57 protein-coding genes (2 of these 57 cut by a window edge) are annotated in these 55,634 nt (G+C 71.2%); 16 read left to right on the top strand and 41 right to left on the bottom strand.

The window, feature by feature from the left end:
• The 6 genes from HD594_RS09145 to HD594_RS09120 all read right to left on the bottom strand — a co-directional run.
• A protein-coding gene (locus HD594_RS09145) for a GNAT family N-acetyltransferase (RefSeq protein WP_184750678.1) crosses the window boundary here: on the bottom strand, positions 1–484 show its 5' portion. Its footprint begins 11 nt before the window's first position; 484 of the gene's 495 nt are visible here — the first part of the coding sequence; its start codon is at positions 482–484; its stop codon lies beyond the left edge, outside the window.
• A gap of 40 nt (positions 485–524) precedes the next feature.
• Complete coding sequence (locus HD594_RS09140) at positions 525–2,201, bottom strand: ribonuclease J (protein WP_184750677.1); 1,677 nt, start codon at positions 2,199–2,201, stop codon at positions 525–527.
• A gap of 67 nt (positions 2,202–2,268) precedes the next feature.
• Positions 2,269–3,246, bottom strand: coding sequence for a 4-hydroxy-tetrahydrodipicolinate synthase (dapA, locus tag HD594_RS09135; RefSeq protein ID WP_184750676.1), 978 nt, complete (start codon positions 3,244–3,246; stop codon positions 2,269–2,271).
• 59 nt (positions 3,247–3,305) lie between these two features.
• Positions 3,306–4,067 (bottom strand): SDR family NAD(P)-dependent oxidoreductase, encoded by a 762-nt coding sequence (locus HD594_RS09130; protein WP_184750675.1) that lies wholly within the window; start codon positions 4,065–4,067, stop codon positions 3,306–3,308.
• Between the two features lie 10 nt (positions 4,068–4,077).
• Complete coding sequence (locus HD594_RS09125) at positions 4,078–4,584, bottom strand: dihydrofolate reductase (protein WP_184750674.1); 507 nt, start codon at positions 4,582–4,584, stop codon at positions 4,078–4,080.
• Positions 4,581–5,393: a thymidylate synthase gene (locus HD594_RS09120; protein WP_373877193.1), complete on the bottom strand. Its 813-nt coding sequence runs from the start codon at positions 5,391–5,393 to the stop codon at positions 4,581–4,583. Before HD594_RS09120 ends, HD594_RS09125 begins: the two co-directional genes overlap by 4 nt.
• 115 nt (positions 5,394–5,508) lie before the next feature.
• Here HD594_RS09120 and HD594_RS09115 point away from each other — a divergent pair, with 115 nt between their 5' ends.
• From HD594_RS09115 to HD594_RS09100, 4 genes are all read left to right on the top strand, one after another.
• Entirely contained in the window at positions 5,509–5,946 is a 438-nt protein-coding gene (locus HD594_RS09115) for a thioredoxin family protein (protein WP_184750672.1), read from the top strand.
• Entirely contained in the window at positions 5,939–6,478 is a 540-nt protein-coding gene (locus HD594_RS09110) for a DUF4395 domain-containing protein (protein ID WP_184750671.1), read from the top strand. The genes HD594_RS09115 and HD594_RS09110 overlap by 8 nt, the downstream gene beginning before the upstream one ends.
• 112 nt (positions 6,479–6,590) lie before the next feature.
• Positions 6,591–7,016, top strand: a complete 426-nt coding sequence (locus HD594_RS09105; RefSeq protein ID WP_184750670.1) for an OsmC family protein — start codon at positions 6,591–6,593, stop codon at positions 7,014–7,016.
• Entirely contained in the window at positions 7,009–7,923 is a 915-nt protein-coding gene (locus tag HD594_RS09100) for a TIGR01777 family oxidoreductase (protein WP_184750669.1), read from the top strand. Before HD594_RS09105 ends, HD594_RS09100 begins: the two co-directional genes overlap by 8 nt.
• Before the next feature lie 173 nt (positions 7,924–8,096).
• Here the strand turns inward: HD594_RS09100 and HD594_RS09095 are convergent, their stop codons facing one another.
• From HD594_RS09095 to HD594_RS09085, 3 genes are all read right to left on the bottom strand, one after another.
• On the bottom strand, positions 8,097–9,119 hold the full coding sequence (locus tag HD594_RS09095) for a mechanosensitive ion channel family protein (RefSeq protein WP_184750668.1): 1,023 nt from the start codon (positions 9,117–9,119) through the stop codon (positions 8,097–8,099).
• 99 nt (positions 9,120–9,218) lie between these two features.
• The gene (locus HD594_RS09090) at positions 9,219–9,662 is read right to left on the bottom strand and encodes a tetratricopeptide repeat protein (protein ID WP_184750667.1); all 444 of its coding nucleotides are present in this window, start codon (positions 9,660–9,662) and stop codon (positions 9,219–9,221) included.
• A complete protein-coding gene (locus tag HD594_RS09085) occupies positions 9,659–10,471 on the bottom strand; it encodes a 4-hydroxy-tetrahydrodipicolinate reductase (protein WP_184750666.1) in 813 nt (270 codons plus the stop codon). Before HD594_RS09085 ends, HD594_RS09090 begins: the two co-directional genes overlap by 4 nt.
• 61 nt (positions 10,472–10,532) lie before the next feature.
• Here HD594_RS09085 and HD594_RS09080 point away from each other — a divergent pair, with 61 nt between their 5' ends.
• Complete coding sequence (locus tag HD594_RS09080) at positions 10,533–11,015, top strand: GNAT family N-acetyltransferase (protein ID WP_271171208.1); 483 nt, start codon at positions 10,533–10,535, stop codon at positions 11,013–11,015.
• A 6-nt stretch (positions 11,016–11,021) separates the two neighbouring features.
• On the opposite strand, the gene HD594_RS09075 is transcribed toward HD594_RS09080, so the two are convergent.
• Positions 11,022–11,540: an ATP-dependent zinc protease family protein gene (locus HD594_RS09075; protein WP_184750664.1), complete on the bottom strand. Its 519-nt coding sequence runs from the start codon at positions 11,538–11,540 to the stop codon at positions 11,022–11,024.
• On the opposite strand from HD594_RS09075, the gene HD594_RS09070 reads away from it, so the two are divergent.
• The gene (locus HD594_RS09070) at positions 11,539–12,759 is read left to right on the top strand and encodes a RimK family alpha-L-glutamate ligase (protein WP_184750663.1); all 1,221 of its coding nucleotides are present in this window, start codon (positions 11,539–11,541) and stop codon (positions 12,757–12,759) included. The genes HD594_RS09075 and HD594_RS09070 overlap by 2 nt on opposite strands.
• Here the strand turns inward: HD594_RS09070 and HD594_RS09065 are convergent.
• From HD594_RS09065 to HD594_RS09055, 3 genes are all read right to left on the bottom strand, one after another.
• Entirely contained in the window at positions 12,747–13,349 is a 603-nt protein-coding gene (locus HD594_RS09065; RefSeq protein WP_184750662.1) for a histidine phosphatase family protein, read from the bottom strand. The two genes, HD594_RS09070 and HD594_RS09065, sit on opposite strands and share 13 nt — an antisense overlap.
• A 96-nt stretch (positions 13,350–13,445) precedes the next feature.
• Complete coding sequence (locus tag HD594_RS09060) at positions 13,446–14,477, bottom strand: aldo/keto reductase (RefSeq protein WP_184750661.1); 1,032 nt, start codon at positions 14,475–14,477, stop codon at positions 13,446–13,448.
• Between the two features lie 261 nt (positions 14,478–14,738).
• Positions 14,739–16,988 carry a polyribonucleotide nucleotidyltransferase gene (locus HD594_RS09055; protein WP_184750660.1) on the bottom strand — a complete coding sequence of 750 codons (2,250 nt, stop codon included), beginning with the start codon at positions 16,986–16,988 and terminating at the stop codon, positions 14,739–14,741.
• Positions 16,989–17,331: 343 nt separating this feature from the next.
• Here HD594_RS09055 and HD594_RS09050 point away from each other — a divergent pair, with 343 nt between their 5' ends.
• On the top strand, positions 17,332–17,514 hold the full coding sequence (locus HD594_RS09050; RefSeq protein WP_184750659.1) for a DUF5302 domain-containing protein: 183 nt from the start codon (positions 17,332–17,334) through the stop codon (positions 17,512–17,514).
• Positions 17,515–17,517: 3 nt separating this feature from the next.
• Positions 17,518–17,703: a hypothetical protein gene (locus HD594_RS09045; protein WP_184750658.1), complete on the top strand. Its 186-nt coding sequence runs from the start codon at positions 17,518–17,520 to the stop codon at positions 17,701–17,703.
• 15 nt (positions 17,704–17,718) lie between these two features.
• Here the strand turns inward: HD594_RS09045 and HD594_RS09040 are convergent, their stop codons facing one another.
• Complete coding sequence (locus HD594_RS09040) at positions 17,719–19,671, bottom strand: GDSL-type esterase/lipase family protein (protein WP_271171210.1); 1,953 nt, start codon at positions 19,669–19,671, stop codon at positions 17,719–17,721.
• Between the two features lie 151 nt (positions 19,672–19,822).
• Between HD594_RS09040 and HD594_RS09035 the strand changes: the two genes are divergently transcribed.
• Positions 19,823–20,416, top strand: coding sequence for a DedA family protein (locus tag HD594_RS09035; protein ID WP_184750656.1), 594 nt, complete (start codon positions 19,823–19,825; stop codon positions 20,414–20,416).
• Between the two features lie 33 nt (positions 20,417–20,449).
• Here HD594_RS09035 and HD594_RS09030 read toward each other — a convergent pair whose 3' ends face one another.
• From HD594_RS09030 to efeU, 6 genes are all read right to left on the bottom strand, one after another.
• On the bottom strand, positions 20,450–21,220 hold the full coding sequence (locus tag HD594_RS09030; protein ID WP_184750655.1) for a fructosamine kinase family protein: 771 nt from the start codon (positions 21,218–21,220) through the stop codon (positions 20,450–20,452).
• Between the two features lie 7 nt (positions 21,221–21,227).
• Positions 21,228–21,875: an FMN reductase gene (locus HD594_RS09025; protein WP_184750654.1), complete on the bottom strand. Its 648-nt coding sequence runs from the start codon at positions 21,873–21,875 to the stop codon at positions 21,228–21,230.
• Positions 21,872–23,080 carry an LLM class flavin-dependent oxidoreductase gene (locus HD594_RS09020; RefSeq protein WP_184752718.1) on the bottom strand — a complete coding sequence of 403 codons (1,209 nt, stop codon included), beginning with the start codon at positions 23,078–23,080 and terminating at the stop codon, positions 21,872–21,874. Before HD594_RS09020 ends, HD594_RS09025 begins: the two co-directional genes overlap by 4 nt.
• A gap of 199 nt (positions 23,081–23,279) precedes the next feature.
• Entirely contained in the window at positions 23,280–24,548 is a 1,269-nt protein-coding gene (gene efeB / locus HD594_RS09015; protein ID WP_184750653.1) for an iron uptake transporter deferrochelatase/peroxidase subunit, read from the bottom strand.
• Position 24,549: 1 nt separating this feature from the next.
• Positions 24,550–25,779 (bottom strand): iron uptake system protein EfeO, encoded by a 1,230-nt coding sequence (efeO, locus tag HD594_RS09010; RefSeq protein ID WP_184750652.1) that lies wholly within the window; start codon positions 25,777–25,779, stop codon positions 24,550–24,552.
• The gene (gene efeU / locus HD594_RS09005; protein ID WP_184750651.1) at positions 25,776–26,753 is read right to left on the bottom strand and encodes an iron uptake transporter permease EfeU; all 978 of its coding nucleotides are present in this window, start codon (positions 26,751–26,753) and stop codon (positions 25,776–25,778) included. Before efeU ends, efeO begins: the two co-directional genes overlap by 4 nt.
• A gap of 195 nt (positions 26,754–26,948) precedes the next feature.
• On the opposite strand from efeU, the gene HD594_RS09000 reads away from it, so the two are divergent.
• Positions 26,949–27,980, top strand: a complete 1,032-nt coding sequence (locus HD594_RS09000; RefSeq protein ID WP_184750650.1) for an isopenicillin N synthase family dioxygenase — start codon at positions 26,949–26,951, stop codon at positions 27,978–27,980.
• Between the two features lie 71 nt (positions 27,981–28,051).
• On the opposite strand, the gene rpsO is transcribed toward HD594_RS09000, so the two are convergent.
• Positions 28,052–28,321, bottom strand: a complete 270-nt coding sequence (rpsO, locus tag HD594_RS08995) for a 30S ribosomal protein S15 (protein ID WP_029145701.1) — start codon at positions 28,319–28,321, stop codon at positions 28,052–28,054.
• Positions 28,322–28,549: 228 nt separating this feature from the next.
• On the opposite strand from rpsO, the gene HD594_RS08990 reads away from it, so the two are divergent.
• Positions 28,550–29,563, top strand: coding sequence for a DMT family transporter (locus tag HD594_RS08990; protein ID WP_184750649.1), 1,014 nt, complete (start codon positions 28,550–28,552; stop codon positions 29,561–29,563).
• On the opposite strand, the gene HD594_RS08985 is transcribed toward HD594_RS08990, so the two are convergent.
• From HD594_RS08985 to HD594_RS08975, 3 genes are all read right to left on the bottom strand, one after another.
• Positions 29,526–30,089 (bottom strand): YceI family protein, encoded by a 564-nt coding sequence (locus tag HD594_RS08985; protein ID WP_184750648.1) that lies wholly within the window; start codon positions 30,087–30,089, stop codon positions 29,526–29,528. The genes HD594_RS08990 and HD594_RS08985 overlap by 38 nt on opposite strands.
• Positions 30,090–30,224: 135 nt before the next feature.
• Positions 30,225–30,593: an FKBP-type peptidyl-prolyl cis-trans isomerase gene (locus tag HD594_RS08980; RefSeq protein ID WP_184750647.1), complete on the bottom strand. Its 369-nt coding sequence runs from the start codon at positions 30,591–30,593 to the stop codon at positions 30,225–30,227.
• Positions 30,594–30,775: 182 nt separating this feature from the next.
• Positions 30,776–32,014 carry a PrsW family intramembrane metalloprotease gene (locus HD594_RS08975; protein ID WP_184750646.1) on the bottom strand — a complete coding sequence of 413 codons (1,239 nt, stop codon included), beginning with the start codon at positions 32,012–32,014 and terminating at the stop codon, positions 30,776–30,778.
• An 82-nt stretch (positions 32,015–32,096) separates the two neighbouring features.
• Here HD594_RS08975 and HD594_RS08970 point away from each other — a divergent pair, with 82 nt between their 5' ends.
• Positions 32,097–32,963, top strand: coding sequence for a fumarylacetoacetate hydrolase family protein (locus tag HD594_RS08970; protein WP_184750645.1), 867 nt, complete (start codon positions 32,097–32,099; stop codon positions 32,961–32,963).
• Positions 32,964–33,018: 55 nt separating this feature from the next.
• Here HD594_RS08970 and HD594_RS08965 read toward each other — a convergent pair whose 3' ends face one another.
• The 3 genes from HD594_RS08965 to HD594_RS08955 all read right to left on the bottom strand — a co-directional run bounded on the left by HD594_RS08965 (position 33,019) and on the right by HD594_RS08955 (position 36,024).
• Positions 33,019–33,438: a DUF4190 domain-containing protein gene (locus tag HD594_RS08965; protein ID WP_184750644.1), complete on the bottom strand. Its 420-nt coding sequence runs from the start codon at positions 33,436–33,438 to the stop codon at positions 33,019–33,021.
• Positions 33,439–33,521: 83 nt separating this feature from the next.
• A complete protein-coding gene (locus HD594_RS08960; protein WP_184750643.1) occupies positions 33,522–34,991 on the bottom strand; it encodes an aspartate ammonia-lyase in 1,470 nt (489 codons plus the stop codon).
• A 127-nt stretch (positions 34,992–35,118) separates the two neighbouring features.
• A complete protein-coding gene (locus HD594_RS08955; protein WP_184750642.1) occupies positions 35,119–36,024 on the bottom strand; it encodes a phosphodiesterase in 906 nt (301 codons plus the stop codon).
• 51 nt (positions 36,025–36,075) lie between these two features.
• Here HD594_RS08955 and HD594_RS08950 point away from each other — a divergent pair, with 51 nt between their 5' ends.
• Entirely contained in the window at positions 36,076–38,208 is a 2,133-nt protein-coding gene (locus HD594_RS08950) for a S9 family peptidase (protein WP_184750641.1), read from the top strand.
• 78 nt (positions 38,209–38,286) lie between these two features.
• On the opposite strand, the gene HD594_RS08945 is transcribed toward HD594_RS08950, so the two are convergent.
• From HD594_RS08945 to HD594_RS08910, 8 genes are all read right to left on the bottom strand, one after another.
• Positions 38,287–39,315 (bottom strand): 6-phosphofructokinase, encoded by a 1,029-nt coding sequence (locus tag HD594_RS08945; RefSeq protein WP_184750640.1) that lies wholly within the window; start codon positions 39,313–39,315, stop codon positions 38,287–38,289.
• A gap of 124 nt (positions 39,316–39,439) precedes the next feature.
• On the bottom strand, positions 39,440–41,602 hold the full coding sequence (locus HD594_RS08940) for a DEAD/DEAH box helicase (RefSeq protein ID WP_184750639.1): 2,163 nt from the start codon (positions 41,600–41,602) through the stop codon (positions 39,440–39,442).
• A 199-nt stretch (positions 41,603–41,801) separates the two neighbouring features.
• Positions 41,802–42,431 carry a hypothetical protein gene (locus HD594_RS08935; RefSeq protein ID WP_184750638.1) on the bottom strand — a complete coding sequence of 210 codons (630 nt, stop codon included), beginning with the start codon at positions 42,429–42,431 and terminating at the stop codon, positions 41,802–41,804.
• Positions 42,432–42,463: 32 nt separating this feature from the next.
• Positions 42,464–43,438: a bifunctional riboflavin kinase/FAD synthetase gene (locus HD594_RS08930; RefSeq protein WP_184750637.1), complete on the bottom strand. Its 975-nt coding sequence runs from the start codon at positions 43,436–43,438 to the stop codon at positions 42,464–42,466.
• On the bottom strand, positions 43,435–43,902 hold the full coding sequence (locus HD594_RS08925) for a hypothetical protein (RefSeq protein WP_184750636.1): 468 nt from the start codon (positions 43,900–43,902) through the stop codon (positions 43,435–43,437). Before HD594_RS08925 ends, HD594_RS08930 begins: the two co-directional genes overlap by 4 nt.
• Positions 43,903–43,947: 45 nt before the next feature.
• On the bottom strand, positions 43,948–44,316 hold the full coding sequence (locus HD594_RS08920; protein ID WP_184750635.1) for a hypothetical protein: 369 nt from the start codon (positions 44,314–44,316) through the stop codon (positions 43,948–43,950).
• Entirely contained in the window at positions 44,313–45,227 is a 915-nt protein-coding gene (truB, locus tag HD594_RS08915) for a tRNA pseudouridine(55) synthase TruB (RefSeq protein ID WP_184750634.1), read from the bottom strand. The genes HD594_RS08920 and truB overlap by 4 nt, the downstream gene beginning before the upstream one ends.
• Positions 45,227–45,913, bottom strand: coding sequence for a nucleoside/nucleotide kinase family protein (locus tag HD594_RS08910; protein WP_184750633.1), 687 nt, complete (start codon positions 45,911–45,913; stop codon positions 45,227–45,229). Before HD594_RS08910 ends, truB begins: the two co-directional genes overlap by 1 nt.
• A 37-nt stretch (positions 45,914–45,950) precedes the next feature.
• Between HD594_RS08910 and HD594_RS08905 the strand changes: the two genes are divergently transcribed.
• The gene (locus tag HD594_RS08905) at positions 45,951–46,817 is read left to right on the top strand and encodes an A/G-specific adenine glycosylase (protein WP_184750632.1); all 867 of its coding nucleotides are present in this window, start codon (positions 45,951–45,953) and stop codon (positions 46,815–46,817) included.
• Between the two features lie 62 nt (positions 46,818–46,879).
• On the top strand, positions 46,880–47,380 hold the full coding sequence (locus HD594_RS08900; RefSeq protein ID WP_184750631.1) for a flavodoxin family protein: 501 nt from the start codon (positions 46,880–46,882) through the stop codon (positions 47,378–47,380).
• Positions 47,381–47,386: 6 nt separating this feature from the next.
• On the opposite strand, the gene rbfA is transcribed toward HD594_RS08900, so the two are convergent.
• From rbfA to HD594_RS08875, 5 genes are all read right to left on the bottom strand, one after another.
• Positions 47,387–47,821: a 30S ribosome-binding factor RbfA gene (gene rbfA, locus HD594_RS08895; RefSeq protein WP_184750630.1), complete on the bottom strand. Its 435-nt coding sequence runs from the start codon at positions 47,819–47,821 to the stop codon at positions 47,387–47,389.
• A gap of 136 nt (positions 47,822–47,957) precedes the next feature.
• Entirely contained in the window at positions 47,958–50,825 is a 2,868-nt protein-coding gene (gene infB, locus HD594_RS08890) for a translation initiation factor IF-2 (protein ID WP_184750629.1), read from the bottom strand.
• Positions 50,826–50,885: 60 nt separating this feature from the next.
• Positions 50,886–51,158 carry a YlxR family protein gene (locus tag HD594_RS08885; RefSeq protein WP_184750628.1) on the bottom strand — a complete coding sequence of 91 codons (273 nt, stop codon included), beginning with the start codon at positions 51,156–51,158 and terminating at the stop codon, positions 50,886–50,888.
• A 40-nt stretch (positions 51,159–51,198) separates the two neighbouring features.
• Positions 51,199–52,185, bottom strand: coding sequence for a transcription termination factor NusA (gene nusA / locus HD594_RS08880; protein WP_184750627.1), 987 nt, complete (start codon positions 52,183–52,185; stop codon positions 51,199–51,201).
• Positions 52,186–52,264: 79 nt separating this feature from the next.
• The gene (locus tag HD594_RS08875) at positions 52,265–54,175 is read right to left on the bottom strand and encodes a lipase family protein (RefSeq protein WP_184750626.1); all 1,911 of its coding nucleotides are present in this window, start codon (positions 54,173–54,175) and stop codon (positions 52,265–52,267) included.
• A gap of 138 nt (positions 54,176–54,313) precedes the next feature.
• Between HD594_RS08875 and HD594_RS08870 the strand changes: the two genes are divergently transcribed.
• Positions 54,314–55,114, top strand: a complete 801-nt coding sequence (locus tag HD594_RS08870) for a DUF1206 domain-containing protein (RefSeq protein ID WP_184750625.1) — start codon at positions 54,314–54,316, stop codon at positions 55,112–55,114.
• A 58-nt stretch (positions 55,115–55,172) separates the two neighbouring features.
• Here HD594_RS08870 and HD594_RS08865 read toward each other — a convergent pair whose 3' ends face one another.
• Positions 55,173–55,634, bottom strand: partial view of a PhoX family protein gene (locus HD594_RS08865; protein ID WP_184752716.1) — the final stretch only. The gene runs 1,575 nt beyond the window's last position; the window shows 462 of its 2,037 coding nt (coding positions 1,576–2,037); its start codon lies beyond the right edge, outside the window; the stop codon is at positions 55,173–55,175.

Below are 55,634 nucleotides of genomic sequence, written 5' to 3'. Positions count from 1 at the left end.
GCTTGACCATGGTGTTCCGCCCGTGCCCCGCGGTGGTGACGGCGAATCCCTCGCTGCGGTACAGCGTGGTGGCGAAGTTGCCCCGCTCCACGCTCAGGCTCAGGCGGCCGAATCCGCTCGCCTTCGCGTGCTCGCACAGGGCCTGCACGAGGGCGCGTCCGACGCCGTGGGCGCGCCAGATGGGGCGTACGCCGATGATCATCTCGGGCACGCCGGTCGCCACGTACCCGAAGCCCGGATCGGTGCGCGGGAACATGCGGTACCAGGCGGCGCCGATCGCCTCGCCGGTGCCGGCGAGCGCGACGAAGCCCGCGTCCCCGGGACGCATCCATCCGGACACGTAGCGGCGGTGGTCGGGGTCGGTCAGCACCTCGTGCTTGAGCCGGTCGCTCCCCGGCTTCCAGTTGGCCGCCTCGACGACCATCTCACCGAGGAACGCGCCGTCGGCCTGCGTGGCGGGACGGACGACGAACGACGCGGGCATGACGCGATTGTACTGACAATGCGCCCTTCGCCTGCGCCGCCTACGCCTCGATGACGAGCGGCACGATCATCGGCCGGCGTCGCAGCTTCTGGTTGACCCAGCGGCCGATCGTCCGGCGCACCACCTGAGACAGCGCGTACGGATCGCGCACGCCCGAGTGGGCGGCGTCGGTCAGCGCCGCCGCGATCTTCGGCTTGACGTCCTCGAACACCGCATCGTCCTCGGCGACGCCGCGCGCGTGGATGTCGGGCCCGTTGATGATGCGGCCGGTGGCCGCATCCACCACGACGATGACCGACACGAAGCCCTCCTCGCCGAGGATGCGGCGGTCCTTGAGGTCGGCGTCGGTGATCTCGCCCACGGTCGAGCCGTCGACGTAGACGAAGCCGAGGTCGAGCTGACCCACCACCTGGGCGATCCCGTCCTTGAGATCGACGACGGTGCCGTTCTCGCCGAGGATGGTCCGCTCGGCGGGGATGCCGGTGTCCTGGGCGAGCTTGGCGTTGGCCATGAGGTGGCGGAACTCGCCGTGGATCGGCAGCACGTTCTTGGGGCCGAGGATGTTGTAGCAGTACAGCAGCTCCCCCGCCGCGGCGTGACCCGAGACGTGCACGCGCGCGTTCGCCTTGTGCACGACGTTCGCGCCGAGCTTGGTCAGCCCGTCGATCACGCGGTACACCGCGTTCTCGTTGCCCGGGATGAGGCTCGACGCGAGGATCACGGTGTCGCCCTCGCCCGGCTCGATCTCGTGGTCGAGGTTGGCCATGCGGCTGAGCACGGCCATGGGCTCGCCCTGCGATCCGGTCGACATGTAGACGATGCGGTCCTCGGGGAGGTCGCGCGCCTTCTTGTAGTCGATGAGGAGGCCCTCGGGAACCGTGAGGTAGCCGAGGTCCTCGGCGATCGTCATGTTGCGGACCATGCTGCGACCGAGGAACGCCACGCGGCGCCCGTGGGCGGCGGCGGCGTCGATGACCTGCTGCACGCGGTGCACGTGGCTCGAGAAGCTCGCGACGATGACGCGGCGCGGGGCCTTCGCGATCACCTGGTCCAGCACCGGCCCGATCGAGCGCTCCGTCGGCGTGAACCCCGGGACGTCGGCGTTCGTCGAGTCGACCAGGAAGAGGTCGACGCCCTCCTCGCCGAGGCGCGCGAACGAGCGCAGATCGGTGAGGCGGCCGTCGAGCGGCAGCTGGTCCATCTTGAAGTCGCCGGTGGCCAGCACCGTGCCGGCGGGCGTGCGGATCATGACGGCCAGCGCGTCGGGGATCGAGTGGTTGACCGCGACGAACTCGAGGCCGAAGTCGCCCAGCTGCTCGTGCTGCCCCTCGGCGACGGTCAGCGTGTACGGCTTGATGCGGTGCTCCTTGAGCTTCGCCTCGGTCAGCGCCAGCGTCAGGCCGGAGCCGAGCAGCGGGATGTCCCGCTTCATGCGCAGCAGGTACGGCACGGCGCCGATGTGGTCCTCGTGACCGTGCGTGAGGACGACCCCGACGATGTCGTCGAGCCGGTCCTTGATGGGCTCGAAGTCCGGGAGGATCAGGTCCACCCCCGGCTGGTGCTCCTCGGGGAACAGCACGCCGCAGTCGACGATCAGGAGCTTGCCGTCGAATTCGAAGACGGTCATGTTCCGACCGACCTCGCCGAGTCCGCCCAGCGGCGTGACGCGCAGGGTTCCGGATTCGAGGGCGGGCGGATCGTACGGATTCATGGGCATGTCAGCCTCCTCGGGATGCCGCGGCATCCGTGCTTCATCATCCGGGAGCGACAGGCTCCCGGGCAGGTCATCTGGTGGTGCCCGACACCTTCGGCAGCGCACCGCCGGCGGCCGCGTTGCGGTCGGGGCGGAAGTTGGAGAAGTCGACGCCGGGGACGTCCGTCACGAGGGCGAGCTCATCCTCGATCACGGCGGCCTCCCACTCCTCCGGACCGACGAGCGGCAGACGCACGCGCGGGCTCGAGATGCGGCCGAGCCCGTGCAGGATGTACTTCGCCGCGACCGTTCCCGGGACGTGGGTCATCACCGCGCGCACGAGCGGCTCGAGCTTCATGTGCGCCGCGGTGGCGGAGCGCAGGTCGCCCGCGTTGACCGCGTTGACGATCTCTCGGTAGGGCTGCGCGGCGATGTTGGCGGTCACACCGATGAGCCCTGTCGCACCGATCGACAGGTGCGGCAGGACGTTGGCGTCGTCGCCCGAGAAGTACATGAGGTCGGTCTGGTTCAGCACGCGGCTGACCTCGCTGAAGTCGCCCTTGGCGTCCTTGATCGCGAGGATGTTCGGGTGCTTCGCGAGGCGCAGGATCGTCTCGTACTTGATGGGCACGCCGGTGCGGCCGGGGATGTCGTAGAGGATCACCGGCAGGTCGGTGGCGTCGGCCACGAGCCGGAAGTGGGTCAGGATGCCCGCCTGCGTCGGCTTGTTGTAGTACGGCGTGACGATCATGATGCCGTCGGCGCCGGCCTTCTCGCTGGCCTGGTAGAGCTCGATGGCGTGGGCGGTCTCGTTCGAGCCGCCGCCGGTGATGATCTTGGCCCGGCCGGCCGAGACGTCCTTGCCGACCTCGACGAGCTTGAGCTTCTCGGCATCCGTCAGCGTCGAGGTCTCGCCGGTCGTGCCCGTGACGACGATGCCGTCCGCTCCCGCGGTGATGACGTCGTCGATGTGCTTCTCGACGGCGGGCCAGTCGACCTCGCCGTCGGCCGCCATCGGAGTGACCAGCGCGACGAGCACCTGTCCGAAGGGATTGCCCGTGTGCGTCATGCTCTCAGGCTATCGGTAGGGCGGATGCCGACACGACGGATGCCGCGCGATGATCCGGGTCAGCGCCCGCGGGTCGCCGCGCGCGCCACCAGCCGCGGCGGCGCGAGACGCGCGGCGGCCACGAGCACCTTGTACTTCAGCGACGGGATCGACACCGCCTTGCCGCGGGCGGAGTCGCGCAGCGACGTCGCGACGACGGTCGAGGCATCCAGCCACATCCAGTCGGCGATGCCCTCCTCGCCTTTCGGCAGGCCCGCGCGCTCATGGAAGTTCGTGTGCGTGAACCCCGGGGCGACGGCCGTGACGACGACACCGCGCGCGGCGTAGGCGCCGTTGGCCCAGCGGCTGAAGCTGATCAGCCACCCCTTCGCGGCACCATAGGTCGAGCGCGGCATCCAGCCCGAGACCGACGCGACGTTCAGGATGCGGCCGTGCCCCCGCTCGAGCATCGGCCCGATGACGGCGTGCATGAGGCGCATGGGCGCTTCGACGTGGAGCCTCAGGTGGCGCACCTCGTCGTCGATGTCGTTGCGCTCGAACGCGAACCCCAGCGCGAACCCGGCGTTGTTCACGAGCATCTCCACGGGCCGGCGTGTGTCGGCGAGTCGCGCCTCGACCGTGGCGAGATCGTCGGCGTCGAGCAGATCGGCGACGAGCACCTCGGTCGCGACGCGGTGCTCGTCGGCGAGCCGCGCCGCGAGCTCGTCCAGGGCGGCGCGATCCCGCGCGACGAGCACCAGGTCCGCTCCCCGCGCCGCCAGCTGCCGCGCGTACTCCGCGCCGATGCCCGAGCTCGCGCCCGTGATGAGTGCCGTGGCCATGCGCGCCGGCCTACTCGGGGCGTTCCTGGGTCACGTACCGGTAGCGGATGCCGGTGCGCGAGGTGTGCCATCCGGCAGGCGGGTCCGTGCGGACGGTCTGCCACGAGTCGCGCTCGGGCGCGGTCGTATCGCCCGCGACGGCGAGATCCAGCTCGGTGACCTCGAGCCGATCGGCACCGTCGATGGCCTCGCGGAACAGCTCGCCGCCGCCGATGAGCCAGACCCACTCGGCATCCGAGGCCGCCGCGGCGGCGAGAGCATCGGACATCGATCCCGCGCGCTCGGCACCGTCCGCCGCCCACTGCGCGTTGCGCGTGACCACGATGTTGCGGCGCCCCGGCAGCGGGCGGAAGCGCGGCGGCAGAGAGTCCCACGTGCGCCGGCCCATGACGACCGGATGGCCGTCGGTGATCTCCTTGAAGCGGGCGAGGTCCTCGGGCACGTGCCACGGCATGCCTCCGGCCGCGCCGATGACGCGGTCGGCCGCCTCGGCCCAGATGAGCCCGAGCCGCCTCATACCGCGACCGCGCCGCGGATCGCCGGGTGGTGCTGGTAGTCCTCTACGCGGAAGTCCTCGTACTCGTAGTCGAAGATCGACGGCGGCGTCCGCCCGATCGTCAGAGTGGGGTACGGGTAGGGCTCGCGGGAGAGCTGCTCGGCGACCTGCTCGCGGTGGTTGTCGTAGATGTGGCAGTCGCCGCCGGTCCACACGAAGTCGCCGGGCTCGAGGCCGGTCTGCTGGGCGATCATGAGCGTCAGCAGCGCGTACGAGGCGATGTTGAAGGGCACGCCGAGGAACATGTCGGCGCTGCGCTGATAGAGCTGGCACGACAGCTTTCCGTCGGCGACGTAGAACTGGAAGAAGGCGTGGCACGGCGCCAGCGCCATCTGCGGGATGTCAGCGGGGTTCCAGGCCGACACGATGATGCGGCGCGAGTCCGGGTTCGAGCGGATCTGCTCGATCACCTGGGCGACCTGGTCGATGTGACCGCCACCCGGCGCCGGCCACGAGCGCCACTGCACGCCGTACACCGGTCCGAGCTCGCCGTCGGCATCCGCCCACTCATCCCAGATCGTCACGCCGCGCTCCTGCAGCCACCGCACGTTCGACTCGCCGCGCAGGAACCACAGCAGCTCGTACGCGATCGACTTGAAGTGCACGCGCTTGGTCGTGATGAGCGGGAACCCCTGCGAGAGGTCGAAGCGCATCTGTCGGCCGAACACGCTCGTGGTGCCGGTTCCGGTGCGGTCGTCCTTGTGCGTTCCATGCTCGAAGACGTCCCGCAGGAGGTCCTCATAGGGTGTCGGGATCGCCGTCGTCGTCACGGCTGACACGATACTCGCGCCCGGCCGCCCTGGGGCGGGCCGCGGCGCGTGTCACAAGTCGTCACAGTGAGGCCGTCCGGGATCCGTTCAGCCGAATGCATCTACGGTGGAGGATGTGGATCTGTTGACAGCACTCATCGGCCTCGCCGCGCTTCTGGCGGCGACGGTCGTCGTCGGCGTCGTCATGAAGGCGCGCCAGGGCCGCCCGCAGCGCGACATCCCGCACGAGGTCGTCCAGCCGACCCGCCTCGGGGCGGACTCCCTGGGGACCACGGCGACGCTGCTCCAGTTCAGCACCGAGATGTGCGCCAAGTGCCCCGGCGTGCACCGCCTGCTCGCCGACGTCGCCGCGGACCGCGAGGGCGTTCGCCACCTCGACATCGACGTGACGCACCGCCCCGACATCGCCAAGCACTTCCACATCCTGCAGACCCCCACCACACTCGTGCTCGACCGCGACGGCGCCGTCCAGACCCGCATCGGCGGAGCTCCCTCGCGTGACGTGCTCGAGCTCGAGCTCACCCGCCTGACGGGAGTCCCCGCGCATGTCTGAGGCCACCGGCGGCCATCGCGGCATCGATCCGCGCGGCCCGCGCTTCACGGCGGGGATCACGTCGCTGCTGCTCCTCGTCGATGTGTTCCTCGGGCTGACCGGTCTGTCGACCGCGCGCGTTCCCGCCGGCGGCTGGGCGCTTCCGGCCGCCTCCTTCGCCGACCGCGTGCTGGATCCGGCATTCCTGCTGCTGCTCGCTCTCGCGCTGCTGTTCGTGTGGGGTGTGGCCTCGCCGCGCACGGCTCCCTGGGGCGCGCTCTACCGCGTGGCGGTTCAGCCGCGACTGACCCCGCCGACGGAGTTCGAGGACCCGCGTCCGCCGCGCTTCGCGCAGGGTGTCGGTCTGTTCGTCACCGCGATCGGCCTGGTGCTCCAGCTCGCGGGCGTCCCGTGGGCGCTTCCCATCGCCGCCGCGATGGCGTTCGTCGCCTCGTTCCTCAACGCCGCGTTCGGGCTCTGCCTGGGCTGCCAGCTGTACCTGCTGCTGCAGCGCGCGGGCATCGTCGGCCGCGAGCGTCCGGCCGCCGCCTGATCCGCCTCTCGGCATCCGCATGGTCGGGTGTCAACCCGTCGCATCCAGCGACCGGCATCGTTAGGCTGACCGCGAGCGCCCGAGACTCGGGCCCGCGATCCAGGAGGTCCCGATGTCCGTGACGAGCGAAGCCACCACCGCCTGGAAGGGCAACCTGTTCGAGGGATCCGGCGAGGTCACGCTGATGTCCTCCGGAATGGGCACCTTCGCGGTGAACTGGAAGGCGCGCAGCGAGGGCTCGACGTCGGTCACGACGCCCGAGGAGCTCATCGCGGCGGCGCACTCGTCCTGCTTCTGCATGGCCTTCTCGAACATGCTCGCCGAGAACGGCACTCCCCCGGAGTCGATCGACACCACGGCATCGGTCACCTTCGTCCCCGGCACCGGCATCACCGGCAGCCACCTCAACGTCAACGCCGTCGTGCCCGGCATCTCGCCGGAGGACTTCGAAAGCATCGCGCAGGCCGCGAAGGCCGGCTGCCCGGTCTCGCAGGCGCTCGCCGGCGTGGAGATCACGCTCGAGGCGACGCTTGCCTGACGCCCCTCCGGCGCTGCGGCGCGTCGTCATCGCCGGCGCGTCCGGCCTCATCGGCACGACCCTCACCGAGCGCCTTCGCTCCGACGGCGTCGAGGTGACGCACCTCGTGCGGCGCCCCGCGGCGACGGCCGACGAGGTCGAGTGGCTCTCCGACGACGACCGGCTCGATCCGGCGGTGCTCGACGGGGCGGATGCCGTCGTGTGCCTCAACGGCGCCTCGATCGGGCGGTTCCCCTGGACGCCCTCCTATCGGCACACGCTGCTGTGGTCGCGTGTCGTCCCGACGCGGGCGATCGCGAGCGCCCTGCGCGAACTCGGGGCCGACGCTCCGGCGTTCGCGTCGGCGTCCGCGGTGGGCTACTACGGGTCGGCCCCAGGGGTGCCGCTCGACGAGTCGGCGCCGCGGGGCGAGACGTTCCTCGCCGACATCTGCGGAGAATGGGAGGGCGCGGCGCGGCACTCGGGCGACGCCCGCGTCGTGCACCTGCGCACGGCGCCGCTGATCCATCCCGAGGGAGTCCTCAAGCCGCTTCTGCTCCTCACGGCGCTGGGTGTCAGCGGGCCGGTGGGACGCGGCACGCAGGCGTGGGGGTGGATCTCCCTCGAGGACGAGGTGCGGGCGATCCACCATGTCCTCGGCACGGATGTCGAGGGGCCCGTGAACCTCAGCGGGCCGGAGCGGGCGACGGCGAACGACCTCGGGTTCGCGCTCGCCCGGCGCATGAACCGCCCGTACCTGCTTCGGGCCCCCGAGTGGGGCCTCAAGCTCGTCCTCGGGAAGGATGCCACCGAGTCGCTGCTCACCGCCGACGCGCACATCGTTCCCGCCGCGCTCGAGGCATCCGGCTTCGCATTCACACACGCGACGGTCGAGGAGGCCGTGGCAGCCGCTGTTCCCGCGCGCTGACCGGCACAGAATCGATCGGACAGCGCCCCGGCCCGCCGATCGGCCTCGTCGGTTTCTCATAAGGACCCGGCGCGAGACTATGAGCAGACCGGGCCGGACGCCGGGAAGCACGCTGACCCGCAGCGTTCGCCCCAGGCCGGACGAAGGCGGCGCCGCTGCCGAGGCGGACGCCGTCAGCGCTTCTCGCTTTCGTCGGTGCGGTCGACGCGGTCCGGGGCGTATCCGGCTTCACCGCTGACATCGGCGAGCGCGTCGTTGTCGGCCGTGACACGTGCGGTCGGGGTGACGGGAGCGTCCGGCTCGCCGTCGTGATCCTCCAGCTTCAGTGCGGCGCGCGCGTCTTCCTTCGCCAGCCCGAACAGGGAGCGCACGTGCACATCGCGCTGCGGGAACGGGATCTCGATGCCGTGCCGGCTCAGGGCGCTGTGCAGCGCCCAGTTGTAGGCGGCGGCGACCGCGATCGGCTTCCTGGTCGCTTCGGGATTGAGCCAGACGACCAGTTCGAACCCCAGGGCGCTGTCGCCGAACTCGCTCAGCCAGACCTGCGGCCGCAGCGGCCCGTCCAGGTCGAGGGTGAACGGCACCGCCTCGGCCGCTTCGAGCGCGGCCGTCTTCACCAGCTCCTTGTCTGTCCCGTAGGCGACGCCGAAGGGGATGCGCACGCGACGGCGCACGTCGCGGTGCGTCCAGTTCACGACCCGGCCGGTGACGAACTCCGAGTTCGGCACGATGACATCGATGTTGTCGTTGGTGACGATCGTGGTGGCACGCATCCGGATATCCCGCACCTGTCCGGTCGCGCCGGACTCGAGTTCGACAAAATCACCCACCTTGAGCGACTTGTCCAGCAACAGCACGATTCCCGCGACGAAGTTCGCCACGAGCGGCTGCAGGCCGAAGCCGAGGCCCACGCCGAGCGCCCCCGCGAGAAGCGTGAAGCGGCTGAGCGGCACGCCGAGCTCGCCGATCACGAGGAAGAAGCCGATCGTCAGGACGATGTAGGTGACCAGTCGCGACAGCGTGTACCAGGTCGAGGTGTGCGCGGTGTCTTCGCGCCTCGAGTAGCGCACGATCGCCCGCCGCAACACGATGGCCACCACGATCGCGATCACGGCGATGATCGCCGCAGTGATCAGGTCGGACCACCCCAGCGTGGTGCCGAAGACCTCGATGGCTCCCGTGATGGCTCCAGGCATGTGCCCAGCAGATCACACGATGAACCGCGGAGGGAGGCGGCTTGCCGGGCACGATCGCATGCGACCCGCCCGCAGCCGCAGGTCGCGTCGCGCGGCCGATCAGCTCGAGGCGGACTCCAGGCGGATCGCCTTGCGCACCGCCTCGCGGGCTCGACGGCGGTCGCCGGCGGCGTCGTAGACCAGACCCAGGCGATACCAGGACGCCCAGTCGTCCGGATGCTGTTCGACGGCGTCGCGGTACGAGCCGAACAGCGCGTCGGCGTCCTCACGCACGACCCTCCCGCTGGGGCGCAGCGACACGACCTCGGCGGGGAGCCCGCCCTCGGCCTCGAGGCGCCGGCCGAGCTGGTCGGCGCGAACGCCGAACCACAGTTCGCGCCCGAGACCCCACAGCGCCACGAGCGGCAGCACGACGAGCGCGGCGCCCATGAGCACGCCGACGGTGTCTCCCGAGATCAGCAGCAGCCACGCGCGCTGCCCCACGAGCGCGATGTACAGCACGAGGAGCACCGCCATGACGGCGACGCCGATGCGCGCGCTCATGCTCCGGTCGCGCGCGCGACCTGGCCCCCGCCGCCCTGCGGGCTGGTCTTCGGGCCGGCGTGGGTGTGGCGCGGGTGGACGCCGACGTCGATGAGGCTGTCGAGGCCGATCACGATGCCCGTCGCGTCGCGAGCCGCGTCGAGGGCGAGGCGGATGCCGGGCGCATACGCTTCGGCGGGCTCGACGGTGTCGTGCACGATCGTCAGGGCCTCCCCCGGTCCCGACAGGATCGTCTCCTGACGCGCGATCACGCCGGGTCGGCGGAGCGAGTGGATCGGCACGCTCGCCACCTGCTGCCCGCGCGCCCGCTGGTCGACGTGCGGCGCCGCCACCGGGCCGATGTCGCCGCGGGCCGCCGCGATGAGCTCGGCCGTGCGGACGGCGGTGCCGCTGGGCGAGTCGACCTTCGTGTCGCGGTGCGCCTCGACGATCTCGACCGACGGGAAGAGGACGGATGCCGCCGCAGCCAGCGCCGAGCCCACCACCGAGCCGAGCGAGAAGTTGGGGATGAACACCGCGCCGATCTCGGCCTCGGCGACGCGCGGCTTCACGAGCGCGATCCGCTCGGCCGACCAGCCGCTCGTGCCGACGAGGACGTTGATGCCACGGTCGATGGCCGCCTGCACGACGTCGCCCGACACCGCGGGGGTCGTGGCGTCGACCACGAGGCCGGCGCCGTCGAGCTCGTCCAGCGACGAGTCGGATCCGAGGACCGCGTGGACCTCGTAGTCCGGATGCGCCTCCACCACGTCGCGGATGACGCTCCCCAGCTTGCCGGTGCCGCCCACGATGGCCACGCGCGTTGTCATGGCCTCCATCCTATGCGCGGCATGGATCCGCGCCCGAGGACGTGACGCCTACGCTGGACACGTGGTCCAGCTGCGCGAATCCCCCGCCGACGCCCCCGATGCCCGGGCGCTGCTCACCGAGTACTTCCAGTCGCGCGAGCTCGGGTTCGCGCACCAGTCGATCGCATATACGACCACGTTCCCCGACACCGCCGCCTTCACTCCGCCCCGCGGCGTCTTCGTCATCGTCGACGACGACGAGGGCGCCCCGGTCGGATGCGGCGGCATCCGCAGCATCCCCGACGGCCCGCTGGGCCCGCGATACGAGGTCAAGCACCTCTTCCTGCGCCCTGAGACCCGCGGGCGCGGCTGGGGCGCACTGCTGATGGACGATCTCGAACGCCGTGCCCGTGCCTTCGGCGCGGCCGAGCTCGTGCTCGACACGCACCATTCCCTCGAGGCCGCGGCCGCCCTCTACAGCCGCTCCGGCTTCACCGCCATCGAGCCCTACAACGACAACCCCAACGCCACCCGCTGGTACGGCAAGCAGCTCCGCGCGGGCTGACGCGGCTCAGGCTTCGACGTCGCGGCCGCGGTTGCGGCGCCGCACGGGCTTCGGGGCGCGACCGCCCAGGAACGACGCCCCGGAGTCCACGACGATGGAGCCCTGGCGCAGCGCCTGGCGGCCGATGAGCATGCGGAAGCCCATCTCGTCGCGGTTGGTCAGGGTGACTTCGGCAGTGATGTCGTGGCCCAGCAGGCGGATCGTCATCAGCACGACATAGCGGCGCTGCGTGTGCCCGCTCGAACTCCGGATCGAGCGCCGATCGTGCACCGGCAGCTCCATGATCACCTCGTCGGCACCGGTGCGCTGCCACGGGTGCACGCCGAAGCGCACCCAGGCCTCGCCGTCGCGCTCGAACTCGCGCACACCGAACGCGTGGAGCGCCGACGAGCGGGCTCCGGTGTCGAGCTTGGCCTTGATCCAGTCGATGTCGGCCTGCGGCAGAGCAACCCACTCCCGCCACCCCGCGATGGTGTTTGAATGGACAGGTTGCCTCACTCCCCCATCATCGCAGGAACCATCCATGAAGCTGGCCATCCTCTCTCGTGCGCCCAAGGCGTACTCGACCCAACGACTCAGGGCCGCAGCGCTGCAGCGCGGCCACATCGTGAAGGTGCTCGACACCCTGCGATTCGGCATCGACCTGTCGGGGAATGAGCCCGATCTGCAGTACCGCGGCCGGCCGCTGAGCGATTACGACGCGATCCTCCCCCGCATCGGCAACTCGATCACCTACTTCGGCACCGCCGTCGTCCGCCAGTTCGAGCAGATGGACGTCTACACGCCGAACACGGCCAACGGCATCACCAATTCGCGTGACAAGCTGCGGGCGACGCAGATCCTGTCGCGGCACAGCATCGGGATGCCGGCGACGGCCTTCGTGCGCAACCGCGCCGACGTCCGCCCCGCCATCGAGCGCGTCGGCGGAGCGCCGGTCGTCATCAAGCTGCTCGAGGGCACGCAGGGCATCGGGGTCATCCTCGCCCCCGAGGTGAAGGTGGCCGAGGCCATCATCGAGACCCTGCAGTCGACGAAGCAGAACGTTCTGATCCAGCGTTTCGTCGAGGAGAGCCGCGGACGAGACATCCGCGCCCTGGTCGTCGGCGACCGCGTCGTCGCGGCCATGCGCCGCAGCGCCTCGGGCGACGAGTTCCGATCGAACGTGCACCGCGGCGGTACGGTCGAGCCCGTCGAGCTGACGCCGGAGTACGAGCAGGCGGCGGTGCGCTCGGCGCAGATCATGGGGCTCAAGGTCGCCGGCGTCGACATGCTCGTCGGCAACGACGGCCCCCTCGTGATGGAGGTCAACTCGTCCCCCGGGCTGGAGGGCATCGAGACGGCGACGCGCCTCGACGTCGCCGGCGCCATCATCGACCACATCGCGAACCAGGTCGCCTTCCCCGAGATCGACGTGCGTCAGCGGCTGAGCGTCTCGACCGGCTACGGCGTGGCGGAGCTGGTCGTCCACGGCGCCGCCGACCTGGTGGGAACGACGCTCGGCGACTCCGGGCTCGGCGAGCGCGACATCACGGTGCTCACACTGCACCGCGGCACGACGGTCATCCCCAACCCGCGCCGCAGCACCGTCCTCGAGGCCGAGGACCGTCTGCTGTGCTTCGGCAAGCTCGAGGAGATGCGCTCGATGATCCCCGAGCGCCGTCGGCGCCGCGCCAAGGTGCGCAAGCTGCCGAAGAAGCCGATCCCGTCGGCGGCAGCCGACGAGAACGACGCTCAGACGGGGTAGTCGTCCGGCAGGCCCGTGCGCAGTTCGGGCGGCAGGTGGGCCATGTCGTTGTGCGACACGAGCGTCCACGGCCGCCCCGGCTTCTGCGCGATCACCGACAGCCCGCAGTGCGCCTGATTGAGCGTCATCCATCGCCACTCGGGCGCCTGAAGCACCTCGCGGATGAACCACGCGATGACGAAGTTGTGCGTGATGACCAGGTCGTGCACGTCGCCCGCCCGGCGGACCAGGAACTCGCTCACGGCATCCGACATCTGCGCGCGCCCGGCGTCGATCTCGGCCTCGGTGACGCCCCCGAAGAACGGCTCGAACACGGCCGGGGTCTCGGGGGTCATGCCCGTCGGCACGCAGTCGAACAGCAGCGCGGACGGCTGCGGCGTGACCGACGGCATCCGCTCGGCGACGGCCGCTGCCGTCTGGCTCGCCCGCTCCAGGGGCGAGTGGCGGACGCTGTCGAAGGCCACCGACGACAGGCGGCCGGCCAGCAGCTGTGCCTGACGCCGGCCGCGGGCGGACAGGGGGCCATCCACCAGGCCGTGCTGGGCATCCTGATGCTCGCCATGCCGCACAAGGTAGATGTAGTGCGTCACGAACTCAGCTCACTTCTTCGGGGGAGAAACACGCGCGGGGGCGCGTCTCCACCCTACGCGACGGGACCCGCCCGCCCGGGGCGACATGTGGAGAAGCTACTCGGCGACGCGTGCGATGTCGGCGAGCTGAGCACGGCTGAGCCGCACACCGACGCCCTGCACGAGCTCCTCGACGTGCTCGGGTGCGAACGCGTTGATGATCGGCGCGGTCACGCTCTTCTGCGCGAGCAGCCACCCGACCGCGACGGCGGCGTCGGGGACCCCGAGCTGGGTGCCGATGGCGTCGAGCGCCCGCAGCGTCCGGCTGCCGCGGCGGTTGAGGTTCGCGGCGAGCTGGGCCGCGCGATACGACAGCGGTCCGCGGGCGCGCGAGCGGTAGCGACCCGCGAGGAAGCCGTGCTCGAGAGCGTGCGACGGCGTGACGGCGATGCCCTGCGCCTCGGCGACCAGACGCAGGTCCGCGTCGAATTCGTGGCGCCGCAGCACGTTGAACGGGACGTCGAGCACCGTCAGGCGCGGGAGCCCCGCCGAGACGAGGATGCGCGCCTCGACGAGCTGCGCGGCGGTGTAGCCGGTCGCGCCGACGGCGCGGACCTTGCCCGCCTCGACGAGCCATTCGGCCGTCGCGAGGGTGTCCTCCATCGCCGTGACGTCGTCGACGGTGGCGTCGAGGTACAGCACATCGATGCGGTCGGTGCCCAGCCGCGTGAGCGAGGCTTCGACGGCGCGCACGAGGTTGACCGGCCCGAGGCCGGGGTTGTCGGGGTGACCGCCGATGCGGTTCATCAGCACCGTCTCGTCGCGGGTCCCCCGCGAGCGCAGCCACTGCCCGATGATGTGCTCGCTGCGGCCGGCCGAGAAGCTGTCGGCGGTGTGCACGGCGTTGCCGCCCAGCTCGGCGTACGCGTCGAGGATCGCGTGGCTGGACTCGAGGTCGACGTTCCAGCCGAACTCCGCTCCCCCGAGGATGAGGGGGAAGATCTCGGCCCCGCCGTCACCCAGAGCGACCCGCAGAGCGCTGCCCAGCGGCGCGCCCTGGACGGGGATGGGCGCGGACGGATGCGTCGCGCGTGTGGACGGCGTCGCCGACTCCGGCGTCGCGTCTGCTCCGATCTCGATCGGTCCCATGATTCACCCCCCACGATCCGTCCTTGCGGTCGGTTCGCGTACCTTCGTACCCGCGCCCCCCGGCACGTACTAAGAGGTTAGGCCCCCGCTGGGCGCGGCCTGGCGATTGAGACGACGGTTCGGTGAAATCCCTGTAACGCTTTGGTCACGACACGCTCGATATGCGCGGAATCGTCCCCCGTTCGGGGGACATTCCGCGCGAACGACGGATGCCCGCCCCTCGCGTGTCGCGTGGGGCGGGCATCCTCCGTGTTTCGCCGATCAGGCCTCGGCGGGCGCCTCCGCGGAGGCGGCCTCGTCGAGCACCGGCTCCAGCGACAGCTTGCCGCGGTCGTCGACCTTGGTGATGCGGACCAGCAGCTTCTGGCCGACCGACACGACGTCGTCGACGTTCTCGACGCGCTTGCCGCCGGCGAGCTTGCGGACCTCGCTGACGTGCAGCAGGCCGTCCTTGCCGGGCAGGAGCGAGATGAACGCGCCGAACGTCGCGATCTTCACGACCGTGCCGAGGAACTGCTCGCCGACCTCCGGGTTGGTGGGGTTGGCGATCGCGTTGACCTGGGCGCGGGCGGCCTCGGCCGACGGGCCGTCGGTCGCGCCGATGTAGACGGTGCCGTCCTCCTCGATGGAGATGTCGGCGCCGGTCTCGTCCTGGATGCCGTTGATCGTCTTGCCCTTGGGGCCGATCAGCTCGCCGATCTTGTCGACGGGGATCTGCACGCTGATGACGCGCGGCGCCGTCGGCGCCATCTCGTCGGGCGTGTCGATCGCGGCGTTCAGCACGCCGAGGATCGTCAGGCGGGCCTCCTTGGCCTGCGTCAGCGCGGCGGTCAGCACCGACGACGGGATGCCGTCGAGCTTCGTGTCGAGCTGGATCGCGGTGACGAAGTCGCTCGTGCCGGCGACCTTGAAGTCCATGTCGCCGAGGGCGTCCTCGGCGCCGAGGATGTCGGTCAGCGCGGCGTAGCGCGTCTGGCCGTCGACCTCGTCCGAGACCAGGCCCATCGCGATGCCGGCGACGGGGGCGCGCAGCGGCACACCCGCGTTCAGCAGCGACAGAGTCGAGGCGCACACCGAGCCCATCGACGTCGAGCCGTTGGAGCCGAGTGCCTCGGAGACCTGACGGATCGCGTACGGGAACTCCTCGCGGCCCGGCAGCACCGGGACCAGCGCACGCTCCGCGAGGAAGCCGTGGCCGATCTCGCGACGCTTGGGGCTGCCCACGCGGCCGGTCTCACCGGTCGAGTAGGGCGGGAAGTTGTAGTGGTGCATGTAGCGCTTGCTCGTCGTGGGCGACAGCGAGTCGATCTGCTGCTCCATCTTGAGCATGTTCAGCGTCGTGACACCCATGATCTGGGTCTCGCCGCGCTGGAAGATCGCCGAGCCGTGGACGCGCGGGATGACCTGCACCTCGGCGTCGAGCGGACGGATGTCGGCGAGGCCGCGGCCGTCGATGCGGACGCCCTCGCTGAGGATGCGGCCGCGCACGATCTTCTTGGTGACCGACTTGTACGCGCCGCCGAACTCGCCCAGTGCCGACTCGGGCAGCTGACCCGCCTCGACGGCGGCGGCGAGCTCGCCCTTGACACGGTCCTTGATCGCGTCGTCGGCGTTCTGTCGCTCGACCTTGTCGGCGATCTGGTAGACGTTCACCAGCTCGCCGTAGGCACGCTCGGCGACGAAGTCGTAGGTCGCCGGCGAGTAGGGCGGGAACACCGGGTACACGCCCGGCTCCTTCGACGAGGTCGCCGCCATCTGGGCCTGGGCCTCGACGAGTTGCTTGAGGAACGGCTTGGCAGCCTCGAGACCCGAGGCCACGACCTCTTCGCTCGGCTTGGTGGCGCCGCCCTTGATGAGGTTCCAGCTGTGCTCGGTGGCCTCGGCCTCGACCATCATGATCGCGACGTCGCCGTCGGGCAGCACGCGGCCGGCGACCATCAGGTCGAACACGGCCTCCTCGAGCACCTTGGTGTTCGGGAACGCGACCCACTGGTCCTCGTGGTCGCCGTGACCGGGGACGAGCGCGAGTCGGACGCCCGCGATCGGACCCGAGAAGGGCAGACCCGAGATCTGCGTCGACGCGGATGCCGCGTTGATCGCGAGGGCGTCATAGAACTCGCCGGGCGCGATCGAGAGGACGGTGACGACGATCTGGACCTCGTTGCGCAGGCCGTCGACGAACGACGGGCGCAGCGGGCGGTCGATCAGACGGCACACCAGGATCGCGTCCGTCGAGGGGCGACCCTCGCGCCGGAAGAACGAGCCGGGGATCTTGCCGGCGGCGTACGAGCGCTCCTCGACGTCGACGGTCAGCGGGAAGAAGTCGAAGCCCTCACGAGGGTGCTTGCCGGCGCTGGTGGCCGACAGGAGCATGGTCTCCTCGTCGAGGTAGGCGGCGACGGCGCCCTGCGCCTGCTGCGCCAGACGACCCGTCTCGAAGCGGATCGTGCGGGTGCCGAATCGTCCGTTGTCGAGGACGGCTTCGGCGGCGGTGATTTCCGGACCTTCCAAGAGGTCCCTCCTTCTTTGTTTAGGCTCGCGGGGTCCGTGTGACCGCGCGAGCATGCGAAGGAGCAGGAACAGGCAGATCTCAGCGCGCGGCCGAGGGCCGCGTGTACCGCCATCGCTGGCCACCAGTAGAAGATCACCGCACGACCATGCCGGGCGCCCGGGAACCCACCACAGGGGACCAGCTTCCTGCCGGCCTGCTCCGTGAGCTCATGTTGAATTGAGCGGATGCCCGTGGGCAACCTCACCGATCCTATCAGCGGGGCCCTGATCAGCCCATATTCCGTGACACCCGAACACGGCCGCCCGTCTGGTCAAGCGGTCGGTCCCGTCCTATCGTGGCGACATGAGCACCGACGGAAAGGCCCCGGGCGCGGCATCCGAGGACGTCAAGCGCAAGTTCAAGGAAGCACTCGAGGCGAAGAACGCCCACCATCGCGAGGGCGAGGCCCACCTCGACGGCGATTCCGCCATCCACCACACGCACGCGGCGATGACCAAACGCGAGTTCCGGCGGAAGAGCGGCTGAGCGATGAGCGACTTCCGCGAGCGCAACCTCGACGACGAGCGGGAGGTGCCGCTGGACGACGACGTCGAACTCGAACTTCCTCCGCCGACCCTCGACGCCGGCGAGCGGGTCGAGGAGGACGAGGACGACCTCGAGAGCGAGGAGCGCGAGTCGGCGATCGAAGCCGGCGACCTCGACCCCTCCGAGTGACGACGCGCGCCGGGTTCAGCCGGTGCGGGTCTCGGTGCGAACCTCGCCGCGCCCGATCACGACGTACCCGTCGTGCTTGGCCGACAGTCCGTCGCCGGCCGTGCGGCCCCGCAGCCGCCGCCACACCCACGGCAGGGCGTCCCGCGTGAACCACCCGCTCGGGTTGGCCGGCTCGTCCTCCTCGGAGTGCAGGACCGCGTCGAGGTCGGCCAGCTCGACCGCATCCGGCACCCCCAGCGCCGCCGCGGCGCGATAGGCCAGGAACCGGTGTCCTCCGGACCGGAGGTGCACGCGATCGTCGGCCCACATCGCCGACTCGCGCATGGCCGGCTGCGGTTCGATGTCGACCAGGCGCGCTCCGGTCTGGTCCGCGATCCGGCGCAGGTGCACGTTGTACTCGCCGAAGCGACGGGCGAAGAGCTTCGCCGCACGCCGCGGCGGGAGGAAGGTCGTCACAAGCAAGACGTCCGCGCCGGCCTCACGCAGCCGCCGCACCGCGCCCTCGACGCGTGCCGCGAGTGCGGCCGGGTCCACCGCGGTGCCTACGAGGTCGTTCGCGCCGATGAGGATCGACACGAGGTCGGGGCGCAGCGCGAGCGCCGCCGGAACCTGCTGCTCGACCAGATCGGCGACCCTTCGGCTGCGCACCGCGAGATTGGCGTAGCGGAACGGCCCGTTCTGCCCGTGCGCGAGGAGCTGCGCGAGGCGATCGGCCCATCCGCGGTACTCGCCCGCGTTCATGCGCGACGAGTCGCACAGGCCTTCGGTGAGCGAGTCGCCGAGGGCGACGAAGCGCCGCCACGACTGGGGCGGCTCGACGTGCTCGGCAGGGTCCGGGCGCTGCGTGCCCCGCACGAGCAGGCTGTCGTCCATCGCGCGCAGCCGGATCGCCTGCCGGTAGTGCCCGGTGAGGCGATCGACGGTGCGCGCCCATGAGCGGTCCGTCATCGCGTCGCGCGCGGCGGCGCCGAACGCGATCCGCTTGGCCGGGTCGCCCACGAGATCCTCGACGCGGCGGCGCATGTCGTCGAGGTCGCCGGGGCGGTAGAGCCAGCCGTCGATGCTCGACCGGACGAGGTCCACCGGCCCGCCCACGCCGGTGGCGACGACCGGCACGCCGCTGGCGAGCGCCTCCTGGATCGTCTGTCCGAACGTCTCACTCTCGCCGGGGTGGACGAACACGTCGAACCCGGCCATCGCCTCGGCGAGCGCCGCGCCGGTGAGATGACCGAGGAAGGCCGCATCGGGGATCGACGCCTCGAGCCCGGCCCGGGACGGCCCGTCGCCGACGATGACGAGCCGGGTGCCGGGGATGCCGGCGAGCGCTGCGAGGTCGGCGACCTGCTTCTCGGGCGCGAGACGGCCGACGTAGCCGATGACCGTGCGCCCGTCCGCGATCTGCTCGCGCCAGGTCTCGCTGCGGCGCAGCGGCGAGAAGCGCTCGGCGTCCACGCCGCGCCCCCACAGCCGCAGACGGTCCACGCCGAGGTCCGAAAGCTGCCGCATGGAGGCGGCGCTGGGAGCGAGCGTGACGGTCGCGCGCCGGTGCAGGCGCGCGATGTGCGAGGACACCAGCGCCGTGGCGCGCGGCATCCCGTACTTCTCGGCGTACGCGATCACATCCGTCTGGTAGACCGCGACGGTGGGGATCCGCAGCGCGTCGGCGGCCGCGAGACCCTGCCACCCGAGCACGAACGGCGAGGCCAGGTGCACGACGTCGGGCGCGAACGAGCGCAGGATCTCGGTGAGGTGGGCGGCGCGGGCGAACACGACCCGCACCTCGGGATAGCTCGGCAGCGGGACCGAGCGCAGCAGCGCCGTCTGGGCGCCGTGCAGGTCGGCCTCGATGTCGCCGGCCTTGGGGGCGATGACGAGCGTCTCGTGGCCGGCATCGGCCAGGTGACGCAGGACGTGGAGCACCGACCCGGTCACGCCGTTCATGTGCGGGAGGAAGGATTCAGCAAGCACCGCGACTCTCACGACACCAGGTTGACGGCTCCCCGACACGCCGGATGACCGATCGCCGCGCCGTCGCCGAGTGTTCACCGGATGCACCCGGAACGGTCACCGGTCGGGTGCCGTTCCGTCGCCGTTCATCCACGCCTGGTACAAGAATCGCGTGATCGACGAGGCCCTGGCACAGCTCGCGAACGGGCCGTGGGCGCTTCCGCTGCTCTATGTCCTGGTGCTCGGCGACGCGTTCCTCGTCGTCGTGCCGGGAGAGGCGGCCGTGACCGCCTTCGGCGCCCTGGCCGTCACGATCGGGCACCCGCCGCTGGCGGCGGTGATCGCCGTCGCCGCCGCTGCGGCGTTCACCGGCGATGCCGCCTGCTATCTGATCGGACGCACCGTCGGGCTGCACCGCTGGCGCTGGATGCGCACACGACGCGTGCAGCGCGCGTTCGCGTGGGCGCGCACCCGCATGGATCAGCGGCTCGGCGCGGTGCTGTTCACGGCCCGCTTCATCCCGTTCGCCCGCCTCGCGGTGAACATCACCGCCGGGGCGACGCGTCTGCCGGCGCCGCGGCACCTCGCCGTCGCCGGACTCGCCGCGTGCGCGTGGGCGGTCTACCAGGCCCTGGTCGGAGCACTCGTGGCCCGCATCGTCCCGGGGGGACCGCTGGTGGCCGTCCTGGTGTCGATCGTCGTCGCGGTCGCGCTCGGACTGGTGCTGGACACCGTGCTGTCCCGCGCGACCCGCCCGCGCGCGTAGCCGCCGCGCCGTCGGGCGTCGAGGCGGAGGCCGTCAGGCGAGGGCGAGCGTGCGCAGCGCGGCATCCGCCAGAGCGGCGCCGTACGCCCGGCCGTGCCCGACCGCATGCACGGCGAGCGGATGCAGCTGGTGCACGGGAACCCGGTCGTCGCGGCCCGCCGGGAGCGGATGGACGTCCTGGTAGCCGGCGACGATCTCGTCCAGGAAGGGGCACCCGAACAGCGCGAGCATCGCCAGGTCGGTCTCGCCGTGGCCGCCGTGGGCCGCCGGATCGATCATCACGACGCCGCCGGGCGACCACAGCACGTTCCCGCTCCACAGGTCGCCGTGCAGGCGCGCCGGCGGGTCGGTGTCGTCGAAGACGCCGGATCCGACCAGCTCGCACGCGCGCTCGACGACCCGCGTGTCTGCCGCGCCCAGGTTCCCGGCGTCGCGCGCCCCGGGAAGGAACGCCGCCACGCGGTCGCGCGCGTAGAACACGCCCCACGCGTCGGTCGGCACGCACGCCTGAGCGAGCCGGCCGATGAAGTTCGGACCCGTCCACCCGTCGGCGGCCGCACCGAAGGCCGCCGCGCCGGCGTCGTGGGTCCTCGCCAGCGCCGCGCCGAACGCGCGCGCGGCGGCGGCATCCGGCCGGGCGGGGGCGACGCGGCGGATCGCGATCCGACCCGGTCCCACCTCGTCGACACGCGCCACCCGCGCTCCGCCGCGCGCCTCGGCATCCGCGAGCCACCGCAGGCCCGCCGCTTCGGCCTCGAAGAAGCCGGCGGGGGCTGCGGGGTTCGTCTTGACGACGGCGGTCACGCGCGGCCTACTCCCCCGCGAGACCGCCCAGGAGGTGACCGAAGGAGCGGCCCTCGCCGAGGTAGCTCTCGGGCGCGAACGGATCGGTCACCGCGGCGGCGTCGTGTCGCGCGATCGCTTCGGCCAGCTCCCGCGCACCGCGCTCGATGCGCGCGCTGAGCGGTGCGACCTCGTCGGCCGCCCCGCCCCAGTCGCTGGAGGCGGCGAACACCCCGGTCGACACCGGTTCGGCGTGGAGGTAGGTGAACAGCGGCCGGATGGCGTAGTCGATCGCGAGCGAGTGGCGGGCACTGCCCGCGTTGGCGCCGATGAGCACGGGCTTGCCGGTGAGGGCGTCGGGATCGATCACGTCGATGAAGGCCTTGAACAGACCCGAGTAGCTGGTCGAGAAGATGGGCGTCACCGCGATGATCGCATCGGCGGACACGACCGCGTTGATGACCGACTCCAGCGCCGGCGGCGCGAAGCCCGTCAGCAGATTGTTGGTGATGTCGTGCGCGTGGTCCCTCAGCTCGAACACGTCGACCTCGACGTCGATGCCCCGCTCGGTCAGCTCGGCGGCGGTGGCGGCCGCCAGGCGGTCGGCGAGCATCCGGGTCGACGAGGGGTTCGACAGGCCGGCCGAGACGACGGCGATGCGGCGGGCGGCGGTCATCGCGCACCCGCCTTGGTGGCGGCCGAGCCGAAGGCGGACCCGGCGGCCGGACGGGAGTCCTGGTACGGCGACCCGGCCGTCAGGTTGTCGCCGCGGTTCGCGCCGGGCACGGCCTGGCGCGCGGGCCCGTCGCCGTACGCGGCCGCGACGCGGTTCGCGTGCGTCGGGGCGTCGGGGACCTCGGCGGGGCGGTTCTTCGCGAGCTCCTTGCGCAGCACCGGGACGACCTCGCCGCCCAGGATGTCGAGCTGCTCGAGCACGGTCTTCAGGGGCAGCCCCGCGTGGTCGATGAGGAACAGCTGGCGCTGGTAGTCGCCGAAGTGGTCGCGCATGGCCGCGTACCGGTCGATGACCTGCTGGGGCGAGCCGACCGTCAGCGGCGTCATGTCACTGAAGTCCTCGAGGCTCGGGCCGTGGCCGTAGACGGGGGCGTTGTCGAAGTAGGGACGGAACTCGCGCACGGCGTCCTGCGAGTTGGCCCGCATGAACACCTGGCCGCCGAGGCCCACGATCGCCTGCTCGGGCGTGCCGTGGCCGTAGTGCGCGTAGCGCTGGCGGTACAGCGTGATGAGGCGCTGGTAGTGCTCCTTGGGCCAGAAGATGTTGTTCGCGAAGAAGCCGTCGCCGTAGTACGCGGCCTGCTCGGCGATCTCGGGGGTGCGGATCGAGCCGTGCCACACGAACGGCGCCACACCGTCGAGGGGCCGCGGCGTCGAGGTGAAGCCCTGCAGCGGTGTGCGGAACTTCCCCTCCCAGTCCACGACGTCCTCGTGCCACAGGCGGTGGAGCAGGTTGTAGCTCTCGATGGCGATCGGCAGCCCCTGGCGGATGTCCTTGCCGAACCACGGGTAGACCGGCCCGGTGTTGCCGCGGCCGATCATGAGGTCGGCGCGGCCGCCGGACACGTGCTGCAGCATGGCGTAGTCCTCGGCGATCTTCACCGGGTCGTTCGTCGTGATCAGCGTCGTCGCCGTCGAGAGCACGAGGCGCTCGGTCTGGGCGGCGATGTAGGCGAGGGTGGTCGTGGGCGATGACGACCAGAACGGCGGGTTGTGGTGCTCCCCGAGGGCGAAGACGTCGAGGCCGACCTCTTCGGCGTGCTTGGCGATGGCGAGGGTCGCCCGGATGCGCTCGGCTTCGCTGGGCGTGGTCCCGTTCGTCGGGTCCTGCGTGATGTCGCTGACCGTGAAGATGCCGAACTGCATCCCCGGCCAGCTGGTGCTGTCGTTCACGATCGATCTCCGCTCTCCGATCCACCCGACGGGCAGATCCATGCAAATGAATATACCTCGTCCAACGCGGTGAACCTGAGACTATTCCCGACGCGCCGACGGGCGCACGGCGGGAACGGCTCGAACCGCGCTCGGAGAGCCGGCCGCACCGATCGAGCGCAACGGCTGCGGGCTAGGCGAACAGACCCTCGCCGATGTACGAGCCGGCCGTCACGCCCGGCGGAACCGCCCACAGGCCCGACCCGACATGGCGCAGATACTCGTTCATCACGTCGGTCGACAGCGCGCGCTGCAGCTGGACGAACTGGCTCGGGCTGCGCTGGAACGACAGGAAGAACAGGCCAGCATCGAGGCGCCCGAGCGTGTTGTTGCCGTCGACGTAGTTGTACCCGCGCCGGAGGATCCGGTTGCCGCCGTTGAAGTCCGGGTGCGCGAGGCGCACGTGGCTGGTCTCGGGCATCGCGTCGCCGCTGAAGTCGGGCTCGGTGAACTCGTCCCCGCCCGATAGCGGAGCGCCGGTGCCCTTCGTGCGCCCGACGATCGTCTCCTGCTCGGCCAGCTGGACGCGATCCCACGTCTCGATCAGCATCGCGATCTTTCGCGCGACGAGATACGACCCGCCCGCCATCCACGCCGGCTCGTCCTGCGCGCCGACCCACACGTGCTCGTCGAGCGCCTCGGTGTCGTCCGCGAGGATGTTGGCGGTGCCGTCCTTGAACCCGAAGAGGTTGCGCGGCGTCTGCTGCACCTGCGTCGTGCGGGACGTCCGCCCGAAGCCCAGCTGCGACCACCGCAGACGTGCCCGCCCGAACGCGATGCGGGTGAGGTTGCGCACGGCGTGCACGGCGACCTGGGGGTCGTCGGCGCACGCCTGGATGCACAGGTCTCCGTCGGAGGCGCCGGGATCCAGATCGTCGCCGAGGAACGCGGGCAGCCGCTCGAGCTCGGCCGGGCGCCGCGCGGCGATGCCGAAGCGGTCGACGCCGTCCTTCTCGAACAGCGCCGGTCCGAAGCCGAACGTGATCGTCAGGCCGCTGGCGGCGAGGCCGAGCGCCTCGCCGGTGTCATCCGGCGGCGCCTGCGGCGACCCGCCGACCGCGCCGGTGGCGCTGACGTCGAGACCCTGCGTGATGCGCGCGGCGGCGTAGGACCAGTCCTGCAGCAGCGTGATCAGGTCGTCGCGGTCCGCGCCGGCCATCATGTCGAACGACGCGAAGTGCAGGTGATCCTGCACCGGCGTGGTGATCCCGGCCTGGTGGCTCCCATGGAAGTCGTAGGCGGATGCCGCGCCGCCGTCCTGCCCCGCGCGCACGGCGGCGGCCGCCGCGACGCCGGCGCCGGCGCCGACGGCGATGCCTGCGGCTCCGGCTCCCAGCGCGAGGCCGATCAGCCCGCGACGGGAGAGTCCTTCGTGCGGGGTCGGCGACTGGTCGACGGTCACGTCACTCCAGAATCGTGGCCGTCAGCTGCGAGAGCGGCTCGGCCAGCACGTTGATGAGGTCCGACAGCTCGCGCTTCTCGGCGTCGGTGAGCGTCGGGAACGACACGAAGCCCGTCTCGAGCGATCCGTGGGCGGCCAGGGCCTCCTCGAGCGCGGCGTAGCCGCCGTCGATGTCGTCGACGAGCGCGGCGCCGGCGTCCCCGGAGTCGGCCGCGATGTCGCGCACGAGCGAGAACGCCATCTTCGAGCCCTCGACGTTGGCGGCGAAGTCCCACAGGTCGGTTCCCGACCACCAGTCCTCTTCGCCGGTGATCTTGCCGGTCGCGACCTCGTCGAGCAGCGCGATCGCGCCGTTGGAGAGACCCGCGACGCCCTGCGACGCGAGGGCGTCGAGGAAGTCGTCCGAGTGGACGTAGGCGTAGAGCTCCGCGATGTCGGCGACGAGCAGGTCCGCGTAGAGGGCGCGCTCCTCGTCGGTCGACGGGGACCAGTCCTGCCACGCCGGCGTTTCGCCGTCGGAGTTGAGGGCGTCCTCGGCGGGGACCCACAGGTCCTTCTCGATGCGGTGGAAGCCGGTCCAGTCCAGGCCCTCGGCGACGGCGTCGACTTCGCGGTAGTCGATGCGCGGGTCGAGGTCGCCCAGCGCCTCGGCGACCGGCTCGATGCGCTCGTAGTACGCGCGCACCTGCGGGAACTGCTCGCGGGCGGTCTCGTCGTCGCCCGAGGCGTACGCCGCAGCGAACTCCTCGACGGCCGGCACGAGGCGGCTGACCTGGTCCTTGACGAACGCCGCGTATAGCGCGACGGCCTCGTCCTTGCGCTCGGAGTCCGTCTCGTCGACGGCGACGGCCTCGCCCGAAACCGTGAACGCGGCGCGGCCGACACCCTCGCCGATCATGCCGGGCTTGCACAGCGTGATGTACTCCCCCGGCTGCGCGACCATGCTGAGCGTGCGCGACGTCCCGGGGGCGATGTTCTCGACCTCGCCGACGATCCGCAGGCCGTCCGAGGCCAGCACGTAGAACTCGGTGATCTGGTCGCCCTCGTTCTGCACGTCGAAGGCGACCGTGCCGCTCGTGATCTCGGCGGTGGAGACCTCGCACGCGTCGGCGGTCGAGGTCACGGCGATGCCTTCGGCGGCGGCGAGGTCCGCCTTCGCGACGCAGCCGGCCAGCGCGAGGGCGGCGACGGCGGCGATCGAGAGGGCACCAAGGGTCCGGTGGGGGGTCATCGGGCTCCTTCTGTGGAAGCTGAGGAGACGAGCGCGTCTCGCATGTGGGGGGACGGGGGGACGGATGCCGGCGCGACAGCGGGCGCCGGGCGCGCGGCGCGCTCGGGTCCGCGCACGCCGCGCAGGTAGGAGGTGCCGACGATGGCGACGTACAGCACCCAGGCGATGACCTGGAGCCAGGTCATCTGGGGCATGAAGCCGACGATCGCCTGGAGGATGACCGCGATGGCGCTGCCGGGCGCGATGACCCCGCTGAGGTCGAACGCCCAGCCGAACGGGAAGCCCGCCCAGCCGACCGCGACGGCGCCGGTGACCGGGTCGACCGGAGCGCCGGCCGTGAAGGGGCCCGGAAGGACGGCGGCCTCCTGCAGGTCGTGGATCGCGTAGGCGAGGACGCCGGCGGCGACGATGACGAGGAAGGCCCCGGTCCACGTGAAGAAGACGCGCAGGTTCAGCCGCAGCGCGCCCTTCGCGATGAAGTAGCCCGCCGCGACCGAGACGGCGATGCCGAGCACGGCGCCGGTCAGCGCCGCCGGCGCATCGCCGAAGGACTCCACCATCGACCACAGCAGAAGCGCGGACTCCACACCCTCGCGCGCGACGGAGACGAAGCCGAGGACGACCAGCGCCCACATGCTCCCCTGCGCGAGTGCGCGGTCGATGCCGCCCTCGAGCGTCTTCTTCATGGTGCGCGCGGTGCGCTGCATCCAGAAGATCATCCACGTGACCATGCCGACCGCGACCAGCGACAGCGTGCCGCCGAGGATCTCCTGCGCCTGGAAGGTCAGGCTGTACGCGCCGAACGTCAGGACGGCGCCGATCGCGAGCGCGAGGCCGACGGCGAGGCCGACGCCCGCCCACAGGCGGGGCAGCACGTCGCGCCGGCCGAGGCGCGTGAGATACGCGACGAGGATGCCGACCACCAGCGCGGCCTCGAGGCCCTCGCGGAGTCCGATCAGGAACGTGGCGAGCACAGCTTCTCTCCTCGGTAGCGGTCATGGAGTCAGGTAAGGCTCACCTTACCGCCCACGAGAGTACCTCGATGATCGCGCTGCGTCTAATCCGCGCCCGCCGACCCGCCGGCGACGCGCGACACATGACGTCACACGCGACGGTCACACGAGGCAACACTCGCCGCATGCGGAGCCGGTCGGACCTAGCCTCGCTCCATGGCTGAGTCCACGCTCCCGATCCTCGACCTGTCCGACCTCGACCGCGGGCCGGACGCCGCCGCCGCGTTCCGCGAGGCGCTGCGCGCCGCGACCCACGAGGTGGGCTTCTTCTACCTGACCGGCACCGGCGTGCCGGCCGCACTCGAAGAGCGGATGCTGCGCGCGACGCGGGAGTTCTTCGCCCTTCCGGAGGCCGCCAAGCTCGAGATCGAGAACGTCACCAGCCCGCACTTCCGCGGCTACACGCGCGTGGGCGGCGAGCGCACGCAGGGCCGGGTCGACTGGCGCGAGCAGATCGACATCGGGCCGGAGCGCACAGCCGTCGACGATCCGGGCGCTCCCGACCATGCGCGGCTCATCGGGCCGAACCTGTGGCCGACGGCGCTGCCCGGTCTGCGCGCGGTCACGGAGGAGTGGGTCGATCACCTCTCCGGCGTCTCACGCCGGCTGCTGCGCGCGTGGGCACTCTCGCTCGGCGCCGACGAGGACTACTTCGACCGTCACTTCGGCGAGCCCCAGACCCTGCTCAAGGTGGTGCGGTATCCGGGTGTCGACGACCCGGAGCCCGCGCAGGGGGTCGGCGCCCACAAGGACTCCGGCGTGCTCACGCTGCTGTGGGTGGAGCCCGGCAAGGGCGGCCTGCAGGTCGAGCGGGACGGTGCGTGGGTGGATGCGCCGCCGGTGCCGGGGGCCTTCGTGGTGAACATCGGCGAGATGCTGGAGCACGCGACCGGGGGCTATCTCACGGCCACGAACCATCGCGTGGTCTCCCCCGCCTTCCCCGACGACCGGATCTCGATCCCGTTCTTCTTCAACCCGTCGCTGGACGCGCGCTTCCCCGTCATCGATCTCCCGCCGGAGCTCGCCGCGCAGGCCCGCGGCGTCACGCGCGATCCGGCGAACCCCATTCACGATCTGCACGGCGAGAACGCCCTGAAGTCGCGCCTGCGCGCACACCCCGACGTCGCCGAGCGCTGGCACGCAGATCTGCTGGCCGCGCGAGGCACCCCGGAGCACACCCAGGCATGACGAAGGCCGCCCCACACCGTGGGGCGGCCTTCGGAAGAAGTTCTGCGCGATTGAACGCTGGGTCGCGTGCCTTAGCGGCGGAGCCCCAGGCGCTCGATCAGCGAGCGGTAGCGCTCGATGTCGATGTCCTGGAGGTAGCCGAGCAGACGGCGGCGCTGACCGACGAGCAGGAACAGGCCACGACGCGAGTGGTGGTCGTGCTTGTGCTCCTTGAGGTGCTCGGTGAGGTCCTTGATGCGCTGCGTCAGCATCGCGACCTGCACCTCGGGGGATCCGGTGTCACCGGGGTGCGTCGCGTACTCTTCGATGATCGCCTTCTTGACGTCTGCATCCAGTGCCATAGGTGATCCCCTTTCTCGTCGTTGCGCGGTGCCCGACGCCTGATGCGTGAGCTCTCTTTATCCGCGGCCGATCTAACGGCAACCTGAAGAGTCTACCAGTCGGCGAAGCGCGGAGCGAATCCCCCGACACCCGGTCGACCGTAGCGCGACGGGCACGCATCGGCGGATTTCGGACGTCGCATCCCGCAGGCGTCGAGCCCGCCCCCGCCCGGGGCTAGAGTCCCCCACGTGACCACCGCCTCGACCCCTGCCACGGCGCAGACGCGAACGACGCCGAACGCGTCCGTCGCGATCCAGTTCGCGCTCGCCGGCCTCGTGTGGGGGTCCAGCTTCCTGTTCATCGCGGTCGCCCTCACCGGGATCTCGCCGACGCAGGTCGCGTGGTCGCGGCTGGCGCTCGGCGCGATCGCGCTCGGCCTCGTCGTGGCGCTGCGCCGCGAGCGCCTGCCGCGGTCGCCGCGGGTGTGGGGACACATGACGGTGCTCGCCGTCACGTTCTGCGTCGTGCCGTACCTGCTGTTCTCGTGGGCGCAGCAGCACGTCACCAGCGGACTCGCGAGCATCTACAACGCCACCACCCCGATCATGACCGCGATCATGGCGGGCCTCGTGCTGCGCGCCGAGAAGCTCAAGCCCGTGCAGATCGCCGGCATCGTCATCGGCATGCTCGGCGTCGCCGTGATCATCGCGCCGTGGCAGGGCCTCGACTTCTCGCAAAGCCTCGTCGCGCAGTTCGCGATCCTCGGGGCGACCGCCTGCTACGGCTTCAGCCTCGCGTACATGCGCCGGTTCGCGTCGAACACGGGGATGAGCGCGGCGATGTTCTCATTCCTGAACATCGGCATCGGCGCCGTCGTCATGACCCTGCTCGCGCCCGTCATCGCACTGCAGCCGGTGCGACTGGACCCGTGGGTCGTCGCCAGCGTCGTGCTGCTTGGGTTCTTCGGCACCGGCTTCGCCTACATCTGGAACCAGAACACGGTCCGCGCGTGGGGCCCCACGCGGGCGTCGACCGTGACGTACATCACGCCGGTCGTCGGCGTCGCGCTCGGAGCAGTGGTCCTGGGCGAGCAGCTCGGCTGGAACGAGCCGATGGGAGCACTCGTGGTGTTCCTCGGCATCCTGCTCGCCCAGAACCGGCTGCGGCTCCGGCGCCGCCGCGATCCGGCGGGGCGGGTGGGGGCGGCCGCCCCGCCGGACACGATCAGGACTGCTGAAGGGCGCCCTGCAGGTCGAGGCTGATGGTGACGTCCTTGCCGACGAGGACGCCGCCGGTCTCGAGCGCGGCGTTCCACGTGAGGCCGAAGTCCTCGCGGTCGATGACGGTCGTGGCCGTCGCGCCGGCCTTGTAGTTGCCCCACGGGTCGGTGCCGAAGCCGCCGAACTCGAGCGTGAAGGTCGCCGGCTTGGTGGTGCCGCGGATGGTCAGGTCGCCGTCCACGAGGAACTCGCCGCCCTCGTACCGGGTGCCGGTCGAGACGAAGGTCATCGAGGGGTGGTTCTCCACGTCGAAGAAGTCGCCCGAGCGCAGGTGCGTGTCGCGGCCCTCGTCCTTGGTGTCGATCGAGGCGACGTCCACGTGCGCCTCCACCGTCGCCTCGAGCGGGTTCTCGGGGGCGACGATCGTGGCGCTCTTGACGCCGAAGGTGCCGCGCACCTTCGAGATCATCATGTGGCGCACGCTGAACGTGACCTCGCTGTGCGACGGGTCGAGCACCCAGGTGCCCGCCTTGTAGCCGGGGACGTCGATCGTGGTGGTGTCGGTCATTGGTGTTCCTTCGTGTCGGGGGCCGCGGGGCGACCGGTCTGACAGGGGTGAACACCATTCACGTGAATCTATTCCCGAGCATGAAAAAAAGGATGCCGCCCCGTGGGACGGCATCCTTCTTCGTCGTGCGGCGGGTCAGCCCACGGCGACGAGGTCGATGACGAAGATGAGGGTCTTGCCGCCGAGGAAGTGCCCGCCGGCGGGACCGTACGCGAGGTGCGGCGGGATGACGAGTTCGCGGCGTCCGCCGACCTTCATGCCGGGGATGCCGTCCTGCCACCCCTGGATGAGGCCGCGCAGGGGGAACTGGATCGTCTCGCCGCGGTTCCACGAGGAGTCGAACTCCTCGCCGGAGTCGTACGCGACGCCGACGTAGTGGACGGTGACGGTGTCGCCGGCCTTGGCCTCGGCGCCGTCGCCGACGATGAGGTCGCGGACGACGAGCTCGGTGGGAGCCGGGCCCTGGGGTGCGTCGATCTCGGGCTTGCTGCGGTTGTCGCTCATGCCTCCATCCAAGCACGAGCGCCTCGGCCGTGCGTGGGCTGTTCGCTCTCGGCGGGCATCCGGAGCCCGTCCGGAACAAGACTCAGCGCCCGGTGCCGCGGCGATGCCTGCGTGACTCCCGAGCGCTGAGTTGACCTGGCATCATCATCCCCGCCGGGCGATCACGGTGTCAAGAGCCCCGCTCACGGTGCGAACAGCGCGGCGCGCGCCGCCGTCGCGCGGTCCAGCAACATCCGCTCGTCGTCGGCTGCGTGCGGGTCGCGACCGGTGAGCGCCCGCTGGCGCGCCGCCGCCAGCGCGGTCGCATCGGAGATGAACGACCGCATCAGCGGGCGCCGGTCGCCCCGCAGGGTGCCCGCCCAGTCCATCGCCGCCTTGCGTCCCCGCCCGGTGGCGAGCATGTCGACCTCCTGCGGCGTGAACCAGCCGGCGGCGGCGTAGTCCGACAGCCGCGCGCGGGTCAGACGCGCCTCCTCACGGCGGAGGAAGACGATGCCGAAGATGAAGAGCACGAACAGCGGCACCTGCAGCATCAGGTACAGGGCGAAGAAGTCGCCGAGGACGGCCGAGCCGTTCCACAGGGCGTGGAGCGCGATGGCGCCCGCGAGACCCACCGCCCACGGTCCCAGCGCGCCGCCGACCGACGCGCCACGGCGCACGGCGAGCCCGACGGCGAAGCCGGTGACGCTGGTGAACATGACGTGCGCGAACGGAGACAGGATGCCGCGCATGAAGAACGTGACCGAGACATCGGCGACACCGCCGTCGATCAGGCTGATGGCGAAGTACTGGATGTTCTCGGTGAAGGCGAAGCCGGCGCCGATGAGCGCGCCGTAGACGATGCCGTCGACGGGGCCGTCGAACGCTCGGCGCCCCACCGCCAGGATCACCAGCAGGCCAAGACCCTTGCCGACCTCCTCGACCACGGGGGCCTGGACGACCGCGGAGAGGACCTCGGCCGCCGTCGACGAGCTCTGCCCGAACATCACCGCGAGAAGCAGATCCACACCCAGTGCGATCCCGACGGCCGCGACGGCTCCCCACGCGACGGCCAGGATGAGAAGCCCGATCGGCTCGGGCTCCCACCTGTCCACGATGCGCACCGCGAGGAGGACGCCGGCGAGCGGAAGCAGCGCGAGCACCATGCCGATGATCGAAGCCGCCGGCCCGATCGCCGTCAGGAAGTACGCGATCAGGATGACCAGGACGACCAGCAGGATGCCGAACAGCCAGATCGGGGCCGAGCGGCCCCGTCGAGCCGCTCCCGCGGGCACGGGCGGACCCGCGGGGACCGGCGCCGCGGCGGCCGCGGGCGGGGCGATGCTCGCCGCGCGGGCGTGACTGGGCTGAGCCAGCGGCGACGGGAACTCCGGCGGCACGAGGGACGGGCGCGGCCTGCTCGACGGTTCGGGGAGCGTCATGCCGTCAGCCTAGGGCCGAGGCGGCACCGGGCGAACCTTCACATGAACGATCCGGCAGGGAACGCGCCGGTAGCGTGGACGGATGCGCTTCGCCCACATCTCCCCGCCCGGAAGCGACCGTCCCCACCTCGTGGCCGTCGACGGCGACGGCGCCGTCGCGATCGGCGGCCTGTTCGCGCATGCCCCGACCACGATCGAGGAGCTGATCGCCGGCGGCGACGACCTGCTGCAGCGCGTCCGCGAGGCGGTGGCGGCCGCGCCGGCGCGGGATCCGCTCGACGACGTGACCTACGCCTCTGCGGTGCTCGCGCCGCCGGTGATCCTCGCGGTGGGACTGAACTACGCGGCGCACTCGAGCGAGCTGGGGCTGAAGACCGACAACACCCCGACCGTGTTCGTGCTGTGGCCGAACTCGCTCACCGGTCACGACCAGACCACCACGTGGCCGCGGTCGCTCAGCGAATCGATCGACTACGAGGCCGAGCTCGGCGTCATCATCGGCAGGTCCGCGAAGGACGTCGCCGTCGAGGACGCCCTCGACCACGTCTGGGGCTACACCGTCGTCAACGACATCACCGCCCGCGACATCCAGTACTCCGAGGCGCAGTGGTCACGCTGCAAGTCCTTCGACGGCTTCACCCCCACCGGGCCGTTCGTCGTGACCGCCGACGAGGTGCCCGACCCGCAGGACCTGCACATCTGGACCGAGCTGGACGGGCATACGATGCAGGACGCCTCGACCGGCCAGATGGTGCGCACGGTCGCGACGCTCATCTCGCAGCTGTCGCAGTCGGCGACGCTGCTGCCCGGGACGCTCATCTCGACGGGCAGCCCCGGCGGTGCCGGGTACTCGCGCGATCCGCAGGTCTTCCTGCGCGACCGGTCGACCGTCACCGTCGGCATCGACGGCATCGGGGCGCTCACCACCCACTGCCGCATGACCGCCTGAGGCCGGAAACGGGCGAAGGCGCCCCGGAGGGCGCCTTCGCTGCGAGCGGATGCCGTCAGGGGCAGGTGATGGTGGTGCCGTCGCTCAGGATGTGCGTTCCCGAGCCGAGCTCGCCGCACACGCCGGTGAAGACGGCGGCGCCCAGCGACAGGAACACGATGGTCAGGATGATCCCCAGGACGATCGCCACGGAGCTGATGATGATGGCCGCGACCGCCCAGCCGTTCGAGGCGCCGGCCTTCTTGCTCTGCACCAGCGCGACGATGCCGAGGATCAGGGCGATGAGCGCGAAGAAGAACGACAGGACGAATGCGACGATGCCCATCGTCTTGCCGGGCACGGGAGCACCGGGCGCCGGGGCGCCGGGTGCGGGCGGCGGCGCCGACGCGTAGGCGGGCGGCGGGGCGGAGCTGTAGGCGGGCGGCGGAGTGGGCGCCGCTGCGGGCTGGTCTGCGGGGTTCTGCGGGTCGGTCATGGCGGCCTCTCGAAGTCGTCGGACGAGTCGAACTTAGCGACGCCGCGACGGCGCGGGCAACCGCCCCGCCGACACCCGCCCGATCACTCCTCCGGGCCGGCGAGCAGGTCCTCTGCCGCCTGGATGGGGATCACCGCCGTGATCGCCTCGAGACCGCTCAGCCGCGCGGGCGAGAGCTGCTTGGTGACCTCCTCGCGCGACATCAGTCCCGCCTCCACCACGAGGTCGGCGATGTTGCGGCCGGTCAGCAGCGCGGTCTTGGCCAGCGCCGCCGCGGCTGCGTAGCCGATGAAGGGCGTCAGCGCCGTCACGACGCCGACCGATGAGCCGACCATCGCGCCGAGGCGCTCGCGGTTGGCGGTGATGCCGTCGACGCAGTTGACACGCAGCGTGCGCATCGCGCGCCGCATCCACGTGATCGACTGGAAGATCGAGTGCGCGATGATCGGCTCGAACGCGTTGAGCTGCAGCTGCCCGGCCTCCGACGCCATGGTGACGGTCGCGTCGGCGCCGGCGACCGCGAAGGCCACCTGCGAGACGACCTCGGGGATGACCGGGTTGACCTTGCCGGGCATGATGCTCGAGCCCGCCTGACGCGCGGGGAGGTTGATCTCGCCGAAGCCCGCCTGCGGGCCGGACGAGAGCAGGCGCAGGTCGTTGCTGATCTTCGACAGCTTGATCGCGTTGCGCTTGAGCGACGCCGAGAACGACATGAACGATCCGGTGTCGCTCGTGGACTCCACGAGGTCCCCCGCCAGCTCGAGGTCCAGCCCGGTGATCTCGCGCAGGTGGCGCACGACGGCGCTGGAGTAGCCGCGGTGGGTCGTGATGCCGGTCCCGATCGCGGTCGCGCCCATGTTTACCTCGAACAGCAGGTAGGCGTTCTCGGTGAGGCGCTGGTGGTCGTAGCCGAGGGTCGTGGCGAAGCCGTTGAACTCCTGGCCGAGGGTCATCGGCACGGCGTCCTGGAGCTGGGTGCGGCCGACCTTGAGGACGTCATGGAACTCGCGGGCCTTGGCCAGGAAGGACTGGCGGAGCAGATCGAGCTCGTCCAGGAGCGACACCAGATCCAGGCTCAGCCCCACCTTGATCGCCGTGGGGTAGACGTCGTTGGTGGACTGGCTGCGGTTCGTGTGGTCGATCGGCGAGAGGTAGTCGTAGTCGCCCCTCTCGCGCCCGGCGAGCTCGAGGGCGATGTTGGTGATGACCTCGTTGGCGTTCATGTTGGTCGAGGTGCCCGCCCCGCCCTGCACGACGCCGACGATGAACTGGTCGTGGTAGTCGCCGTCGATCACCAGCTGCGCGGCGCGGTCGATGAGGTCGGCCCGCTCCGGGTCCAGGACCCCGATCTCGCGGTTGGCGCGCGCGGCCGCCTGCTTGACCATCGCCAGGCCCCGCACGAGGTCGCTGTAGACCGAGATGGGGCGCCGGGAGATCGGGAAGTTCTCCATCGCCCGGGCGGTGTGGATGCCCCAGTAGGCGTCGGCGGGGATCTCGAGGGATCCCAGCGAATCGGTCTCGGTGCGGGTGCGCGTCATTGCGTCCAGAGCCATGTGCGAAGTCCTTGTGGGTCGCGGCGGTGAGGGATGACCCGACACTAGCCCCGCGCGACTCCGAACCCCCTGTACGCCGCGGCGAATCACCGGGCGGCGAGTGGACGCGGTGTCCGGTGATCCGGCGTCAGCGCTTGCGCGAGAAGGCCTCGAGGCGCTCGTCGGGGGTGAGCGCGGCCATCTGAGCGGCCCACTCTTCGGAGAAGAACTCGCCCGTCGGAGCCTGGACGACCGGCACCACCGAGTGTGTGATCGTGTCGTCGTAGACGTGCACGAGGTGGAACGACTGACCGGCGTCCATGCCGTTGACGTCCGCCGCGGGACGCGCGAGGTTCATCGCGTAGCAGGTGGCCGACGAGACGCTCACCGGTATCCCGGCGACGGTCCCCGACGTCGAGTAGTGCAGGTGACCGGCGAGGATCCCCCGCACGTCGGTGCCGGCGATGACGTCGGCGAAGCGCTTCTGGTTGTGGAGCTCGAGGATCTCGAAGACGGGGATGTGGCTGGGGAGAGGCGGATGGTGCATCGCCAACACCGTCCCGAGCGGGGCCGGCTGCGCGAGCGTGCGGGCGAGCCACGCCAGCTGCGCCTCGTCGATGTCGCCGTGATGCCAGCCCGGGACCGTCGTGTCCAGGGCGATCAGCCGCAGCCCGCCGAGGTCCCAGACTCCGGTGACCGGCTCCTCGGACGGGTCGAGGTCCAGCAGCGCCGATCGCATCGCCGGACGCTCATCGTGGTTGCCCGCCACCCACACCAGGGGCGCCCCCAGCCGCCGCGCCACCGGTTCGGCCGCATCCCGCAGCGCACGGTACGCGACGGGCTCGCCGAGGTCGGTGAGATCGCCGGTGAAGACGATGGCGTCGGGGCGGATGCGCAGCGCCTGGACCGCCTCGAGCGCCCGCAGGAAGTTCGCCGTGGTGTCGTAGACGTCCCCCAGACGCGCCGACCCGGCGAGCAGGTGCGTGTCGCTCAGGTGGACGATCGTGCGCCGCGCGGGAGGATGCTGACCGAACTGCACTGGAGCCGCCGTCATGCCCACAGCCTAGGACCGGCTGCGCCGGCGGCGCTCGGCTAACGTGGGCTCGTGAGTCCCGCAGACGCTTCCGCCGATCGAACCCGCCCCCTCCCGCCCGTCGCATCGCCGCAGCCGCGCGTGCGCAGCCACCACGGCGACGACATCGAGGACCGCTACGAGTGGTTCCGGGCCAAGGAGGACGGCGCCGTCATCGCGCACCTCGAGGCCGAGAACGCCTACACGCAGGAGCGCACCGCTCACCTCGACGAGCTGCGCGGGCGCATCTTCGACGAGATCAAGGGCCGCACCCTCGAGACCGACCTGTCGGTCCCCGTGCGCCGCGGGCACTGGTGGTACTACGGGCGCACGGTCGAGGGCAGCCAGTACGGCATCCACTGCCGGGCGCCGCTGGCCTCCGACGACGACTGGACTCCCCCGGTCCTCTCCCCCGACACCGAGGTTCCCGGTGAGCAGATCCTGCTCGACGGCAACGTCGAGGCCGACGGACACGAGTTCTTCTCGCTGGGCAGCTTCGAGATCTCGAACGACGGCACCCGCATGCTCTACGGCGTCGACTCCGCCGGCGACGAGCGCTACCTCATCCGGGTGCGCGACCTGACGACCGGCGAGCAGCTGCCCGATGAGATCCCCGACACCTTCGCCGGTGCGGGCTTCTCCCCCGACGGCCGGTTCATCGTGTACACCACGGTCGACGATGCCTGGCGCCCCGACACGGTCTGGCTGCACGAACTGGGGACGCCGGTGTCGGACGATGTGCGCCTGTTCCACGAGCCGGACGAGCGCTTCTGGGTCGGCGCCGGCTTCACGCGCAGCGACCGGTACCTCGTGATCGGGCTCGGCTCCTCCATCACCTCCGAGGAGTGGATCCTCGACGCCGACGACCTCCGCGGCGAACCGCGCGTCGTGTGGCCGCGCCGCGAAGGGATCGAATACGAGGCGGAGCACGCCGTCGTCGACGGCGAGGACGTGCTCTTCATCCTCCACAACGACGGCGCCCTCGACTTCGAACTCGTGCGCGTGCCGGCATCCGACCCCTCCGGCGAGCGGACGACGGTCGTGCCCCACCGGCCCGGCCAGCGGCTGCTCGGCATGTCGACCTTCCGCGACCTGGCGGTCGTGGCCTACCGTCGCGGCGGTCTCGCGCGGCTGGGCCTGCTCGACTACGCCACGGGCGACGTCGACGAGCTCTCGTTCGACGAGCCGCTCTACGCCGTCGGCGGCGGCGGCAATCCCGAATGGGCTCCCCCGGTGCTGAGGCTGGGGTACGGATCGTTCGTGACGCCGGCGACCGTCTACGACCTCGACCTCGCCACGCGCGAGCTGATGCTGCGCAAGCGCCAGCCGGTGCTCGGCGGCTACGACCCCGAACGGTACGAGCAGGCGCGCGTATGGGCGCGGGCGCAGGACGGCACGCAGATCCCGATCTCCCTGGTGTGGAAGCGGTCGTTCGGCGAGGCCGGCATCGCGCCGCGCCCGCTGCACCTGTACGGCTACGGCTCGTACGAGCACTCGATCGAGCCGGCCTTCTCGGTCGCGCGGCTGTCGGAACTCGACCGCGGCGTCGTCTTCGCCGTGGCGCACGTGCGCGGCGGCGGCGAGATGGGCCGCCAGTGGTACGAGGACGGCAAGCTGCTGAACAAGCGCAACACGTTCACCGACTTCGTCGACTGCGCGCTGCACCTCGTCGACCACGGCTACACGACCCCCGACCGCATGGTCGCCGAAGGCGGATCGGCGGGCGGACTGCTCATGGGCGCCGTGGCCAACCTGGCTCCCGAGCTGTTCGCCGGCATCCTCGCGGATGTGCCGTTCGTCGACGCGCTGACGACGATCCTCGATCCGTCACTGCCGCTCACGGTCATCGAGTGGGACGAGTGGGGCGACCCGCTCCACGACGCCGACGTGTACGCGTACATGAAGTCCTACTCGCCGTACGAGAACGTGCGCGCGGATGTCGCCTACCCCCGCATCCTCGCCGTCACCTCGCTCAACGACACGCGCGTGCTGTACGTCGAGCCGGCGAAGTGGGTCGCGCGTCTGCGCGAGGTCGGAGCCGACGCGCTGCTGAAGTGCGAGATGGTCGCCGGCCACGGCGGCGTCTCGGGCCGCTACAACGCCTGGCGCGAGCGCGCGTTCGAGCTGGCCTGGCTGCTGGACGTCCTCGGCGTCGCCGACGCGTAGGACGCTTCCTTCTGGCTGCTCCCCGCTCGGCGCCCGGACCATCCCGGACGCCGGGCGGGCGCAGCCAGGCGAAGCACCCTAGCCGAAGAGGGCTGCGGCCTCGTCGTAGCGGTACTGCGGGACCGTGTTCAGCTCGCCGAGCGCCTCGCCGAACGGCACGCGGACGATGTCGGTGCCGCGGAGGGCCACCATCTGACCCCAGGCCCCATCGACGACGGCGTCGGCCGCGTGCAGGCCCAGGCGCGTCGCGAGGACGCGGTCGAAGCCCGACGGCGACCCGCCGCGCTGGATGTGGCCGAGGACCGTGGCGCGCGTCTCGATGCCGGTGATCCGCTCGATCTCGGGGGCGAGGATCTCGCCGATGCCGCCGAGGCGCGGCCGGTTGAACGCGTCGAGGCCCTTGTCGCTGTAGGCCTCATCCATGCCGGTCAGGGTGAAGCCCTCCGACACGACCACGAGCGGTGCGCGACCGCGGTCGTGGGCCGAGGTCACCTGCTGGGCGATCTGGTCGATCGACATGGGCACCTCGGGGATGCAGATCACGTGCGCTCCCGAAGCGACGCCGGCGTGCAGCGCGATCCAGCCCACGTGGCGGCCCATGACCTCGGCGACCATGCAGCGCTGGTGCGAGTCGCCCGTGGTGCGCAGGCGGTCCATCGCGTCGGTGGCGATGTTGACGGCGGTGTCGAAGCCGAACGAGTAGTCGGTCGCCCGCAGGTCGTTGTCGATGGTCTTGGGGACGCCCAGCACGTTGATGCCGTCGTTGGCCAGACGGTTCGCCGCGGCGAGGGTTCCCTCGCCGCCGATCGCGATGATGCCGTCGAGGCGGTGCCCGTACATCGTCTTCGAGATGTTCTCGGCGCCGCCGCGCGGACCCTCGTACGGGTTGGTGCGGCTGGTGCCGAGGATCGTGCCGCCGACCTTGGACAGACCCTTGACCTCGTGCCGCGTGAGCGGGAAGAAGTCGCCGTCGACGACGCCGCGCCAGCCGTCGCGAATCCCGACGAACTCCAGATCGTAGGTGGTCGTGCCCTTGAGCACGACTCCCCGGATCACGGCGTTCAGGCCGGGGCAGTCGCCTCCGCTGGTCAGGATGCCGATCTTCATGTCTGGTCCTCGCTGTCAGGGTGTTTCACGATTCGGCGACGCTGCCACACCCGACACTAGCGCCGCATGCCGTCGCCTGGCCACACGGCAGGCGACGGCATCCGAACCCCGGAGGACGAACGTCCTACTCGGCTCCGAGGGCCTGGCGGAGCAGGTGCATGAGCGCCGAGAGCTGCACCGAATCGCTCGACTGCGGGTCGACCGCGTCGCCGTCCAGTGCGCGCTGCGCCAGCCCCTGCTTCGAGTCGATCAGCTCGGCGATCTTGGTGTCGATCGTGTGCGCGGCGATGATGCGCCATGCCGTGACCGGCTCGTCCTGTCCGATGCGGTGCACGCGGTCGATCGCCTGCGTCTGCTCGGCCGCGGTCCAGCTGAGCTCGGCCAGCACGACGTTCGAGGCCGCCTGCATGTTCAGGCCGACACCGGCCGCCGTCAGCGAGCACACTGCGACTCCGACCTCGGGGTCGGTGTTGAACGCGTCGATGGCCTGCTGACGCGCGGGCGTCGACTGGTCTCCGCGGATCGAGACGGTGCGAAGTCCTGCCGCGGCGAAGTGCGCCTCGGCGGCGTCCATGACGTCGATGTGCTTCGCGAAGAACACGACCTTGTCGACGGAGCGCTGGAGCTGCAGCGCATAGTCCGCCGCCAGCAGGGCCTTCGCCTGGCCGATGCGGCGCACCATGGTGAACACGTTCTCGGAGCCGGTGCCGGCGGCCTTGGACTCCTCGAGCTCGTTCTGGGCGACCAGGCGCACGATGTCGTCGTCGACCTGGCCGGGGGCCAGGCCACGGTCGCCGCGCGCGTCGATGATGCGGCGGTAGCGGGCGGCGAGGCGCTCCCCGAGCTCCTTCTCGGCCTGACGGATCGAGCGTCCGTACTCGTCGTCGAGCTCCACGGGCAGGTCGGCGACGAGCTTGTCGGGAAGGTCCTTCGCGACGTCCTTCTTCTTTCGCCGCACGATGCCCATCGAGATGACGGCGTCGCGGGCCTCGGGGTAGAAGGCCTTGTCGGCCGGCGTCATGCCGGTCGAGTCGAGCTTCCCCATCAGCTCCGCGCCGGGCTTCTCGCCGTTGGTCCAGCCGAGGAACCGCCAGATCGCATCGAAGTCCTCGACGTCGTTGATCAGCGGGGTTCCGGTCAGGGCCAGCATGAGCGGGTCGCGCACCTGCTCGCGGATGCGGCCGGCGAGCGCGAGCACGTTCTGCGAGCGCTGCGACGTGAGGTTCTTGATGAAGTGCGCCTCGTCGACGACCATCCCCTTCAGGCCGAGCGAGCTCAGCCACGACAGGTGACGGTCGAGGATCTCGTAGTTGACGATGAACACGTCGGCGAACGCGTCGATGTCCTCGCCGTCGCCCGAGATGACGGTCGCGCGGCGCTGCGGCGTCCAGCGCTTGACCTCGCGGGCCCAGTTCATCTTGACGACGTTGGGCACGACCGCGAGCAGGGGGTAGGCGTCGGCGACGGATGCCGCCAGCACCGACTCCGCGGTCTTGCCCAGACCCGGCTCGTCGGCGAGCAGGAAGGTCCGGTGCCCCTCACGCACGGCCTCGAGGAACCGCGACTGGTGCGGCATGATCTCCAGGCCCCGCGGGGAGACGCGGTCGAACTCGGGCACACCGGGGAGGTCCATCGTCGCCGAGCCTCCGCCGGCGCCGGTCTCGAACGCCTTGTACAGCGGGCCCATGAGCTCCCAGCCGTCGAGGCGACGCCGCGGGGTCTCCTTCGGCGCACGCATCGTCAGGTCGGGTGCGAGGAAGGGGTTGGCGAGCTTGCGCGCTTCGATCGCCTCGGGAACGACCTGGCGCTCGGCGAGAGCGGGCGGCACCACCGGAGCGGCGGCGGGCGCGGCGTCGGTGATGATCAGCTCGTCGGGGGCGAGCTCGGCGCCGGACTCGAGCAGCCAGTCCCGGCGCATGCGGCGCGCGACCGGCGAGGTGGCCTGGTCGACCTCGAGCAGCTGGATGAGCGAGGTGTCACGCGCGGCGGTCTTGGCGAGGATCGTCGCGACGCCGTCGAGCCGCTTCAGCAGCTCGGCGCGCACGCCGTCGGCGATCGCGTCGTCGGCCTTGACGCGGGCGCGCTCCTCGCGGACGAGGAAGGCGATCACCTGGAACTTGACGCGGTTGGTGGGCCCGAGCTTGCCGCGCTGGGCCTTGGCCTCGACCTCGCGGACCTTGCGGGCGAGGATCGGGATGATCGGGGCGTCGTCGTCGCGTCGCGCGGACGCGGGCTTGCGACGACGCTGGGTCTTGCCGTTCTGGACGGCTGTTGCCGTGGTCGGCATGCTCCTCCTGAGCCTGTGTGCCGAAGCGCCCGGCCGGGTAGCCGGGTGCGGACGTGCTGTGCTGCGGTTCCCGCGGGCGGCGCGCGCCGCATCGGGCGCGGGATCGGACGCTGCCGCCCTCGGTCGCTGGCACTCGCTTCTGCGAGCCGCGGCGCAAGGCGACGCCTCCTGCCGACAGTCTACCGCGCCGAGGCCGAGATCACCCCCACAGGTGCTGCACGATGTCCTCGGTGACCCCCGTGGCGTCGAAGTTCAGCCAGCTGGTCGCGACCCACGCCCCGTCGGAGACGTAGTGGAACTCGCCGTTGCTGTACTCCTGGTCGTCGAACGTGATGCCGCGCTCCTCGATGCTGCACAGCCACCCGTCGGCGTAGGTCTGGCACGCGAAGCCCGTCGACTGCAGCGTGGTGAGCACGGCCTGGCTCTGACCGGCGTCGATGATCGAGATGTTGGTGGCCATGCCGTATTCGCTCGGCCCGCCCCACGAGCAGCGGATGGTCGGGATGCCCGAATCGAGCAGTTCGATCAGGTCGACGTTCTGCGTCGACAGCATCGTCACGCCCGGGTCGTTCAGGGGCGGGATCTGCTGGGTCAGCGTCGCGAGCATCCCCGCCGAGTAGGCGTCCTCGCAGGATGCCGGCAGGGCGTCCTGCGGCTTCTCGGTCTCGATCGGCGTCGGGGTCTGCGTCACCGCGGTCGTCGCCGCGGCCGACGGCGTCGACGTGGGCGTCGGGGTGGGCGCCGGTTCGGGCTGGCAGCCGGTCCCGGCGAGGCACAGCCCGCCCGCGAGCACGAGGACGGCGGCGCTGCGCCAGAGCGGTGCCGACATGGCGCCTCCTTCGGCTGTCTGTGACTCCGACGCTATCCCAGGACGGCGCGAACCTTCGCGACGTCGTCGGCGATCTGATCGATGAGCGCGTCGACGCCCGAGAAGGCCGTCATCCCGCGGATGCGTGCGGCGAACTGCACCTCGACGCGATGTCCGTACAGATCCAGATCTGTCTCATCCAGGACGTAGGCCTCGACCTGCCGCACGGCGACGTCGTCGAAGGTGGGGTTGGTCCCGATGCTGATGGCCGCCGGGTAGCGGATGCTGCGCTGCGAGGCCGCCGCGGGGTCGGCTCCCTCGGGGCCCTCGTCGACGAGCCAGCCGGCGTACACGCCTTCGGCGGGGACGAAGCCCTCGAGGTCCGGGCTGAGGTTCGCCGTGGGGAAGCCCAGCGCGCGGCCGCGCTTGAGTCCGTGGACGACCTCTCCCCACACGGACGGATGCCGCCCCAGCAGCTTCGCGGCGGTGACGATGTCGCCGTCCGTCAGCGCCTCGCGGACCCACGTCGACGACACGCGCCGGTCCGCGTCGATCGCGCGGACGTCCTCGACGACCTGAACGGCGAAGCCGAACTCGCGGCCGAGTTCGGCGAGGGTGGCGGGGTCGCCCGCGCCCCGATGACCGAAGCGGAAGTCCTCGCCGACGAGCACGACGTGCGCACCGATCCGGTCGGCCAGGACGTGTTCGACGAACTCGCGCGGCGACAGCGACGCGAGCGTCTCGTCGAAGCGCAGCACGACGGTCGCGTCGACGCCCGCCTCAGCCAGCAGCGCCAGCTTCTGGTGGACGCCGATGAGGCTCTCGGGGCAGATCTCGGGTCGCAGCAGCGCGAGCGGATTGCGGTCGAAGGTGACGGCGACCACCTGCGAGCCGCCGGTGGCGGCGTCGATGCGGGCGCGGTCGATCACGGCGCGGTGCCCGGTGTGGACGCCGTCGAACTTGCCGATGGCGACGACCGACGGACCGAAGTCCGCGGGGATGTCGGCGGGGTCGCGGAAGACGATCACCGGGCCACCGCGACGTGTGTGTCGGGCGCCGGGGCGGTCGCCGCCGGGCGGTGCGTCGCGAGCCACCACAGTCCGAAGAACGGGAGCACGAGCGGGATGAACAGGTACCCCATGTAGCCGTCCGGGCCGATCCCGCCGAAGTACGACCACACCGAGGGGTGCCCGAAGACGTCGGGGACGAGATAGCTCAGGGTGCCGACGATCAGCACGCCGGCGAGCTCGAACACGATCGCCACCCACGCGACGATGTACCACGTGCGGGATCCGGCGAACACGAGCGCGGCCGTGGCGAGGATGTAGACGACGGCGGAGGCCGCCGACAGCGAGTACGCCAGCGGCGCCTCGTCGAAGCGCTCGATGATCTGAACGACCGAGCGGCCGGTGGCGGCCAGCGCCATGATCGCGTACACGATCACGAGCACTCGGCCGATGCCGCTCATGCGGGGGCGGGGTGACGTCGACATGGCGATTCGATTCTAATTCGCCGCGGATGCCGCCGCGCGCCGCGCTCAGGCGACCTGGACGGTCCAGATCACCTGCATGCGCCACACCATGACGGCGACCGCGAGCGCGCCGACGCCCATGATGACGGTGCTCCAGCGGCTGCGCTCGAGCAGGGCCCACACGACGGCCGCCGGCGGGATGAGCGCCGCCGACACGAGGTAGACCCAGTACTCCAGCAGGCTCCCGGTCGGCGGATTGCCCGCGAGCGGCGCGATGATCGCGATGACGATCTGCGCGATCAGCAGCAGTTCGAGGAGGGCCAGCCCGCCGACGCTGAGGTCGCTGGGACGACGGCCTGCCAGCCCCAGCACGATGCCGAGGACGCCGGCGACGACGGCGACGACGACCTGGACGACGGTGAACCACAGGATCATCGGGCGCTCTCCTCGGGCATGTTCATGGCGCTCTTCAGGTCGGCGCCGCGCTTCTCGACGACGCCGACGAGCACACCGTCGGGGTCGATCGCCGCCACCGGCCCGCGCGATGGCGCGATGCGGGTCGCCTGACCGGCGAGCCGCTTTCCGTGGCGGAGGTCCCGGGCCTCGTCGGCGGTGACGTCGAGACGCCCCAGGACGGCGGCGGCGACGTCGGCGGGCGAGCGCAGCGGCCCGTCGCCGATCTCATCCGGGCCGGGGGCGCCGTCGACCGCGAACGGTCCGATGCGCGTGCGGCGCAGCGCCGTCAGATGCCCGCCCACGCCGAGCGCCGCACCGAGGTCGCGCGCGAGCGCACGGATGTAGGTGCCGCTGGAGCAGTCGACGACGACGTCGAGGTCGATCGTCTCGGCCCCGCGGCGCTCGTCGCGCACCTCGAACCGCGAGACGGTGACCTCGCGGGCGGCGAGCTCGACGTCCTGACCGGCACGGGCGAGATCGTACGCGCGCTTGCCGCCGACCTTGATGGCCGACACCGTGCTGGGCACCTGCGAGATGCGTCCGGTCAGCGGTGCGATCGCCGCGCGGATGTCATCGGTGGCCAGACCCGCGGCATCCGTCGTCGAGGTGATCTCGCCGTCGGCGTCATCGGAATCCGTGGACTCGCCCAGGCGGATCGTCGCCTCGTAGGTCTTGTCGAGTCCGACGATGAAGGTGAGCAGGCGCGTGGCGCCCTCGACTCCGAGGATCAGCAGGCCGGTGGCCATCGGGTCGAGGGTGCCGGCGTGCCCGATCTTGCGCGTGCCGAGTGCTCGCCGTGCGCGGGCGACGACGTCGTGGCTGGTGAGGCCTCCGGGCTTGTCGACGAGCAGGATGCCGGGCGCGACCGGCGTCTGCGAGCGGGCGGCCATCAGCGCGCCCCGGCCGGGACGAGGCGCGGATGCGCCACGTCGCCGTTGTCGATGACGACCGTCGCCGCGGCACGGGGATCGGCCTCGCGCAGATAGAGCTCCTGGCCCTCGCGGTATCGCGCATTGGACGGCGCGAACGGGTCGGGGTCGGTGCCGTCGCGGACCGCCATGCGGGCGAACGTCTGCTCGAACGGCGCGTCGAGCCAGATCGACCAGTCCCAGAGATCCCGGAGCTCCGGCCGGTGCAGGAAGATGCCGTCGACGACGAGCACCGCGTCGACGGGGGCGGTCTCCCACTCCGACTCGACCGGGACGTCGCGGTGGACGTCGAACACCGCGAGCTGGAAGCCCGTCGACCCGGAGGTCTGCGCGCCGTCGCGGAAGGGGTCGATCAGCACCCGGCGGAACGTCGAGTAGTCGTACGAGTCGCGGTAGAAGCCCTCGGGGCTCCTGCGCCCCCGCGCGTAGCGCTCGGACCGCGGCCGGTGGAATCCGTCGATGGAGGCGCGGAACACCGACGAGCCGTCCTCGGCGAGGATCTTCGCGAAGCCGTCGGCGAAGACCGTCTTGCCGGCGCCGTCGACGCCGTCCACGGCGATGATCACGCGCCCTCCGCGCAGTCGCGTCCTGACCGCGTCCCGCAGCTCGCGCCACAGCGTGGTGGTCGGCGTGATCGGCAGGCGCATGGGTTCCAGCCTAGGCGTTCTGGCCTACGCTGAACGGATGCCCGACCTCGCCGCGCCCCTCATCGCGTGGTACCGCGAGAACGCGCGCGACCTGCCGTGGCGGCATCCGCAGTTCGGGGCGTGGGGCGTGCTCGTGAGCGAGTTCATGCTGCAGCAGACGCCGGTCGGCCGCGTGATCCCCCGGCTGGAGGAGTGGCTCGCGCGGTGGCCCACCCCGACCGCGCTCGCCGGCGCCTCCCCGGCCGACGCGGTGCGCCAGTGGGCGAACCTGGGGTACCCGCGCCGGGCGCTGTGGCTGCACCGCGCGGCCGTCGAGATCCGCGACCGTCACCACGGCGTGGTGCCGCGCGATGTCGAGGCGCTGCTGGCGCTGACCGGCATCGGCGACTACACCGCCCGCGCCGTCGCCGTGTTCGCGTACGGCGACCGGCACCCGGTCGTCGACACCAACACGCGCCGAGTCCTGGCGCGCGCGATCGACGGCCGCAGCCAGCCCGGCGCGGCGTCGCGGCGCGACCTCGCGACGATGTCGGCGGTGCTGCCGACCGGGACCGCGGAGTCGGCCGTGTTCAACGCCGCGGCGATGGAGCTGGGTGCGCTCGTGTGCACGGCCCGCTCGCCCGCATGCGAGCGCTGCCCGCTGGCCGCACACTGCGCGTGGCGCGCGGCCGGCTTCCCCGACACCGGAGACGCGCGCCCCCGGCAGGCCCGCTACGAGGGCAGCGACCGCCAGGCGCGCGGGGCCGTGCTGAAGATCCTCCGCGAAGCGGACGGGCACGAGGCGGCGCTGGACGGCGTGCTGGCCGGCTGGCCGGATGCGCGCCAGCGCGATCGCGCGATCGACTCGCTCATCGCCGACGGGCTCGCCGAGGCGATCGACGGGATGCTGCGACTCCCCCGCTGACGCGCGCTCGCTGTGACCTTCGACTCTGGCGTTCGGGACCCCCGTCGACGAGGGTGGCGCGCATGAAGGCTCTCGTCATCTCGGAATCGATGTGGGGCAACACCCACCAGGTCGCCGATGCGATCGCCGCGGGTCTCGCGGAGCGCATGCAGGTGGACACCCGGCGCGTCGACGACGCTCCCCCGGCCATCGCCGAGGACGTCGATCTGGTCGTCGCGGGCGGCCCCACGCACGGGTTCTCGATGTCGCGCGAGAGCACGCGCAGCGATGCCGCGCACCGCGGCGCGGAGCATCCGTCGTCGCAGGGCCTGCGGGACTGGCTGGAGCATCTGCCCGCGGACGGTGGGAAGGCGCGCATCGCGACGTTCGACACGCACGTCGAGCAGAAGTGGGTTCCGGGCTCGGCTGCGAAGGCCGCCGCCGGCGAGGCGAAGCATCATCACCTGAGCGTGATCGCCCGCGAGAGCTTCTACGTCCACGGCTACGAGGGTCCGCTGCTGGACGGCGAGATCGACCGGGCGCGCGCCTGGGGGCGGCACCTGGCCGATCTCATGACCGGCTGAGCCGGCTCAGTCCTCGTCGTCGCCCTCGTGCGGCTTGACGTACGGGTCGGCGTCGCCGGCGTATGCGGCCGACGCGGCCATGCCCGCCACGGCGGCGTCGCGCTCGCGGGCCTCGCGGAGCAGGTCCTCGATGTGGCCGGCGTTCTCGGGGACGCCGTCCGGGATGAACTCCAGCGTCGGGGTGAGGCGGACGCCGAGCTTGCGGCCGACCTCGCTGCGCAGCATGCCGGTCGCGGCCGTCAGGGCCTCTCCCGACGCGGCGCGCTCCTCTTCGGTGCCGAGCACCGTGTAGAAGACCGACGCATGCTGCAGGTCGCCCGTGACGCGGACGTCCGTGATCGTGACGAAGCCGAGGCGCGGGTCGCGCAGCCCCTTCTCGAGACGCTCCGCGATGAGCACGCGGATGCGGTCGGCAAGCCGTGCCTGTCGTTCACTGGCCATGATTGTCTCTTCTCTTCTTTGCCCTCACCACCGCCCCGGCTGAGCGCGGAGCGGAGGCGACGGATGACTCCCCGATAGTCGGGGTCTCGGGGGTCCCGTTATCGGGGAGTCATCCGTCGCCGAAGCGGATGAGCGATCAGCCGCGCGGCTTCTCCACCATCTCGATCGTCTCGATCTCGTCGCCGATCTGGATGTCGTTGTACTTGCCGAGGCCGATACCGCACTCGAAGTCGGTCTTGACCTCGGTGACATCGTCCTTGAAGCGACGCAGCGACTCGATGGCCAGGCCATCGGCGATGACGACGCCGTCGCGGATGACGCGCGCCTTGGCGTTGCGCGTGATCGTTCCGGAGCGGACGATGACACCGGCGATGTTGCCGAACTTCGAGGAGCGGAACACCTCGCGGATCTCGGCGACGCCCGACTGGACCTCTTCGTATTCCGGCTTGAGCATGCCCGTGAGCGACTGCTCGACATCGTCGATCGCGTTGTAGATGACCGAGTAGAACCGGACGTCCACGCCCTCGCGGGAGGCGCGCTCGCGCGCCTTCGTGTCGGGGCGGACGTTGAAGCCAATCACGATCGCGTTGTCGATCGTGGCCAGGTTGATGTCGGACTCGGTGATCGCACCCACACCGCGGTGGATGATCCGCAGCTGGACCGACTCGTCGACCTCGATCTTGAGCAGCGACTCCTCGAGCGCCTCGACGGCACCCGAGACGTCACCCTTGATGATGAGGTTGAGCGACTCGACCTTGCCCTCTTCGAGAGCGCGGGTGAAGTCCTCGAGCGAGATGCGCTTGCGGGCCTTCGCCAGCTGCGCGTTGCGCTCGGCGGCCTCGCGCTTCTCGGCGATCTGACGAGCGGTGCGGTCCTCCTCGGTGACGATGAACACGTCACCGGCGCGGGGCACCGAGTTCAGACCCTGGACCTGGACCGGACGCGACGGGGCAGCCTCTTCGACCGGCTCGCCGTTCTCGTCGATCATCGCGCGGACGCGGCCGTACGCCGTGCCGGCGACGATCGCGTCGCCGACGCGGAGGGTTCCGGACTGGATCAGCACGGTGGCGACCGAACCGCGGCCCTTGTCGAGCTTGGCTTCGATGGCGACGCCGCGCGCGGCCTTGTTCGGGTTCGCGGTGAGGTCCAGGCCCGCGTCAGCGGTGAGGAGCACCGCGTCGAGCAGGTTCTGGATGCCGGTGCCCTGACGTGCCGACACGTCGACGAACATGACGTCGCCGCCGTACTCCTCGGCGACCAGGCCGTACTCGGTCAGCTGCTGGCGCACCCGGCCCGGGTTGGCCTCGGGCTTGTCCACCTTGTTGACCGCGACCACGATCGGAACGTTCGCCGCCTGGGCGTGGTTCAGCGCCTCCACCGTCTGCGGCATGATGCCGTCGTCGGCGGCGACCACGAGGATCGCGATGTCGGTCACCTGCGCACCTCGGGCACGCATGGCGGTGAACGCCTCGTGACCCGGGGTGTCGATGAAGGTGATCGCACGGTCGACGTCGTCGTGCTCGGTCCACACCTGGTACGCACCGATGTGCTGGGTGATGCCGCCGGCCTCGCCCTCGATGACGTTCGACTCGCGGATGGCGTCGAGCAGACGGGTCTTACCGTGGTCGACGTGGCCCATGACGGTGACCACCGGAGGACGGATCTCGAGGTCTTCCTCGTTCTCCTCCTCGGCCTCCTTCTCGAGGTCGAGACCGAAGCCCTCGAGGAGCTCCTTGTCCTCGTCCTCGGGCGAGACCATCTGGATCTTGTAGCCGAGCTCCTCGCCGAGCACCTCGAAGGTGGCCTCGTCGAGCGACTCGGTGGCCGTGGCCATCTCGCCCAGGTTGAACAGGATCGTCACGAGCGTGCCGGGCTGGACGTTGTAGCCGCGCAGCGCCTCGAGCTTGTCGGCGAAGTCCGAGATCGACGCGCCGCGGCGCAGGCGGATGATCTCGCCGTTGCCCTTCTGGACGTTGACGCCGCCGACCTGCGGGGCATCCCGCATCTCGAATTCCTGGCGCTTGGCCCGACGCGACTTGCGCTGCTTGGACTTGCCGCCTCCCTTTCCGAAGGCGCCTGCGGTGCCGCCGCCGGGACCGCGACCACGGCCGCCGCCGCCGGGACGACCGGCGAACCCGCCGGGCGCGCCGCCGGGACGCTGGAAGCCGCCGCCACCGCCGCCGCCGCCGGGACGACCGGCGCCGCCCGGACGCTGCTGGAACGGCGCGCCGGGACGACCGCCGCCACCGGGACGACCGCCGCCGCCGGGGCGGGGAGCACCCGGACGCGGCGACCCCGGACGGGGTGCCTGCGGGCGCGGGATGTTGCCGGGGTTGGGACGCTGGCCCATGCCCTGCGACGACGCGAAGGGGTTGTTGCCCGGACGCGGGCCGGACGGACGCTGGCCCATGCCCTGCGACGACGCGAAGGGGTTGTTGCCCGGACGCGGGGCGCCGCCGGGGCGCGGCGGCTGCGGGGTCGGACCCCCGGGCTTGGGAGCTGCGCCGCCGGGCTTGGGTGCGGACCCGCCGGACTTGGGCGCTGCGCCGCCCGGCTTGGGGGCCGACTGAGCGGGCTTCGCCGAGGCCGGCTTGGGCCCGGACTGGGCTGCGGGGGCGGCCGGCGCCGCGCCGGCGCCGCGAGGCGACGTGGCCGGCTTGGCGAACGCGGCGTCACGGGAGCCCGCGGCGGGCGTGGCCGCAGCGTCAGCGGGCTTCGAGCCGGCGGGCTTGGGGGCACCGGGCTTCGGTGCGCCGGCGCCGGGACGCGCCGGTCCCGGCCGTGCGCCGGGGCGCGGAGCGGGCTTCGCCCCGCCTGCGGCGGCGGGAGCGCCCGAGCCCGAGCCGTCGGACTGCAGGGCGGCACGGAGCTTCCGTGCCACCGGAGGCTCGATGGTCGAGGACGGGCTCTTGACGAATTCGCCGAGCTCCTTCAGCTTCGCCAGAGCCACCTTGCTGTCGACGCCGAGCTCAGAGGCGATCTCGTGTACGCGTGGTTTTGCCACAATTCTCCTGTCTTGGGGGCCCACCCCAGGACAGGGCAGACCGTTAGTCGCGGACGGGTCTCATTTCGAGCCGTTCACTTTGTGTCCATAGCCGTTCAGCCGTTTCTCGATGGTCTGCGTGTCAAGCGGGCCTGACACACGCAATGCCCGCACGAACGCGCGGCGCCGCAGAGCGGTCTCCACGCATTCGGACGTCTCGTGCACCCACGCGCCCCTCCCCGGCATCGCCGCACGCTCGTCGGTGACGAGCGTCGAATCGACGCAGACCACTCTCAGGAGAGCGGACCGGGGGGCACGCGCGCGGCATCCGACGCACGTTCGTACGGGTTCCATGCTACACCTCGGCTCTGGGCGATCGCTCCACGGCCGGGGTTCAGGACTCGAGGATGCTGTCCGGCTGGATGTCGATCTTCGCGCCGGTCAGCTTCGCGGCGAGGCGGGCGTTCTGCCCCTCCTTGCCGATCGCGAGCGACAGCTGATAGTCGGGCACCAGCGCCCGGACGGCCTTGGTGGACTGGTCGAGCACGAAGCTCGAGGTCACCTTGGCCGGCGACAGCGCGTTCGCGACGAACTTCGCCAGCTCCGGGTCGTAGTCGACGATGTCGATCTTCTCGCCGCCGAGCTCTTCGGTGACGGCGCGCACGCGCCGGCCGAGCTCGCCGATGCAGGCGCCCTTGGCGTTGATCGTCGGGTCGGTCGCCTTCACGGCGATCTTGGTGCGGTGGCCGGCCTCACGGGCGAGCGACACGATCTCGACCAGTCCCGCGGGGATCTCGGGGACCTCGAGCGCGAAGAGCTTGCGCACCAGGCCGGGGTGGGTGCGCGACACGGTGATCGACGGCCCCTTGACGCCCTTCGAGACGCTCGTCACATACACCCGCACGCGCGAGCCGTGCGCGTAGTCCTCGCCGGGCACCTGCTCCTCGGGCGGGAGGATCGCCTCGACGGTGCCGAGGTCGACGTGGACCATGCGCGGGTTCGGCCCCTGCTGGATGACACCGGCGACGATGTCGCCCTCCTTGCCGCGGAACTCCCCCAGCACGGCGTCGTCGGCGATGTCGCGCAGACGCTGGCTGATGACCTGCTTCGCGGCGAACGCGGCGATGCGGCCGAAGTCGTCGGGAGTCGTCTCCTCTTCGCCGATGACGGCTCCCTCGTCGTCGAGCAGCGGCACGAAGATGGCGACGTGTCCGGTCTTGCGGTCCACGGCGGCGCGTGCGCCCTCCGGCAGCTCCCCCTGCGGCGAACTGTGCTTGGCGTAGGCGGTGAGGATCGCCTGTTCGATGATGCGCACGAGTTCGTCGAGCGGGATCTCCTTCTCACGCTCGATCGTCTTGAGAAGTCCGAGATCGATGTCCACGCTTGCCTCCGTATTCAGCTCTCACCAGCGTGTCGCGCACGCCGGAACCCTACAAAGTTACCCGATGCAGGCTGAGCGCTCACGGTGAGGACGCGAAGAACGAACAGCCCGCGATCGAGGCGGGCACACCGGCGAACCGGTCCGCCGTCCACCGCATGAGCGCGGGCGGCACGCGGGACCCCGGGACCATGACGCCCCGGTGGTCGCTCCCCCGCTCGACGATCCAGTGCACCGGGGTTCCGGCCGTGCACGCGTCGGCGACGAAGGCCTCCTGCAGGTCGCGCGGGATCACCTCGTCGTCGGTTCCCCACGCCACGAAGAGCGGCTGCGACCACGGACCGGTCGCCGCGTTCTCCTCCAGTCTGCGTCCGAGCGCGCCGAAGGTGAGATCCCCGACGTACAGCGAGGTGTCCTCCGACACCCCGACCGCCGCGGCGAGGCTCACCAGCGCGCCCGGCTCGCTGGGGCAGCGCTGGCTCATCTCGAGCACGATGGCGCGCGCCCCGGGTCTGACGTACCCGCGCAGGTCCACATCGGCATAGGTGTCGGCGTAGGACACGACGACCCACGCGGTGAGGATGGACAGCGTCGCGGGCGCATCGGGCGTCGCCAGCTCCGACGCGAGCTGATAGGGGTCGACGGCCGGCGCGAGCGCGGCCGTGCCGACCACGTCGAGCTGAGGTGTGTAGTCCGCCGCGATCTGCGAGGCCCACAGGGCGGCGTGCCCGCCCTGCGAGTGCCCCCAGATCGCGACCTCGTCGCGCAGCCACACGCCCACGACCTGATCGGCGGCGACGACCGCGTCCAGCGCCGAGCGGGCCTCGCCGAGCCCGATGAGGTACGGGAAGGTCCCGGGCGCACCCTGCCCCGAGTAGTCCGGCGCGACGACGACCCAACCTGCGGCGAGCGCCTCGTCGAGAGCCGGGATCGCCCACTTCGTCGCGGAGCCGTCCTGCAGACTCGGGGCGCACCCGCGCGCGACGCCGGTGGTTCCGTGGTTCCACAGCACCGCGGGACGCGGGGTCCACGTGATCTCGTCGGGCGAGATCACCAGCGCGCTGGCGACGGCGGGCTCGCCGTGCGCGTCCTGAGTCGTGTACAGGATGCGGCGCACCGTGGCGCCTTCCGGAGCACGGCCGACGTATTCGTCGTCGCGGAGGAGCACGCCGTGGCCCGCGGGCAGGTCCGCCGGCGGGTCGTAGAACGCATCCACCACCGGCGATCCCTCGGAGAGGCGCTCGCCGATCCACCACGCACCGCCGGCGGCGACGACCACCACGACCGCGAGCAGGATCCGGCCCGCGTCCGCGGGCGTGAATCGGGTCTGCGGCAGGTGCGCGGCCGGCGTCCCGGCCGGCACCGGCGGCGCCTCTGCGGTCCCGGGCGACACCGCCTCCTCCTCGGCCGCCTCGGCGGCGAAGGCGCTGCGCCGCCCCGCGAATACGGCACGCCCTCCTCGCACCGTGAGGGTGATGCCGAAGACGGTCGTGCGCACGCCGAAGATGACCGCGACGACGAGGACGGTGGCGTCCGGCCACGAGAAGGCGAGGATGCCGAACACCACCTGCGCGGCGCCCCAGGCGGCGGCGAGCACGCGCTCGGTGACCCGCCCGCCGCGCACGGCGTCCCCGAACGAGGTGAGCCCGCCGAGCAGCAGGAGCGCGGCCATGATGTCGGGAAGGAGATCGAGGCTGCGGCCGACGCCGATCACGATCGCGAGCCCCACAACGATCCAGACCAGACCGACGACGCGTCCCCACCACGTCCCGCCGTGGGAGACGGCGAAGTCGAACAGACCCGACACCACCGCGCTCAGACCGACGTAGACGGCCAGCAGGAACACGGAGGTCAGCGGGCGTGTGATCAGCAGCAGGCCCACCCAGACGGTCGCGAGCCCCACGAGGAGCACGACGCGCGGCGGAGCCTGGCGCACGAACCACGGCAGAGCGCTCCAGCGGAGACGCACTGCGGCGGGCCGCGGGCGTGCCATGCCGCCATCGTAGAGGCGGCCGGGTCCGGTGGCGCCGTCCGCCGCCCGGTGCGCGGCGACGCGAGCCAGCCGTAGCCAAACCGGCCTCCTGCGTCAAGCCCGGCGGAGCGGTCGGGGCTCGCGTCCTATCGTGAGCGCATGACATCGACGCACAAACACGTCGCGCGCAAGGCCGAGTCCACGCCCGCCTTCCGCGCCCTCGCCCGTGTCGGCTTCGCCGCCAACGGCGTCGTCCACATCCTCATCGGCGCGATCGCGTTCGCGGTCGCCTTCGGCGGAGGCGGTGAGAGCGATCAGTCCGGCGCGATGAAGGCCATCGCCGACGCGCCGCTCGGATTCGTCCTGCTGTGGGTGCTCGTGATCGGCCTGCTCGCGCTCACGCTCTGGTACGTGGTCGAGGGCATCCTCGCCCGCGGCGACGGCGCCTCGAAGTGGGGCGAGCGCCTGGCGTCGTGGGGACGCGCCGTCGCCTACCTCTTCCTCGGCTACGTCGCACTCAACGCCGCCCTCGGCGGGAACCCCGACAGCGAGGAGAGCACCGAGGAGACCACCTCCGGCATCCTCCAGCTCCCGGGCGGCCCGATCCTCGTCGGCATCGGCGGGGTCGCGGTGCTCGTGATCGCGGGCTACTTCGTGTTCAAGGGCGCGACACGCAAGTTCGAGGAGCAGATCTCGATGCCGGGGGGAACGATCAGCACCGGCGTTCGCACACTCGGCATCGTCGGCTACATCTCGAAGGGCATCGCGCTCGGCATCATCGGCGTCCTCCTGATCGTCGCCGCCGTGCAGCTGGACCCCGAGAAGGCCGCGGGCTTCGACGGTGCGCTGAAGAGCCTCCTCGGTCTGCCGTTCGGGCCCTGGCTGGTCGCGATCATCGGCGCCGGGCTCATCGCGTACGGCATCTACCAGTTCGCACGCGCGCGCTACGCGAAGCTGTGACCCGACGGCCGCGGCCCCGGACCTCGTGGGTCCGGGGCCGCGGTGTCTTCGCGACGGGTCAGTCGCGGTAGACCTGCACCACCGAGGGGCGCGGGCCCGAGCCGAAGTCGCCCGGGTCGGCGGACCCGAAGTCGGGGAAGTACGACGTCGGGGCGGCCACCGTGCCGTCCTCGCCCGGGTGCTGCACGGCGACGAACACCATGCCCTCCTGGTCGTGGATGACAGGACCGCAGGTCTCGGCGTCGACCGGGACCGACAGGAACTGCTGGACGTGTCCGCGCTCGGAGCCCTCGAGCGGGACGAGGAACAGTCCGTCGTTCCTGCCGATCGTGCTCGGGGCGCCGTCGGTCGAGATCCAGAGGTTCCCCTTCGAGTCGAAGGCGACGTTGTCGGGGCACGAGATCGGCGACACCTGGTCCTTCGGGAAGCCCGCGAAGTAGGCGTAGTCGACGCTCTCGGGGTCTCCGCACAGCAGCAGGATGCTCCAGCCGAACGTCGTGCCGCTCTGCCCGGCGGTCTC

This window comes from Microbacterium thalassium, assembly GCF_014208045.1.
GTDB classification, from domain to species: Bacteria; Actinomycetota; Actinomycetes; order Actinomycetales; family Microbacteriaceae; genus Microbacterium; species Microbacterium thalassium.
This window is presented reverse-complemented; position numbering and strand designations above follow the sequence as displayed.

Coding starts and splice junctions, on each gene's coding strand:
- HD594_RS09045 (WP_184750658.1), top strand. CDS start 17,518: ATGAGCGACTTCCGCGAGCGCAACCTCGACGACGAGCGGGAGGTGCCG.
- HD594_RS09075 (WP_184750664.1), bottom strand. CDS start 11,540: ATGGATGGTTCCTGCGATGATGGGGGAGTGAGGCAACCTGTCCATTCA.
- HD594_RS08910 (WP_184750633.1), bottom strand. CDS start 45,913: ATGCGCCTGCCGATCACGCCGACCACCACGCTGTGGCGCGAGCTGCGG.
- HD594_RS08965 (WP_184750644.1), bottom strand. CDS start 33,438: ATGACCGACCCGCAGAACCCCGCAGACCAGCCCGCAGCGGCGCCCACT.
- HD594_RS09060 (WP_184750661.1), bottom strand. CDS start 14,477: ATGGGACCGATCGAGATCGGAGCAGACGCGACGCCGGAGTCGGCGACG.
- HD594_RS08885 (WP_184750628.1), bottom strand. CDS start 51,158: ATGGAACCCGTACGAACGTGCGTCGGATGCCGCGCGCGTGCCCCCCGG.
- dapA (WP_184750676.1), bottom strand. CDS start 3,246: ATGACGCACACGGGCAATCCCTTCGGACAGGTGCTCGTCGCGCTGGTC.
- HD594_RS09070 (WP_184750663.1), top strand. CDS start 11,539: ATGAAGCTGGCCATCCTCTCTCGTGCGCCCAAGGCGTACTCGACCCAA.
- HD594_RS09025 (WP_184750654.1), bottom strand. CDS start 21,875: ATGACCGCCGCCCGCCGCATCGCCGTCGTCTCGGCCGGCCTGTCGAAC.
- HD594_RS09105 (WP_184750670.1), top strand. CDS start 6,591: ATGTCCGTGACGAGCGAAGCCACCACCGCCTGGAAGGGCAACCTGTTC.
- HD594_RS08960 (WP_184750643.1), bottom strand. CDS start 34,991: ATGGCTCTGGACGCAATGACGCGCACCCGCACCGAGACCGATTCGCTG.
- HD594_RS08980 (WP_184750647.1), bottom strand. CDS start 30,593: ATGAGCGACAACCGCAGCAAGCCCGAGATCGACGCACCCCAGGGCCCG.
- HD594_RS08935 (WP_184750638.1), bottom strand. CDS start 42,431: ATGTCGGCACCGCTCTGGCGCAGCGCCGCCGTCCTCGTGCTCGCGGGC.
- efeO (WP_184750652.1), bottom strand. CDS start 25,779: ATGACCCCCCACCGGACCCTTGGTGCCCTCTCGATCGCCGCCGTCGCC.
- HD594_RS09090 (WP_184750667.1), bottom strand. CDS start 9,662: ATGAGCGCGCGCATCGGCGTCGCCGTCATGGCGGTGCTCCTCGTGCTG.
- HD594_RS09020 (WP_184752718.1), bottom strand. CDS start 23,080: ATGCAGTTCGGCATCTTCACGGTCAGCGACATCACGCAGGACCCGACG.
- HD594_RS09085 (WP_184750666.1), bottom strand. CDS start 10,471: ATGACAACGCGCGTGGCCATCGTGGGCGGCACCGGCAAGCTGGGGAGC.
- HD594_RS09050 (WP_184750659.1), top strand. CDS start 17,332: ATGAGCACCGACGGAAAGGCCCCGGGCGCGGCATCCGAGGACGTCAAG.
- rbfA (WP_184750630.1), bottom strand. CDS start 47,821: ATGGCCAGTGAACGACAGGCACGGCTTGCCGACCGCATCCGCGTGCTC.
- HD594_RS08925 (WP_184750636.1), bottom strand. CDS start 43,902: ATGTCGACGTCACCCCGCCCCCGCATGAGCGGCATCGGCCGAGTGCTC.
- HD594_RS09095 (WP_184750668.1), bottom strand. CDS start 9,119: ATGCCTGGAGCCATCACGGGAGCCATCGAGGTCTTCGGCACCACGCTG.
- HD594_RS08900 (WP_184750631.1), top strand. CDS start 46,880: ATGAAGGCTCTCGTCATCTCGGAATCGATGTGGGGCAACACCCACCAG.
- HD594_RS09000 (WP_184750650.1), top strand. CDS start 26,949: ATGGCTGAGTCCACGCTCCCGATCCTCGACCTGTCCGACCTCGACCGC.
- HD594_RS08905 (WP_184750632.1), top strand. CDS start 45,951: ATGCCCGACCTCGCCGCGCCCCTCATCGCGTGGTACCGCGAGAACGCG.
- HD594_RS09110 (WP_184750671.1), top strand. CDS start 5,939: ATGTCTGAGGCCACCGGCGGCCATCGCGGCATCGATCCGCGCGGCCCG.
- HD594_RS09125 (WP_184750674.1), bottom strand. CDS start 4,584: ATGAGGCGGCTCGGGCTCATCTGGGCCGAGGCGGCCGACCGCGTCATC.
- HD594_RS08920 (WP_184750635.1), bottom strand. CDS start 44,316: ATGATCCTGTGGTTCACCGTCGTCCAGGTCGTCGTCGCCGTCGTCGCC.
- HD594_RS08875 (WP_184750626.1), bottom strand. CDS start 54,175: ATGGCACGCCCGCGGCCCGCCGCAGTGCGTCTCCGCTGGAGCGCTCTG.
- truB (WP_184750634.1), bottom strand. CDS start 45,227: ATGGCCGCCCGCTCGCAGACGCCGGTCGCGCCCGGCATCCTGCTCGTC.
- HD594_RS08975 (WP_184750646.1), bottom strand. CDS start 32,014: ATGACGCTCCCCGAACCGTCGAGCAGGCCGCGCCCGTCCCTCGTGCCG.
- HD594_RS08970 (WP_184750645.1), top strand. CDS start 32,097: ATGCGCTTCGCCCACATCTCCCCGCCCGGAAGCGACCGTCCCCACCTC.
- HD594_RS09140 (WP_184750677.1), bottom strand. CDS start 2,201: ATGCCCATGAATCCGTACGATCCGCCCGCCCTCGAATCCGGAACCCTG.
- HD594_RS08940 (WP_184750639.1), bottom strand. CDS start 41,602: ATGCCGACCACGGCAACAGCCGTCCAGAACGGCAAGACCCAGCGTCGT.
- HD594_RS08870 (WP_184750625.1), top strand. CDS start 54,314: ATGACATCGACGCACAAACACGTCGCGCGCAAGGCCGAGTCCACGCCC.
- rpsO (WP_029145701.1), bottom strand. CDS start 28,321: ATGGCACTGGATGCAGACGTCAAGAAGGCGATCATCGAAGAGTACGCG.
- HD594_RS08985 (WP_184750648.1), bottom strand. CDS start 30,089: ATGACCGACACCACCACGATCGACGTCCCCGGCTACAAGGCGGGCACC.
- HD594_RS09130 (WP_184750675.1), bottom strand. CDS start 4,067: ATGGCCACGGCACTCATCACGGGCGCGAGCTCGGGCATCGGCGCGGAG.
- HD594_RS08955 (WP_184750642.1), bottom strand. CDS start 36,024: ATGACGGCGGCTCCAGTGCAGTTCGGTCAGCATCCTCCCGCGCGGCGC.
- HD594_RS08945 (WP_184750640.1), bottom strand. CDS start 39,315: ATGAAGATCGGCATCCTGACCAGCGGAGGCGACTGCCCCGGCCTGAAC.